The sequence below is a fragment of the Streptomyces lateritius genome (assembly GCF_014649715.1).
Lineage (GTDB): Bacteria > Actinomycetota > Actinomycetes > Streptomycetales > Streptomycetaceae > Streptomyces > Streptomyces lateritius.
Genome location: NZ_BMTO01000004.1, coordinates 139,550 through 196,295, shown reverse-complemented (window position 1 = coordinate 196,295; position 56,746 = coordinate 139,550). Strand labels below are relative to the sequence as shown.

The following is a 56,746-nucleotide window of genomic DNA, read 5'->3' as shown; positions in this document are numbered from 1 at the left end:
CGACCGGTTCGACGGCTCCGACGGTCTCGGGGGTGAGGTCGAGGCTGGAGGCCTCGTCGTCGTCGAGCTCGGCGTCCGGGTTGTTGCGCGCGCGGCGCCGGTCGTTGAGGAGCGAGAAGCCGACGGCCGCGAAGTACAGGACGGTGATCGGCCCGGCGAGGGCCAGCATGCCGACGGGGTCAGTGGTGGGGGTGATGAGGGCGCCGAAGACGAAGACACCCATGATCACGCCGCGCCACCAGCCGGCCATCCGTCGGCCGGTGAGGACACCGGTGAGGTTCAGCATCACCAGGACGAGCGGCAGCTCGAAGGCGAGGCCGAAGACGAGGACCATGCGCAGGGTGAAGTCGAGGACGTCACCGAGGGACAGGATGTTCGCCGAGCCGCCGGGCGTGAGGCTGATGAGCACCTTCACGCTGATGGGAAGGATGAGGTACGCGAGGTAGGCGCCGGCGGAGAACAGCGGGACCGCAGCGCCGACGAAGGCGTACGTGTACTTCTTCTCGCTCTTGTGCAGGCCGGGCGCGATGAACGCCCACAGCTGGTACAGCCAGACCGGGCTGGCGACGACGAGACCCGTCACGAGGCTGACCTGGATCGTCGTGCTGAAGGGAGCGATCAGTGTGTTGAAGGAGACGATCGCGCAGTTTCCGCCGTCGCTGGTGACGCCGGGCCCGCACTTGGGCACCGACTTCGTCAGGAACTGCATCAGCTCCTCGCTGTACACGAGGGCCACGACGGTGACCGCGGCGATGGCCAGCAGGCCCTTCGCCATACGGTTGCGAAGCTCACGCAGGTGTTCCACGAGGGGCATCCGGCCCTCGGGATCCTTCTCCTGCTTGCGGGCAGACTTGAGCAACCCACGTCCTCATCTCGTGCGGCAGCCGCCGCTCGGTGCGGCGGCCGCGGCGGACCGGGTCAGCGCTTGGTGGTGTCGGAGGGCTCGGTCACGGGACGCGAGCTGCTCACGTCTCCGGGCGCGGCCTGGATCGTGCGCGGGGCGGCCTGGTCCGGGGTGCCGGGCTGCGGGGGGTCGGCGGGCGCGCTCTGCTGGTCGTCGGACTTCATCGCCTTGGCCTCGCTCTTGAGGATGCGGGCCGACTTGCCCAGCGAACGGGCCATGTCCGGGAGCTTCTTGGCGCCGAAGAGCAGGATGATGACGACGAGGATGAGAATGATCTCGGTGGGGCCGAGCCTACCCATAGCTGTTTACCTTCTTCACCGAGGCGACATGGAGTGCGTGCCCGGCGGGTCGGACATGCGTCCGGCCACCGCGCTGTCTGCGATCGTAACCCGCAGGAGTAAACGCGGGGCAATGCCTGTGCATACTCGCGATTGCGGCCCGCGCACCCCTCTCAGGGCCACTTCCAGCAGCGTACGGCACGGGCTCAGCGCAACGCGTCGCCGGTTCGGGCCAGATCTCCGGCCGCCTTTTCGAGATCCTCGGCCGCGCGGTTGATGCGCTCGGCGGTGTGGGCCACTTGGCGGCCGAGCCGCTGGACCTCCAGGAAGACCTTGATGCCGAGGACGCCGAGGACGGCGATGCCGAGGAATCCGAGAGCGATGGCGAGCATGGGCCAGAACATGTGCCGAGCCTAGACGTTGCGCGGCCGCCGCGGAGCTGCCGGACCCCCTGGGGCGGGTGCGGAGCCGCGGAGCTGCCGGACCCCCTGGGGCGGGCGCGGAGCCGCGGACGACTGCCGGACCCTCAGACGGTGGAGTGCAGGCGCAAGGTGCGTACACCGCCACCGGTGAGGAGTTCGACGATGCGCTCGCCGGCCGGCTTGCGGACGGCACTGCCGCACTCGGGGCAGGTGAAGGAGTAGAAGGTGGTGCGGCGGCTGGCACCGATCGCGAGGCGCAGGGCCCCGGCGGAGAGTTCGAAACGAGCGCGGCAGTCGGGGCAGGAGGCCTTGAAGAAGACCGGGGCGATCGCCGCCGTCATTCCGTGCATCACGGACATTTCCCTCATCTCTCTCGACTCGCGCGCTCGCGTCTCCGGGCCCGCACATCCGTCGACTCCATAGGCAACAGCGCCGCCCGGGCGTGGAATGTCACATTCCACCCGCTCTGGCGTCACTCGCGGCCTTCGTAGGCGGCGAGAGCGGCGATCGCGGCCTCCCGCGCGCTGTCCGCGAGGCCCTGCGGGGAGACGATCCGGCCGTCACTGCCGAGCCGCAGCGCGAGGCGCCGCAGCGAGGTGGGGTCGGGCGTCCGCAGAGTGATGCGCAGACCCCCGTCGGGCAGCTCGTCCGCACGGTCGTGAGGGTAGTACTCGGCGACCCAGCGACCGCCGGGACCCACCTCCACCACGACCTCCGGGTCGTCCGCCGACGGCTGGACGAGACCTTCCGACAGGTCCCGCAGCTCGATCTCCGGCGGCGCGGAGTGCTCGTCCAGGATCCGGATCTCCGCCACCCGGTCGAGACGGAAGGTGCGCCGTGCCTCGGAGAGCCGGCACCACGCCTCCATGTAGGTGTGGCCCACGGCGAACAACCGGATGGGGTCCACCTCGCGCTCGGTCAGCTCGTCACGGGCGGGCGAGTAGTAGCGCAGCCAGAGCCGCCGGCGCTCCGAGATCGCCCGGTCCACCTCGGCGAAGACACCGCCCTCGGACTCGAAGGTGACCGACAGCCGGGAGCTGGCCCCCGCCGCTTCGCCCGCCGCCGCCTCCAGCTTGGCGGTGGCCCGCAGCAGCGCCTCGCGGTCGCCCTCACGCAGCCCGGGCAGCGTGGCGACGGCCCGCGCGGCGACCAGCAGAGCGGTCGCCTCGTCGGCGGCGAGACGCAGCGGCTCCGCCGCGTCGGCTCCCAGGGCGCCGGGGTTGCGCCACCAGATCCGGTCGCCGTCGGTGTCGATGTCGAGCAGATCGCCGCCGCGGAAGCTCGTGCCGCACATGGGCAGCACGTCGAGGTCCGAGATCAGCTCGTCCTCGGTGATCCCGAAGGCGCGCGCCACATCGGCGACGTGGGCACCCGGGCGTTCCCGGAGGTAGGTGACGAGGGAGAGCATCCGCCTCGTCTGGTCGATCGCGTTCGCAGCCATGCCGTACGTCTCCCCTTCAGCCCTTGGCCACGGCGCGCAGCCGGTCCACCACGTCGGCCCGCAGATCCGCGGGCTCCAGTACGACCACGTCGGGGCCGAACTCCACGAGCCACGCGTCCAGACCGTGGCCGTACGGGATCTCCAGCTCGTCCCAGCCGTCCGCGCCCTGCGTCACGGACTGGGCGCGGGCCCGCAGCGGATAGCCGCAGCCGGCTCGCAGCCGGATCCGCGCGGAGCGGGTGGCGGTCTCCCCCGCCCAGCTCTCGACGGTCTCGCGGACGGTGACGGCGTCGGGCACGGGGGCGGTGAACGCTCCGGCGCGGGAGCGGACCTTGCCGGTGATACGGGAGAGCCGGAAGACGCGCTCGGCACCCCGGTCCCTGTCCCAGCCGGCCAGGTACCAGTGGCCGCGCCAGCACTCCAGGGTCCACGGCTCGACCTGTCGGGTCTCGGGGCGGGCGGCGGTGGCCTTGCGGTAGTCGAAGACGACGGGGCGCCGGTCACGGCAGGCCAGCATCAGAGGCTCGAAGGCGGCCTCGTGGACCGGGATGCGCGGTTCGAGCGCGCTGGGCTGGACGTCGTAGGAGTCCTCGGCCTCGGGCATGCCCGCGGCGCGAAGCTTCTGCAGGGCGCCGCTGGCGGCTCCGGCGAGACGAGCCTGCTGCCAGACCTTGGCGGCGAGGCCCAGCGCGGCGGCCTCCTCCGCGTCGAGCGTGATCGGCGGCAGACGGTTGGAGTCCCGACGGGCCAGGTAGCCGGTCTCGCCCTCGAGGTTCTCGACCGTCTCGATGATCAGGCCGAGCTCGCGCAGATCGTCCTTGTCGCGCTCGAACATCCGGTTGAAGGCGTCGTCGGCTCCGGCCTCGAGGTAGGCCTCGATGGAGCCCCGGAGCTCACGCTTGCTCAGCGGGCGGCGGGTTCCGAGCAGACACAGCGCCAGGTTCATCAGCCGCTCGGCCTTGGCAATCGCCATCGACGCCCTGCACCTCTTCTGCCGGATTCACTTCTCGGACGTCCGACCGTACCGCCCCGGGGTGTCGAGACAAAAGCCGAGGGCCCACACCGAGCCCCCCGGACCAGGTCCGGGGATCGGTATGGGCCCTCGACGGACCGAAAGCGGTCAGCGCTTGGCGACGCCCACCAGGTCGCAGACGAAGATCAGGGTCTCGCCCGGCGCGATGGCGCTGCCCGCGCCACGGTCTCCGTACGCGAGGTGCGCGGGGATGACCAGCTGACGGCGGCCCCCGACCTTCATGCCCTGCACGCCCTTGTCCCAGCCCTGGATGACCTGGCCGACACCGAGCTGGAAGTCCAGCGCGTTGCCGCGGTTCCAGGAGGCGTCGAACTCCTCACCCGTGGAGAAGGCCACACCCACGTAGTGGACCTTGACGAAGTCGCCGGCCTCGGCGATCTCGCCGTCGCCCTCCCAGATGTCCTTGATCTCCAGGTCCTTCGGCGGCTCGCCGCCCGGGAAGTCGACCTCGGGCTTCTCGATGCTCACTGAACTGCTCCTCATACTGATGAACTGCGCGAACGGGACAGTCTTACATCTTCGCGAGGATGTCCACGGCGAACACCAGTGTGGAGTTCTTCGGGATGCCCTGCTTCTCCTGGTCGCCGAAGGCCTCCGACGGCGGAGCGACGATCAGGACGCGGCTGCCGACCTTCTTGCCGGTGATGCCGTCCTTCAGCCCCTTCAGGGTCAGCTGCGCCAGCGGGAAGTTCGCGGTCTTGCCCGTCGCGTACGTGGAGTCGAAGACCTTGCCGTCCTTCCACAGCGCCGCGACGTAGTTCACGACGACCGTGTCGGTGCCCTTGACGACTTCGCCCTTGGACTCGAGCACGTAGCTGGAGACGAGCTTGGTCGGCGGGTCGACCTTCGGGACGGTGAGCGAGGGAGCCTTGCCGTCGGTGTTCGTACCGACCTTCGGCAGGTCCTTGTTGTCCTGGGCGACCTCGGATCCCCCGGCGGACTTCGGGATCGTGGTGGACTTCAGGATGTCCACCACGAAGACGAGGGTGGCGTTCGGCTTGATGTCGCCCTGACCCTGCGCTCCGTAACCGAGCTCCGGCGGGATGCCGATCTCGATGCGGCTGCCGACCTTCTGGCCCTCCAGGCCCTGATCCCAGCCCTTGATGACCTGGCCCGCGCCGAGCGTCAGGTCGAACGGCTGCCCACGGTCGAAGCTGTTGTCGAAGGGCTTGTCCGAGTCCCAGGCCTGGCCCAGGTAGTTCACCTGGAGCGCGTCGCCCTTCTTCGTGACCGCGCCGTCGCCCTTGCTGATCACATTGACCTTGAGCTCCTTGGGCGGGTCCCCCTCTCCCTTCGCGAGAGTGGGCTTCTCTCCGAACTTCGCACCCGCGGTGATGGCGGGGAGCCCGTTCGTCATCGAGGCGGAATCGGAGCCCTTGTCGTCGCTGCCGCAGGCCGCTGTCGAGAGCAGCAGCAGCGGGACGACAAGTAGGCCGGCAAGTCGGCGCACGTGTTCCTCAGATCTCAGACGGCACAGTAGTTGCCCGACACTCTAGGGGGTGCGCCCCGGATCCCGCCCGGCTCGCGGGCCCAGGCGTGCCGAAGGCCCCGCGCGAGGAACACGCGGGGCCCGCACTGCCTGCCCGCCGGCCTACATCCCGGCGATCAGCTTCTCCACCCGGTCGTCCACCGACCGGAAGGGGTCCTTGCACAACACGGTGCGCTGCGCCTGGTCGTTGAGCTTGAGATGGACCCAGTCGACGGTGAAGTCCCGCCGCTGCTCCTGGGCACGGCGGATGAAGTCGCCGCGCAGTCGCGCCCTGGTGGTCTGCGGGGGCACGGACTTGCCCTCGAAGATCTTCAGGTCGTTGCAGATCCGGGCGGCCTGGCCCTTCTTCTCGAGGAGGTAGTAGAGCCCGCGGCGGCGGTGGATGTCGTGGTACGCGAGGTCTATCTGCGCGACCCGGGGGTGCGACATGGTCATGTTGTTCTTCGCCCGGTACCGCTCGATGAGCTTGTACTTCATGACCCAGTCGATCTCGGTGCCGATACGGTCGAGGTCCTCGGCCTCGATGGCGTCGAGCGTCCGGCCCCACAGCTCCAGGACCTGGGCGACCGTGCCCGTACGGATGCCGCGGCGGTCGACGAAGTCGGCGGCCTTCTCGTAGTACTCGCGCTGGACCTCCAGGGCGGAGGCCTCACGCCCGCTGGCGAGGCGGACCTTGCGCTGGCCGGTGATGTCGTGGCTGACCTCGCGAATGGCCCGGATCGGGTTCTCCAGGGTCAGGTCGCGCATCACCGTGCCGGCCTCGATCATGCGCAGCACGAGGTCGGTGGCACCGACCTTCAGCAGCATGGTCGTCTCCGACATGTTCGAGTCGCCGACGATGACGTGCAGGCGGCGGTAGCGCTCGGCGTCGGCGTGCGGCTCGTCGCGGGTGTTGATGATGGGCCGGGAGCGGGTGGTGGCGGAGCTGACGCCCTCCCAGATGTGCTCGGCACGCTGGGAGACGCAGTAGACGGCACCACGGGGGGTCTGGAGCACCTTTCCGGCGCCGCAGATGAGCTGCCGGGTGACGAGGAAGGGAATGAGGATGTCCGCGAGCCGGGAGAACTCTCCGTGGCGGGCGACGAGATAGTTCTCGTGGCAGCCGTAGGAGTTTCCGGCCGAATCGGTGTTGTTCTTGAAGAGATAGACGTCGCCGGCGATTCCCTCCTCGTGCAGGCGGCGTTCGGCGTCGACGAGCAGACCTTCGAGAATGCGCTCCCCGGCCTTGTCGTGCGTGACCAGTTCGGTCACGTTGTCGCATTCGGGAGTTGCGTATTCCGGATGCGAACCCACGTCCAGGTACAGGCGGGCGCCGTTCCGCAGGAAGACATTGCTGCTGCGGCCCCATGACACGACACGGCGGAAGAGGTAGCGCGCCACTTCGTCAGGAGACAGTCGGCGCTGTCCCCTGAACGTGCACGTGACGCCGTACTCGTTCTCCAGCCCGAAAATGCGGCGGTCCATGTCTGAACATTACGCCTGAAGGCGTGCGCTGAAACCGGGTTCGACAGCCCCGTTTCGATCATTTTCCGATGAGCGCGTGCTCTTTTCGGTGTGGGCGGCGTCGGCCGCGACCGCGCTGACGGCGTGTCGCACGCCGCGGCCCGGCGCCATGAGGACCCGCCCGGTGGCCAGGAGCACCAGCAGGGCCACCGAACCGCCCGCCGAGGCCACCGCGAAGCCCGCGGTGGTTCCGGCGAGTTCGACGACCGGGCCCGCGACCGCCGAGCCGAGGGCGGCTCCCACACCGAAGGTGGTGACGAGCCAGGAGAAGGCCTCGGTGACGGTGCCGGTGGGCGCGTGCCGGTCCACGACGATGAAGCCACAGGCGAGGGCCGGAGCCAGGAAGACACCGGAGAGCGCCGCGAGCGCGGTCATCGCGCCGACACCCGGCGTGAGCATCAGCGGCAGATAGCCGAGCGCGAGCAGCCCCACGATGACCCGCAGCCGCCGCTCGGGAGCGCCCGCCCACCGGCGGGCTCCGTAGAGGACGCCGCCGACGAGCGCGCCGAGGCCCAGGGCGGCCATCAGCCAGCCGTACGCGGCCTCGTTGCCCCGGTCGTCGGCGTAGGCGAGGCCGGCCACGGTGATGGAGCCGAGCGCGAGCCCGACGAAGAAGAAGGAGCCCAGCAGTGCGAGGAGCCCGGGCGAGCGCAGGGCGCCGAGCCAGTGGGCCTCACGGGGTTCCGAGCGCCACGCGCGCGAGGGCTCGGACAGGACGACGGAGAGCGCGCCGAGGACGCCGAGGACGTTGATGACCAGCAGTGCTGCCGCCGGTGACCAGAGCGCGACCAGAAGGGTGACGAGCAGGGGGCCGACCGTGAACATGACCTCCTGGGCGACGGCGTCCAGGGCGTAGGCCCGGTGGACCCGCTCCTCGCGGCCGAGCACGCTCGGCCACAGGGCGCGCAGCCCGCCTTCGAGGGGCGGGGTGAAGAGTCCCGCGACGACGACCGCCGCGTAGGCGAGGACCAGGGGGCTGATTCCGGCCACCGCGAGGGCGATCATGCCGAGCGCGGAGACGAGCGCGGCCGGCAGCTGGACGCGCGGCTGGCCCTTGAGGTCGACCGCGCGGCCGAGGAGCGGCTGGCCGACGGCGGTGGCGATGCCGTAGGCGGCGGTGAGGCCCCCGGCCAGGCTGTAGCTGCCACCTTCGGAGCGGACGAAGAGCACGACGGCGATGGGCCCGGTGCCGTTGGGGAGGCGTCCGACGAGGGTGCCGGTGAGCAGGCGCAGCGCGTGCGGCGCCCTGAGGATGTCGCGATAACCGCCGCTGTCCTTGGCCTCGGTGGCCATGTCGGTCTCCTCTCCCCCGGTGTCCACCGCCGAGGTTTTACGTATAACGTCGCGCGTCATACGTACCATGGCCGCATCCCCGGGGTCCACCCCGCGGAAAAGAACCGTTCCCTCGCGGAGGCATGCGTGCACACCTCGGAACCCCTCGGCACAGGGCGGCCCACCAGCCGGGACGTCGCCAGACTCGCCGGGGTATCCCAGGCCACCGTCTCCCTCGTCCTCGGCGACAAATGGCGCGGCCGCGTCTCGGAACGCACCGCCGACTCCGTACGCCGAGCGGCCACCGAACTCGGATACCGGCCGAATCTCGCCGCCCGCAACCTCCGCCTCGGACGGACCAGGACGGCCCTTCTCGTCGTACCCGCCCTCACCAACGAGTTCTTCGCCCGCGTCTACACCGGCGCCGCCACCGTCGCCGCCCGCCACGGCTTCGGCGTCGTCCTCTACCCCTCCCCCGACGGCGTCGGCCCCGCCAAGGACCCCTTCGCCTCAGCCCGCGCCGCCCTCGACGGCGTCATCGCCTCCTCCATGGCCGCCGACGCCCTCAAAGCCTTCCGCGGCACCGACCTCCCCCTGGTCATGCTCGACAGCGACCCCTCCGACACCGGCGCCGCCGCACACGTCAACCTCGACATCGCCGACGGCATGCGCCAGGTGACCAGCCACCTGCTCGCCCTCGGCCACCGCCGCTTCGTCCACCTCGCCTCCGCCGTACCCTCCTGGACCTTCGACGTACGAGCCGCTGCCCTCGCCGACGCACTGCGCCACGTCTCCGTCCGCACCATCCACGCCCCGCTGGACGTCGACGGCGCCCGCGCGGCCACCGAACGCGCCCTGACCGGCCCCGGCCCCCGGCCCACGGCCCTCGTCTGCGACGACGACATCCTGGCCGCCGGAGCCTGCAAGGCCGCCCGCCGCCTCGGCCTGCGCGTCCCCGAGGACATCTCGGTCACCGGCTTCGACGACCTCGCCCTCGCCACCGCCGTCGAACCCGAACTGACCACCGTCCGACTCCCCGCCGAACACATCGGCGAACGCGGCATGGCGGCCCTGCTCGCCGTCCTCGCCGGCCAGACCCCCGAACCCGGCGGCCTCCCCGTCACCCTCATGCCCCGCGGCTCCTCCGGCCCCCCACCCGCCTGAGAGCACGACGAAGGCCCCAGCCCGCGGGCCAGGACCTTCGACAACCCTCCGGAGGACCGGAGCGGAGAACTACTCCTCCGAGTCGTCCAGGATGTCGTCCGACGGCTCGTCCGTCCTGGCGCTCGCCGCGTTGTCCGCCTCCAGCAGACGCACCAGCTGACGCCCGACGATCCGCTTGAACTTGCGCTGCTGCGGACGCCTGCGATCCAGGACCGCCACCTCGAGCCGCTCCGCGGGGATCTCCCGCTCGCTGCCGTTCGTGTCCCGGGACAGCGCCTGGACGGCTAGCTTCAGCGCCTCGGCGAGGGACATCCCGTCGCGATGCCGCTGGTCCAGGAAGCTGCTGATCTGCTCCGCATTGCCGCCGACCGCGACCGAGCCGTGCTCGTCCACGATCGACCCGTCGTGCGGAAGCCGGTAGATCTGGTCGCCCTCGGGCTCCTCGCCCACCTCGGCGACGACCAGCTCCACCTCGTACGGCTTCTCGCCGGCGCTGGAGAAGATCGTGCCCAGCGTCTGGGCGTAGACGTTCGCGAGGCCCCGGGCCGTGACGTCATCCCGGTCGTAGGTGTACCCCCTCAGATCGGCGTACCGCACGCCACCGATACGGAGATTCTCGTACTCGTTGTACTTGCCGGCCGCCGCGAAGGCGATCCGGTCGTAGATCTCGCTGAACTTGTGCAGCGCCCGCGAGGGGTTCTCACCGACGAACACGATTCCGTCGGTGTACTGGAGGACGACCAGGCTGCGACCGCGGGCGATGCCCTTGCGGGCGTACTCCGCCCGGTCGGCCATGGCCTGCTGGGGTGAGACGTAGAACGGAGTCGACACCGGCTACCCGTCCCTTTCTTCTGGGTTCTACGGAAGACGAGCGGTCAGAGCAGGGCGGCGCGCGGACCGTCGGGCTGCTCCAGGCGCCGGTCGGTCACCTGGCGGGCGATCGCCGAGGCCTCCTCGTCGGTGAGCCTGCGGAAGCCCTCGTCGGTGATGACGGTGACGATCGGATAGATCTTGCGGTACAGGTCCGGGCCCCCGGTCGCCGAGTCGTCGTCGGCCGCGTCGTACAGGGCCTGCACCACCAGCGTGGTGGCCTGCTCCTCCGTAAGGTCGGGACGGTAGAGCTTCTTCATGGAGCCGCGCGCGAAGATCGAACCGGAGCCGGTGGCGGCGAAGCCGTGCTCCTCGGAGCGGCCGCCGGTCACGTCGTACGAGAAGATCCGGCCCTTCTCCTTGGCCTCGTCCCAGCCGGCGAAGAGCGGGACGACGGCGAGACCCTGCATGGCCATGCCGAGGTTGCCGCGGATCATGGTGGAGAGCCGGTTGGCCTTGCCCTCCAGGGAGAGGGTGGTGCCCTCCACCTTCTCGAAGTGCTCCAGCTCCAGCTGGAAGAGCTTCACCATCTCCACGGCGAGACCGGCGGTGCCGGCGATGCCCACGGCCGAGAACTCGTCGGCCGGGAAGACCTTCTCGATGTCCCGCTGCGCGATCATGTTCCCCATGGTCGCCCGCCGGTCACCGGCGAGCACGACCCCGTCGGGGAAGGTCGCGGCGACGATCGTGGTGCCGTGCGGCGCCTCGACGATCCCCTCGGGCAGCTTCCGGTTGCCCGGGAGCAGAGACGGCGAGTGCTCGGACAGGAAGTCCATGAACGAGGACGATCCCGGCGTCAGGAAGGCAGCTGGTAGACGCCCGGTGCTACGAGTGTTGGCTTCCACGCGTGTCCCTCCAGGTATGAAATGGCCCGACGCAGAGTGTCGGGATCGTCTCCCAACTTGCCGATGGCCGAATTGCAGTTGAAGCACAGTACGCCACGGACCCTACCCGTCTCGTGACAGTGATCAACATGGACTGCGGGAGCAGCCAGGCAGATCGTGCAGATCCCCATCTGGAAGGAGACCATCTCGGCACGCTCGGCCTCCGTGATGCCGTAGGAACGCTTGAGATGTCCGGCCCGGCCTTCGATTGCACGGCACGCCTTGCATCGTGTGGACAGTCCGTCGGAAGCCGCCTCGTTGCGATCCCAGTCCGCATGGGGCCTGGTCTCGCCACAGCGGCGGCAGTACTTGTACCCGTGGGGCGCCTCCACCCTGGGTCGCACGTTCTTGCCCTTGGCCTTCTGGCGCTGCTGGTGATAGGCCGCCGCGCACGGCCTGCAGTAGCACTGCAGGCCGTCTCGCATGGCCCGGTTACTTGCGAACGCCTCATGCGGCTTCGTCTCGCCACGCCGACTACACCGCTTAACGCCTTCCGACATCAACCCCCCAGGGCCGACTTCACCTTCGAATGAAGGGCGAAGTCACTCCCCGCCTTTCTGAACGAAGGAGCGCACGAAGTCCTCGGCGTTCTCCTCGAGCACATCATCGATTTCGTCCAGAACCGAGTCGACGTCGTCGCTCAGCTTCTCCTGGCGTTCCTTGAGGTCGGAGGTCTCCTCCGTGGTGGTCTCCTCGACCTCCTCCGTGGAACGCGTCGCCTTCTGCTGTCCGCCGCCGGTGTCCTTGGTCGCCATATCCCTCACCCCGCTCGAATCGGCCCGCTCGGTTGGGTCTCTCAAGATCAGACCCTACAAGCCAGGTCTGACATCGGCCCCGCAGTTGGTGCAACGTCCGGGCCCTCATTCCATGATTCCCAGTGCTCGGGCATTTCAGCCCCTCATGAGCCGCCGGACAGGACGCGGACCAGTTCTTCCGCCGTCCTGCAGCGGTCCAGAAGTTCCTTCACGTGGTTCCTGGTGCCCCGCAGGGGCTCCAGGGTGGGCACGCGCTGGAGCGAGTCGCGGCCCGGCAGGTCGAAGATGACCGAGTCCCAGGAGGCGGCGGCCACGTCGTCCGCGTACTGCTCCAGGCAGCGGCCCCGGAAATAGGCCCTGGTGTCCTCCGGAGGCTTCGTCTCCGCCCTTTCGACCTCGGCCTCGTCAAGGAGGCGCTTCATCCGCCCCCGGGCCGCCAGACGGTTGTACAGGCCCTTGTCGGGGCGTACGTCGGCGTACTGCAGGTCCACGAGGTGCAGCCGGGGCGCGTCCCAGTCCACCTCGTCGCGGCGCCGGTAGCCCTCCATGAGCTCGCGCTTGGCGATCCAGTCCAGTTCGCCGGCCAGGCTCATCGGGTCGTTCTCGAGGCGGTTGAGGGTGTCCTCCCAGCGGACCAGGACGTCCTTGGTCTGGTCGTCCGCGTCGGCCCCGAAGCGCTCCTCCACGTACTTCCTGGCCAGCTCGAAGTACTCCATCTGGAGCTGGACGGCGGTGAGTGTCCGGCCGCTGCGCAGCGTGACGAGGTGGGCGAGGGTCGGGTCGTGGGAGACCTCGTGGAGGGTGCGGACCGGCTGGTCGACGGCGAGGTCCACGTTGATGAAGGAGTCCTCGATCATCGACAGGACGAGGGCGGTGGTGCCCAGTTTGAGGTAGGTGGAGATCTCCGAGAGGTTGGCGTCACCGATGATCACATGGAGTCGGCGGTACTTCTCGGCGTCCGCGTGGGGTTCGTCGCGGGTGTTGATGATGGGCCGTTTGAGGGTGGTCTCCAGGCCGACCTCGACCTCGAAGTAGTCGGCGCGCTGGCTGATCTGGAAGCCGTGCTCGCGTCCGTCCTGGCCGATGCCGACGCGGCCCGCGCCGGTGACGACCTGGCGGGAGACGAAGAACGGGGTGAGGTGGCGCACGATGTCCGAGAAGGGGGTCTCCCGCTTCATCAGGTAGTTCTCGTGCGTGCCGTAGGAGGCGCCCTTGTTGTCGGTGTTGTTCTTGTAGAGGTGGATGGGCTGGGCGCCGGGGAGCTGGGCGGCTCGTTCGGCGGCCTCGGCCATGATCCGTTCGCCGGCCTTGTCCCAGAGGACGGCGTCGCGGGGGTTGGTGACCTCGGGGGCGCTGTATTCCGGGTGGGCGTGGTCGACGTAGAGCCTGGCTCCGTTGGTGAGGATGACGTTGGCCAGGCCGATGTCCTCGTCGGTGAGCTGGCTGGAGTCGGCGGTCTCGCGGGCGAGGTCGAAGCCTCGCGCGTCCCGCAGCGGATTCTCCTCCTCGAAATCCCAGCGGGCGCGACGCGCCCGGTGCATCGCCGCCGCGTAGGCGTTGACGATCTGGGACGAGGTGAGCATGGCATTGGCGTTCGGGTGGCCCGGAACGGAGATTCCGTACTCCGTTTCGATGCCCATTACTCGCCGTACGGTCATGCGGCCCTCCTTGCCCGGCGGCGCTCCCCTTCGGGTGCGGCGCAACAAGTACCGACGAGCCTAGAGCGACTCCACGCCGGTTGGGAGATCGATTCGAGGTTTTGCTGGGTCGGAATGCGACGGCTGCGGATGCCCGTGGTTCCGGACATCCGCAGCCGGTGTGCGTTTACAGGTACTGACCGGTGTTCGCCACCGTGTCGATGGAGCGTCCGGTGTCCGCGCCTTGCTTTCCGGTGACGAGGGTGCGGATGAAGACGATCCGCTCGCCCTTCTTTCCGGAGATTCGGGCCCAGTCGTCGGGGTTGGTGGTGTTGGGGAGGTCCTCGTTCTCCTTGAACTCGTCCACGCAAGCCTGGAGGAGGTGGGAGACGCGAATGCCCTTCTGGTTGTGGTCGAGGAAGGCCTTGATGGCCATCTTCTTGGCCCGGTCGACGATGTTCTGGATCATCGCGCCGGAGTTGAAGTCCTTGAAGTAGAGGACTTCCTTGTCGCCGTTGGCGTACGTGACCTCGAGGAAGCGGTTCTCCTCGGATTCGGCGTACATCTGCTCGACGACCGACTGGATCATGGCGTGCGCCGCTGCGTCCTTCGAGCCGTGGTGCTCGGAGAGGTCGTCGGAGTGCAGCGGGAGGGTGGGCGTGAGGTACTTCGCGAAGATGTCCTTCGCGGCCTCCGCGTCCGGGCGCTCGATCTTGATCTTGACGTCGAGCCGGCCGGGCCGCAGGATCGCGGGGTCGATCATGTCCTCGCGGTTGGAGGCGCCGATGACGATGACGTTCTCCAGGCCCTCCACACCGTCGATCTCGGCGAGCAGCTGGGGGACGATGGTGTTCTCCACGTCCGAGCTGACTCCGGATCCGCGGGTGCGGAAGAGGGATTCCATCTCGTCGAAGAAGACGATGACGGGGGTGCCCTCGCTCGCCTTCTCCCGGGCACGCTGGAAGACCAGGCGGATGTGCCGCTCGGTCTCACCGACGTACTTGTTGAGGAGTTCGGGGCCCTTGATGTTCAGGAAGTAGGACTTCCCGGCGGGCTGGCCGGTCACCTCGGCGACCTTCTTGGCAAGGGAGTTGGCCACGGCCTTCGCGATCAGCGTCTTGCCGCAACCGGGCGGGCCGTAGAGCAGGATGCCCTTCGGCGGCCGCAGTTCGTGCTCCTTGAAGAGGTCGGGGTAGAGATAGGGCAGCTCGACCGCGTCGCGGATGAGTTCGATCTGGTTGCCCAGGCCGCCGATCTTGTCGTAGTCGACGTCGGGGACCTCTTCGAGGACGAGTTCTTCGACCTCGCTCTTGGGGACCACTTCGTAGACGTAGCCGGACCTGGGCTCCAGCAGCAGGGCGTCGCCGGGGCGGATGGTGATGTCCAGCAGCGGCTCGGCGAGCCTGACCACCCGTTCCTCGTCGGTGTGCCCGATCACCAGGGCGCGCTCGCCGTCCTCGAGGATCTCCTTGAGGGTGACGATGTCCCCGGCGCGCTCGAACTCCATGGCCTCGACCACGTTGAGCGCCTCGTTGAGCATGACTTCCTGGCCGCGCCGGAGCTCGTCGAGCTCGACGCTGGGACTGACGTTCACCCGGAGCTTGCGGCCCCCGGTGAAGATGTCGCACGTGCCGTCCTCGTTGGCCTGCAGGAAGACACCGAAGCCGGCCGGCGGCTGCGCGAGCCGGTCGACCTCCTCCTTGAGGGCCACGATCTGGTCGCGGGCCTCACGGAGTGTGTTGGCGAGCCGCTCGTTCTGCGCGGACACGCCGGCCAGGTTGGTCTGCAGCTCGACGATCCGCTCCTCGAGAATCCTCGTATGACGCGGAGAGTCGGCGAGCTTGCGGCGCAGGACGGCGATTTCCTGCTCGAGATAGGCAACCTGGCCGGCGGGGTCTTCAGACCCCCGCCCCGGCCGGATGCCGCGGTTGATGTCGTCGTCGTGGGCTGCCACGGTCCTCACCTCCTCCAAGGGGAGCTGGACGCTTCCTGACCCTACCTGCGTGGGTGGTGATTGAAACCCCTAGATCACAAAGACTGTGGGGTGTGTCCGATCTTCACCCTTGCGCTTCCCCTCACGCCAAGGGAATACCCACCCATCAACATCGGAAAGCGGGCGGTTGTATCGTCATCGGTGGTCAACACCCGTCAGGCTTGGCCGGACTTAGAAGAACGATCTTTTTCGACGCTCAGGAACGGCAGGAGACATGACCGTGCGGCACGAGGTCCCGACGACGGGCGCCGGTGAGGCGCTGGAGGTCTGGATCGACCAGGATCTCTGCACCGGGGACGGCATTTGCGTGCAGTACGCGCCCGAGGTCTTCGAGCTGGACATCGACGGGCTCGCGTATGTGAAGAGCGCGGACGACGAGCTGCTGCAGGACGCCGGGGCGACCACGCCGGTCCCGCTGCCGCTGCTTCAGGACGTGGTGGATTCCGCCAAGGAGTGCCCGGGCGACTGCATCCACGTACGCCGGGTGTCGGACAGCGTGGAGGTCTTCGGGCCCGACGCGGAGTGACGTATTCCGCACGCTGTGCTGTTACGCCCCGGTGGCGGCGGTCTGCGCGTCGCGCAGGAAGGCGCCGCCCTGCCAGCGCCAGGTGACGCGCTCCCGCTCGTCGGGGCAGCAGCTGGGTACGTCCGGGGAGGAGTAGCCGAGCAGCGTGGCGGTGATCACTCCGTCGCGCAGTGCGAGGCCGCCGACGTTCTTCTGCTGCGCGGGCTCCAGGAGGGTGGCCACCACACGCGCGGTGGTGTCCTCACCGTGGGTGAGGACGTAGATCCCGCTGGGCGGTGTGCCGGAGCCTGCTTCACAGTGCACGACTGCGACCGTTTCGGGGTTTCCGTCGCCGTCGAGGTCTCCGCGGGCCTGCCGCGCGACGGTGTCGGCCGCTCCCCCGCATTCCAGCGGGTAGTCGGCGGTGGTGGCGTCGGGGGCGGGGGCGGCGGCCGGGGCGGCCTTCGCACCCGCGGCGACCGTGCCGGTGGCGCTGCCCGTGGCGGTGGCGGAGTCGGGCTGCAGCAGGCCGGCGGTGGCGACGACGGCGGCCATGGCGGTCGCGGTGGCCAGCCAGTGCACCGGCCGGGCGTGGGTGTGCGCGAGGTCCGGGACGGCGGAGGGCTGCACGCGGGATGTCTCCTGTGAGGGTGGTGCGGAAGGAGTTGCGGGCATCGTGCCACACGTCACAGGTGGGTGGAACCGTCGGGGTGGGCCGAGTCTCCCGGATCCGGCGCAAAGATGCCGAACGTGAAGGTGCCGCCGCCGAGTTCTCCCCGGTGGGGCGGGAACTGGGCGGCGGCACACTCTCGTTGTCGGGGCGTCAGCCCTTGTTGGGGCCTTCGTAGTCCTCGCCGTAGGCGCCCTTGGCGGGGCGGCGGCGCCGCATCGGGGGCTCGACGCCGTCCGCGAGGCGGCGGGCGGTGACGAGGAAGCCGGTGTGGCCGATCATCCGGTGGTCCGGGCGGACGGCGAGGCCTTCGACGTGCCAGTTGCGGATCATGGATTCCCAGGGCTGCGGTTCGGCGTAGCAGCCGAACTCGCGGATGGACTCCACGGTGCGCGCGAGCTGGGTGGTGGTCGCCACGTAGCAGCAGAGGATGCCGCCGGGGACGAGGGCCTTGGAGACGGCTTCCAGGCACTCCCAGGGGGCGAGCATGTCAAGGATGACGCGGTCGACGTCCGTGTCGGACAGGTTGTCCTGGAGGTCGCCGACGGTCAGCTGCCACGCGGGGTGCGGGCCGCCGAAGTAGCGCTCGACGTTCCCCTTGGCGATCTCGGCGAAGTCCTCGCGGCGCTCGTAGGAGTGCAGCATGCCGCTGTCGCCGATGGCGCGGAGCAGGAAGCTGCTGAGCGAGCCCGAGCCCACGCCGGCTTCGACGACGCGCGCGCCGGGGAAGATGTCGGCGAAGGCCAGGATCTGCCCCGCGTCCTTGGGGTAGACCACGGCGGCGCCGCGGGGCATGGACAGGACGTAGTCGGGGAGCAGGGGGCGCAGCGCGAGGTAGGCGACGTTTCCCGTGGTACGGACAACACTGCCCTCGGGAGCACCGATCAGCTCGTCGTGGGGGAAGGAACCCTTGTGGGTGTGAAAGTTCTTCCCGGCCTCGAGCGTGAACGTGTAGTGGCGTCCCTTGGGGTCGGTGAGCTGGACCTGGTCCCCGACCTTGAAGGGCCCGCGACGGCGGGCGGCACCGGTCGGTTCGGACATGTGACCAGAGTACCGGGGTTACGAGGAGGGTCTTGCCATGGCCCGGACGAAGGCGCGTTCCACGTCGGCGGTGGACAGGACTCCGTAGATCTCTCCGGTGTCCTCGACGACGAGGTACTCGGTGGCGGGGCTGGCGCGCAGGTGGTCGAGCAGGGGTTGTCCGCTGAGCTCGGCGGGGACCCGCATGCCGTCGGTGAGGTCCTGGGTGAGGCCGCTGACGGCGACCCAGGGGCGGCGGTGCTGGGGGACGCCGGCGATGGCGGTCTCGCGGACGAGGCCGGTGGGGTTGCCGACGCCGTCGACGACGACGAGGGCGCGGGCTCCGGCCTCGTTGGCGCGGCGCAGGGCCTCGGAGAGCGGGGTGGCGGGTTCGACGGGGATGGCGCGGCGGGTGAGGCTGCGGGCGCCGAGTTCGGGGAGGTGTTCGCGTAGCCGGGCCATGCGGAGACTGTTGCCGGCGCCGGTCCAGATGATCGCCGCGAGGATGGCGGCGAGCAGGGCGTCGGTGACGGTGTCCATGCCGCTGATGTCGTCGGTGGAGTTGCCGAGGAGGCCGGTCCTGGTGAGGAGGGGCAGGCCGATGAGGACGGCGACGGCGAGGGCGCGGCCGACCCAGGCGGCGGCGACGGTGCCGCTCATGGGCTTGCCGGTGATCTTCCAGATGACGGCGCGGAGCATGCGGCCGCCGTCGAGCGGGAGGCCGGGGAGCAGGTTGAAGACCGCGACGATCAGGTTGGAGATCATCAGGCCGGCGAGGAGGACGCCGGGGACGGTGCCGGGCTCGACGGCGTAGAGAGTGAGATAGAAGACACCGGCGAGGACGAGGGAGAGGAGCGGGCCGACGAAGGCGAGGACGAATTCGCGGCCGGGGGTCTCGGTCTCCTTCTCGATCTCGGAGACTCCGCCGAAGAACTGGAGCTGGATGCGGCGCACCGGGAGTTTGAAGCGGAGCGCCGCGATGGTGTGGGCCAGTTCGTGGACGAGGACGGAGGCGTAGAAGGCGATGGCGAAGAAGAGGGAGACGAGGTAGCGGGCTCCGCCGAGTTCGGGCAGGACGCGCTGGATCTGGTCGCCGAAGACCCAGGTGATGAGGGCGGCGACGAGGAACCAGCTGGGGGCGACGTAGACGGGCACGCCGAAGGGGCGGCCCATGAGGATTCCTCCGCCGGGTTCCTCGGTCCGCCGGGTGCGGGCGGCGGCGGCCGGCGGTTCCGCGCCGTCGGACCGCGGCCGCTTGTTCTCGCCGCGCTCGTCGTCCTGGTTCACGGGTTCCTCTCGTCGCCTTCCGCCCGACCCACGTCGTGCGTCACTCTTCGATCATGCAGCGTGACGGGCTCCGCCGTCGATGGTATGCGGCTCGCTGTCGGTGGCGGGTCGTAGGGTCTGGGGCATGAGTACGAGCGAGCAGCCGCCTTCCGGGACCCGGACCCCGTCGTCGTTGTCGCCCTCGCGGGCGAGCGACTTCATGCAGTGTCCCCTGCTGTACCGGTTCCGGGTGATCGACCGGCTGCCGGAGAAGCCGAGCGAGGCGGCGACGCGGGGCACGCTGGTGCACGCGGTCCTCGAGCGGCTCTTCGACGATCCGGCGGTGGAGCGGACGGCGCCGCGGGCGAAGTCGATGATTCCCGCGCAGTGGGACCGGCTGCTCGAGTCGCGGCCGGAGCTGGGCGAGCTGTTCGCCGAGGACGCCGAGGGCGAGCGGCTGGCGCGCTGGCTGGGCGAGGCGGAGCAGCTGGTGGAGCGCTGGTTCACGCTGGAGGATCCGACGCGTCTGGAGCCGGCGGAGCGTGAGCTGTTCGTGGAGACGGAGCTGGAGTCGGGGCTTCGGCTGCGGGGGGTGATCGACCGGGTGGACGTGGCGCCCACGGGCGAGGTGCGGATCGTCGACTACAAGACGGGGAAGGCGCCGCGGCCGGAGTACAGCGAGGGGGCGCTGTTCCAGATGAAGTTCTACGCACTGGTGATCTGGCGGCTGAAGCGGGTGGTGCCGCGGCGGTTGCAGCTGGTGTATCTGGGCAGCGGGGACATGCTGACGTACGACCCGGTGGAGGCGGATCTGCTGCGGGTGGAGCGCAAGCTGCTCGCGCTGTGGGAGGCGATCCGGCTGGCGACGGAGACCGGGGAGTGGCGGCCGCGTCCGACGAAGCTGTGCGGGTGGTGCGATCACCAGGCGGTGTGCCCGGAGTTCGGCGGGACGCCGCCGGTGTATCCGCTGGAGATCGTCTCCGCGCGCCCGCCGGAGGCGGGCGAATCGGGTCAGGGCAGAATGGTGCCGGTCGAGCCCGCCCCCTGAAGGAGTTCCTGTGGCCATCCGCGTCCTACTGGTCGACGACCAGCCGCTGCTGCGCACCGGTTTCCGGATGATTCTGGAGGCGGAGCAGGACATCGCGGTCGTCGGTGAGGCCGGGGACGGTCTGCAGGCGCTGGACCAGGTGCGGGCGCTGCAGCCCGATGTGGTGCTGATGGACATCCGGATGCCGCGGATGGACGGGGTGGAGGCGACCCGGCAGATCACGGGTCCGGGCCGGGACGGTCCGGCGAAGGTGCTGGTGCTGACGACGTTCGACCTGGACGAGTACGTGGTGGAGGCGCTGCGGGCGGGGGCGAGCGGGTTCTTGCTGAAGGACGCTCCGGCCAATGAACTGGTGCAGGCGATCCGGGTGGTGGCGGCGGGTGAGGCGATGCTGGCGCCGTCGATCACGCGTCGGCTTCTGGACAAGTACTCGGCGCATCTGCCGTCGGGTGAGGAGCAGGTGCCGGACACGCTGAACACGCTGACCGACCGTGAGGTCGAGGTGCTGAAGCTGGTGGCGCGCGGGCTGTCGAACGCGGAGATCGCTGCCGATCTGTTCGTCAGTGAGACGACGGTGAAGACGCATGTGGGTCATGTGCTGACCAAGCTGGGTCTGCGGGACCGGGTGCAGGCGGCGGTGTACGCGTACGAGAGCGGTCTGGTCCGTCCGGGGGCGCAGTAGCCTCCAGGGGATGCCTGGGGTGAACGGGAAGGGGCCCGGCGCGCGTGGTGCGTGCCGGGCCCCTTCGTCGTGCGGGGAGGCTCCTTCGCCGTCCCGGAACGCCCCTTCGTCCTGCGAGGAGCCCTCTGGGCCGTGCGAGGGGGTCAGCTCTTCTTGAGCTCCCAGAAGCGGAAGACGGTCGAGGCGTCCAGGGTCCACTCGAGGCCGGTGACGTTGTCGCGGGCGACCGCGTACTGCTTGCCCTGCCACAGCGGGAGGATCGGCAGTTCTTCGGCGACGAGGTCCTGGATCCGGCCGAAGTCCTGGTCGGTGGTGGCGCGGTCGGCGGCGGCCGAGGTCTTGGGGATGAGGCTGCCGGTGATCGTGGTGTTCTGGTAGTTGTTGCCGAGGACGTTGCCCTCGCCGAAGAAGGGGGCGGTGAAGTTGTCGGCGTCGGGGTAGTCGGGCACCCAGCCCTTGACGTACACGCCGTACTTGCCGGCTTCGATGTCCTTCTCGTACTGCTCGAACTCGACCGACTGCACGGTGGCCTGGAACAGGCCGCTGGCGTTGAGCTGTTCGGCGATCGCCTTGAGCTCCTGGTCGGTGGCGGGGCCGTAGCGGCTCGGGGTGGACCAGAGGGTGAGCTTCACCTTGTCGGTGATGCCGGCCTCGCGGAGCGCCTTCTTGGCCTTGGCGGCGTCGGGGCGGCCGCCGTAGGTGTCGAAGAAGGCGGTGTTGTGGCCCGCTATGCCCGCCGGGACGATCGAGTACAGCGGGGTGGCGGTCGACTTGTAGACGTTCTGGACGAGTGCGTCGCGGTCGACGAGATGGGCGATGGCCTTGCGGACGCCGAGCTTGCCGACGACGGGGTCCTTGACGTTGAAGACCAGGTGCTGGACCTCGGCGCTGGTGCCCTGGACGACCTCGATGCCCTGGTCGTCCGTGGCGGCGGAGGCTTCGAGGGAGGCGACCTCGTCGGCGGCGAGGCCACGGTAGGCGACGTCGATCTCATTGTCGGCGAGGGCCTTGGAGAGGGCGGCGCGGTCGCCGCCGTAGAGCTTGAGGGTGACGCCGCCGTTCTTCGTCTCGGCGGTGCCCCGGTAGCCGGAGTTGACGGAGAAGACGGCCTCGGTGTCGCTGAGGGACTCCAGCTTGTACGGGCCTGAGCCGACCGCCTTGCCGTCGGTGCGCAGCGCGTCCTCGGCGTACTCGCGGTGGTCGACGATGGAGCCGGCGCCGGAGGCTATCTTGCTCGGGAAGGTGGCGTCGGGGGTCTTGAGGCGGAAGACGACGGTGCGGTCGTCGGGGGTCTCGATGGAGTCGATCGTGGCGAGCAGCGGTGCCGGGCCGGAGGGGGCGGCGATCTTCCGCGCGCGGTCGAAGGAGAACTTGACGTCCTTCGAGGTCAGCGGGTTGCCGTTGGAGAACTCCAGGCCCTCGCGCAGGGTGCAGCGGTAGACCTTGCTGCCTCCCTGGAAGTCGCACTTCTCGGCGGCCTCCGGCTCGGGCTCCGTGCTGCCCTTGGGGAAGCTGAGCAGGGACTGGAAGACGTTGTTGAACAGCAGCCAGGAGCCGGGGTCGTAACCGGCCGCGGGGTCGGTGGCGAGGACCTCGTCGGACATGCCGACGCGGACGTTGTCCCCGGAGCTCGCCGAGCCTCCACCCTGCTCGGCGCCGCAGCCACTGAGCAGGGCGGCGGACAGCCCCGCGGCGAGGGGAGCCGTCAGCCACTTGTTGTGCTTCACAGAACGTGCCTCTTGATCTCTTGCCAGGCCGGCCGCACGCCTGTGCGCGGCCGGTTGAAACGGAGCTGGTTGAGGGGTCAGGCGGTGCCGCGGCCGAGCTCCCACAGGAGCAGGTCCGAGGAGGTGTTGAGCGCCCATTCGACGCCGGTGACGTCGTCGCGGGCGGCGACGTACTGCTTGCCCTGCCACAGCGGCAGGACGGGCACGTCCTTGGCGACGATCTTCTGGATCTGCCCGAAGGTGGGGCCGGCGGCGGTGCGGTCGGCCGAGCGGCGCGACTGCGGGATCAACTGGTCGCGGACGGACTTGTTGACGTAGGGGGTGTTGAGGAAGTTGTCGGCGTCGAGGAAGGGGGCGATGTAGTTGTCCGGGTCGGGGAAGTCGGGGAACCAGCCCAGGCCGTAGACGGGGTAGTCGCCGCGCTTCTGCGCGGGCCGGAAGGTGGACCACTCGGCGCCCTGGACGGTGACGTCGAAGAGTCCGGTGGCGTTGAGCTGGCCGCGCAGCGTCTCGAACTCCTTCTTGGTGTCGGAGCCGTAGTGGTCGGTGGTGTAGTGCAGGGTCAGCTTCACCGGTGCGGTGACGCCGGCCTCGCGCAGAATGCCGCGCGCCCGGGCGGTGCTGGGCTCTCCGTAGGCGTCGAAGAAGGCGGTGGAGTGACCGGTGACGCTGGAGGGGATCAGCGAGTAGAGCGGCTGGGCGGTGGTGCCGTAGACCTCGCTGACGAGCCGGCCGCGGTCGACGACGGCGGCCATGGCCTGGCGGACGGCCTTGTCCTTGACGGAGGAGTCGGCGGTGTTGAAGGCGAGGTAGCGGATCTCCAGGCCGGGGACCTCGGTGAGCTCGATGCCCTCCTTGGGCTTCTCGGTGAGCTCCTTGACCTGGCCGAGCGACATGGCGCGGGTCATCATGTCGATCCGGCGGTCCTCGAGGGCCTTGTTCATGCTGTCCGCGTCGGCGAAGGAGCGCAGCTCGACCTTGTCGTTGCGCAGGGTCGCGTCGCCCTTGTACTTCTCGTTCCGGGTGAAGACGACCTTGGCGACGCGCTCGCCGTCGAGCTCCGCCTTCATGGTGTAGGGGCCGGATCCGTCGACCTCGAAGCCCTCGCGGAGCTTGTCGGCGCTGTACTTCTCCTTGCTGAGGATGCCGGCGACCGGGGTGGAGAGCTTGTACGGGAAGGTCGCGTCGGGCGTCTTGAGGTGGAAGACGATCTCGCGCTCGTTCTTGGTCTCGACGGCGTCGATGTTGGCGAGGAGTGCGGCGGTGCCGTTGTCGGACTTGATGGTGAGCACGCGCTCGACGGAGAACTTGACGTCCTCGGCGGTGACGGGGGTCCCGTCGGCGAAGGTGAGCCCTTCGCGCAGGGTGCAGCGGTAGCTCTCGCTGGCCCGGTCGCTGAAGGCGCAGCTCTCGGCGGCGTCGGGTACGGGCTCGCCGCCGCCGCGCGGGACGTGCATGAGGGTCTGGACGGTCTGCCGCAGGATGTTCCAGGCGCCGGTGTCGTAGGCGAAGGCCGGGTCGAGGGGCGCGGGGGCCTCGCTGGTGGCGAGGAACTGGTCCGTGGTGCCGACGACGATGGCTCCGCTCCCGTCCGATCCGCCACAGGCGACGAGCAGGGGGGCGAGCAGGCCGGCCACGGCCGGCAGCACCAGAGTCTTGCGGTTCATCCTGGACGTTCTCCTCATCCGGCACTGGGATACAGCGGGTACGGACTCCGCCGCCGGCCGCCCGGTCGGGGCGGAGGATCGGGCCGGGATGGTGTGCGATCGGTCCTGTGTTCGCGGCGACTTGGATGGGGCGCCGGGGCACACGGATGGTGCGGCGAAGTACTCGCGAAAGATTAGTGCGCGGCGCCGTATTGCCCGACCGCGGGCACCTGGACGAGTAATCGCACAGTGATCATGAATGCGGTGCGCTCGATAGTCATGCGCCGGTACGTTTCGTATGCGATGAGGCGAATCAGGACACACGGGGAGGGCGCAACCGCCGCGATCCGGACACCTGACGCAGACCGGCCACCCGCCGACCGGCACGCTGCGTGACCAACGTCACGTGGCGCCTTTTCGGCGAATGGCCGGTTCATTTCCCGCTCGGAATGCGGGCCGGAAAGCCAGGCTCAGAGAAAGCTCAAAGGATCGAAGACGCGAAGGGCCGAGCCGGCGAAGGCTCACGGCCCGGAGATCAGCGTCCGCAGGAAGGGGACGTCCACGTCCTCCAGCGAGCGGACCACGACCCGGCCCGGAGAGGGCGCGATGGGCGCGACGGAGGGCACGGCGACGACCCGGCAGCCGGCCGCCTCGGCGGCCGCCACACCCGTCGCGGTGTCCTCGATGACCGCGCACAGGGAGGGGTCGGCGCCGACCCCGTCGGCGGCGGTCAGGTAGGGCTCGGGGTCCGGCTTGGTGCGGACCACCTCGTCGCCGGCGACGCTCAGGGCGAAGCGGTCACGGCCCAGGGACGCCAGGATCTGGTCGATGATGCGCCGGTGGGAGGCGGAGACCAGAGCGGTCGGGATGTTGTGGTGGGCCAGCTCGGCGAGGAGCCGTTCGGCGCCCGGCATGAGTGGCACGCCGCGCTCGATGCGCTGCTCGAACTTCTCGTTCAGCAGCACCGTGAGTTCGGGGAGGGTGATGTCGGCGCCGGTGGCCTCGATGAGGTAGCCAGCGCTGCGGGTCATGGGGCCGCCCACGACGATGTCGCGCCAGGACTCCTCCAGCCGGTGCCCGAGGGCGGCGAAGGCCTCCACCTCCGCCTCCCACCAGAATCCCTCGGTGTCGACGAGGGTGCCGTCCATGTCGAGGAAGACCGCCTGCAGGGCGGAGCTTCCGTTGGTGCGGAACAAGGACGCGGGGACCGTACTGGTCATCCGGCACACCTCCATGGAGGGACGAGAAGGCCGGCCCCCCTCCCCGGTACGGAGAAGGAGACCGGCCTGCACTGGGCCGACAAGTGTACGTCCCGATCGCCCGGGACGCGGGTATTTACCCCTCGCGTGTGCCGGACGCCTCAGCGTGCGTTGAAGTACTTCGCCTCGGGGTGGTGGATGACGATCGCGTCCGTGGACTGCTCCGGGTGGAGCTGGAACTCCTCGGAGAGCTGGACGCCGATCCGCTCGGGCCGGAGCAGGTCGGCGATCTTCGCACGGTCCTCCAGGTCGGGGCAGGCACCGTAGCCCAGGGAGAAGCGCGCGCCGCGGTACTTCAGCGCGAACATGTCCTCCACGTCGGCGGGGTCCTCGCCCGCGAAGCCGAGCTCGGAGCGCACGCGCGCGTGCCAGTACTCGGCGAGCGCTTCGGCCAGCTGGACGGACAGGCCGTGCAGCTCCAGGTAGTCGCGGTAGGAGTCGGACTCGAAGAGCTTGGCGGTGGCCTCGCCGATCCGGGAGCCGACGGTGACGACCTGGAGGCCGACGACATCGGTCTCGCCGGACTCCTCCGGGCGGAAGAAGTCGGCCAGGCACAGGCGCCTGCCGCGGCGCTGGCGCGGGAAGGTGAAGCGGGTGCGCTCATTGCCGGCGTCGTCGAGGATGATCAGGTCGTCACCCTTGGAGACGCAGGGGAAGTAGCCGTGGACGACGGCCGCCTCCAGCAGGTTCTCGGTGTGCAGGCGCTCCAGCCAGCCGCGCAGCCGCGGCCGGCCCTCGCTCTCCACCAGTTCCTCGTACGAGGGTCCGTCACCGGTCCGGTTCTGCTTGAGGCCCCACTGGCCCTTGAAGAGGGCGCCTTCGTCGAGCCAGCTCGCGTACTCCTTGAGCTGGATGCCCTTGACGACCCGGGTGCCCCAGAACGGCGGGGTGGGCACGGGGTTGTCGGTGGCGACGTCCGAGCGGCCGGCCGGCTCCGGCTCGTCGACCTCGGGGGCCGAGGCGCGCTGGGCGACCCGGCGCTGCTTGAGCTCGGGCAGTGCCGCCCCGGGCACGCCGCGCTTGACGGCGATGAGGGCGTCCATGAGCCGCAGGCCCTCGAAGGCGTCCCGGGCGTAACGGACCTCGCCCTGGTAGATCTCGTGCAGGTCCTGCTCGACGTAGGCGCGGGTCAGGGCGGCTCCGCCGAGGATGACCGGGAAGTCGGCGGCCAGGCCGCGCTGGTTCAGCTCCTCCAGGTTCTCCTTCATGATCACCGTGGACTTGACCAGCAGGCCGGACATGCCGATCACGTCGGCCCGGTGCTCCTCGGCCGCGTCGAGGATCGCGGAGACGGGCTGCTTGATGCCCAGGTTCACCACGTTGTAGCCGTTGTTGGAGAGGATGATGTCGACGAGGTTCTTGCCGATGTCGTGGACGTCGCCGCGGACGGTGGCGAGCACGATCGTGCCCTTTCCGTCGTCGTCGGTCTTCTCCATGTGCGGTTCGAGGTAGGCCACGGCGGTCTTCATGACCTCGGCGGACTGCAGCACGAACGGCAGCTGCATCTGGCCGGAGCCGAAGAGCTCGCCGACGACCTTCATTCCGTCGAGCAGCGTCTCGTTGACGATGTCGAGGGCGGGGCGGGTCGTCAGGGCCTCGTCGAGGTCGGCCTCCAGGCCGTTCTTCTCCCCGTCGATGATGCGGCGCTTGAGGCGCTCCTCCAGCGGGAGGGCGAGCAGTTCCTCCGCCTTGCCGGCCTTGAGGGACTTGGTGGTGGCGCCCTCGAAGAGCGCCATCAGCTTCTGCAGCGGGTCGTAGCCCTCGGAGCGCCGGTCGTAGATCAGGTCGAGGGCGGTGGTGACCTGCTCGTCGTCGAAGCGGGCGATCGGCAGGATCTTGGAGGCGTGCACGATCGCCGAGTCAAGGCCCGCCTTGACGCACTCGTCGAGGAAGACGGAGTTGAGCAGGATGCGCGCGGCCGGGTTGAGGCCGAAGGAGATGTTGGAGAGGCCGAGGGTCGTCTGCACGTCCGGGTGGCGGCGCTTGAGCTCGCGGATGGCCTCGATGGTGGCCACGCCGTCCTTGCGGGACTCCTCCTGCCCGGTGCAGATGGTGAAGGTGAGGGTGTCGATGAGGATGTCCGACTCGTGGATGCCCCAGTTGTCGGTGAGGTCGGCGATGATCCGCTCGGCGATGGCGACCTTGTTCTCGACGGTGCGGGCCTGGCCCTCCTCGTCGATGGTGAGCGCGATCAGCGCGGCGCCGTGTTCCTGGGCCAGTCGGGTGACCTTGGCGAAGCGGGAGTCGGGGCCGTCGCCGTCCTCGTAGTTGACGGAGTTGATGACGGCGCGGCCGCCGAGCTTCTCCAGGCCGGCCCGCAGGACGTCGACCTCGGTGGAGTCGAGGACGATCGGAAGGGTGGAGGCGGTGGCGAAGCGGCCGGCGAGCTCCTCCATGTCGGCGACGCCGTCGCGGCCCACGTAGTCGACGCAGAGGTCGAGCATGTGCGCGCCCTCGCGGATCTGGTCGCGGGCCATCTCGACGCAGTCGTCCCAGCGGCCTTCGAGCATGGCCTCGCGGAACTTCTTGGAGCCGTTGGCGTTGGTCCGCTCACCGATCGCCATGTAGGCGGTGTCCTGGCGGAACGGGACCGTCTGGTAGAGGGACGCGGCGCCGGGCTCGGGCCGGGGGTCGCGGACGGCCGGGGCGAGGTCGCGGACCCGCTCGACGACCTGGCGCAGGTGCTCCGGCGTCGTACCGCAGCAGCCGCCGACGAGAGAGAGCCCGTACTCGCGGACGAAGGTCTCCTGGGCGTCGGCGAGCTCGACCGGGCTCAGCGGGTAGTGCGCGCCGTTCTTTCCGAGGACGGGCAGTCCGGCGTTGGGCATGCAGGAGAGCGGGATACGGGAGTGGCGGGCGAGATAGCGCAGGTGCTCGCTCATCTCGGCGGGGCCGGTGGCGCAGTTGAGGCCGATCATGTCGATGCCCAGCGGCTCCAGGGCCGTCAGGGCGGCTCCGATCTCGGAGCCCAGCAGCATGGTGCCGGTGGTCTCGACGGTCACGGAACAGATCAGCGGTACGTCGAGGCCGAGCGCGTCCAGGGCGCGGCGGGCACCGATGACGGAGGCCTTGGTCTGCAGCAGGTCCTGGGTCGTCTCCACGAGCAGCGCGTCGGCACCGCCGGCGAGCATGCCCTCGGCGTTCTGCTGGTAGGCGTCGCGCAGGGTGGTGTACGGGGCGTGGCCCAGGGTGGGCAGCTTGGTGCCGGGGCCCATGGAGCCCAGGACCCAGCGCTGCTGCCCGGTGGAGGCGGTGAACTCGTCGGCGACCTCGCGGGCGATCCGGGCGCCCGCCTCGGACAGTTCGTGGACGCGGTCGGCGATGTCGTACTCGGCGAGCGCCGCGAAGTTCGCGCCGAAGGTGTTGGTCTCGACGCAGTCCACGCCCGCGGCGAAGTACTCCTGGTGCACCGAGCGGACGATGTCCGGGCGGGTCACGTTCAGGATCTCGTTGCAGCCTTCGAGGTTCTCGAAGTCCTCGAGGGTGGGGTCCTGGGCCTGGAGCATGGTGCCCATGGCTCCGTCGGCCACGACCACGCGGGTCGCGAGTGCCTCGCGGAGAGTTGCGGCGCGGTTCCGGCTGTCGGCGGAAGGGGTTGGCGACGAGGCCATGGATGAGCTCCCTGGGATGCGACGGCTGTCGGCTTTGCACCTTCGGAGGAGGGTGCACGGGGCCAGCGTAACCGTGCGGGTGCCGGCTGGACATGGCGTCCCAAGGGCCGGACGGCATTCTGTGTGCGGAGACTCCCGGTCACACCTGTTCTTGAACGACACTGTCCAGGTATCGAGTGGTCGACATCGACCGATAGTGTTCAGCATTGTCGAACAGCATGATCCACGTGATCCTGTCCGTAGGATCCACCGGAACCACCGGGATCAGGGAGAGGGAGAAGGGCCGGGCGATGGCGAAGAACATCCAGTCGCTTGAACGAGCGGCGGCGATGCTGCGACTGCTCGCGGGCGGCGAGCGCCGGCTCGGCCTGTCCGACATCGCCTCCTCCCTGGGCCTGGCCAAGGGGACGGCGCACGGCATCCTGCGCACGCTGCAGGCCGAGGGCTTCGTGGAACAGGACGCCCCCTCGGGCCGCTACCAGCTGGGCGCGGAGCTGCTGCGGCTCGGCAACAGCTACCTGGACGTCCACGAGCTGCGGGCCCGGGCGCTGGTCTGGACGGACGATCTGGCGCGCTCCAGCGGCGAGAGCGTCCACCTGGGCGTGCTCCACCAGCAGGGCGTACTCATCGTGCACCACGTCTTCCGGCCGGACGACAGTCGCCAGGTCCTGGAGGTGGGGGCGATGCAGCCGCTGCACTCCACAGCCCTGGGCAAGGTGATCTCCGCGTACGACCCCGTGGCGCACAGTGAGGTGCTGGAGGTGCCGCGGGAGGGGTTCACGCCCCGCACGGTGACCGACCTGACGGAGTTCGAGTCCCTGCTCGACATGACCCGCGCGCGCGGGTGGGCCGCCGACGTGGAGGAGACCTGGGAGGGCGTGGCCTCGGTGGCCGCGCCGATCCACGACCGGCGCCGGATGCCGGTGGGCGCGGTGGCGATCACGGGCGCCGTGGAGCGGGTCTGCGACGAGGGCGAGCTGCGCTCCGAGCTGATCGCTGCGGTACGGGACTGCGCCCGGGCCGTCTCCCGCGACCTGGGCGCCGGGCGCTTCTGACCAGAGACTTCCGCACGGAGGTACGCGAACCTCACGCTCTCGACGACCCGGCCCGGCGCCTCACGGCGGCCGGGCCTTCGCGCCTCCGGAGGCGCCCGCGCGACGCGTGGGTAACGATCGGGTCATGCGGGACGGAATCGGCCACAGAACCCTTGACGCGCTGTTAAGCCGGGGGCAAAACTTCCGTTCATCGGTCGGCATTGTCGAACACCTACCGGCAATACGCGCTAGGGTGTGACAGTGCCAAGGGCCGGCAACGCCCTCACATGAGGGCGCGGACCACCGGAGGGACCCGGGGTTCGCCTTCCCCTGGACGAAGGACAAAGGAGTCGCGGGTGTCCAGCTCCGACATCTTCATCGGCGAGATCATTGGTACCGCCGTACTCATCCTGCTCGGCGGCGGCGTGGTCGCCGCCGTTGTGCTCAAGCGCTCGAAGGCGCAGAACGCCGGCTGGCTCGCCATCACCTTCGGGTGGGGCTTCGCGGTCATGACGGCCGTCTACATGACGGGTACCCTCTCCGGCGCCCACCTCAACCCGGCGGTCACGGTCGGTATCGCGATCAAGGACGGGGACTGGAGCAACGTTCCGGTCTACTTCGCCGGCCAGCTGCTCGGCGCCATGCTCGGTGCCGTGCTCGTCTGGATCGCCTACTACGGGCAGTTCCAGGCTCACCTCACGGACCCGGAGATCCTCTCCGCGCCGCCGCACGAGGAAGGCATGGTCGACCAGAAGGCCGCCCCGAAGGCCGGCCCGGTGCTCGGCGTCTTCTCCACCGGCCCCGAGGTCCGCAACGTCTGGCAGAACCTGGCCACCGAGATCATCGGCACGGTCGTGCTCGTCCTCGCGGTGCTGACGCAGGGACTCAACGACAGCGGCAAGGGCCTCGGCGTCATCGGCGCCCTGATCACGGCCTTCGTCGTGGTCTCCATCGGCCTCTCGCTCGGGGGCCCGACCGGCTACGCCATCAACCCGGCCCGCGACCTCGGTCCGCGCATCGTGCACGCTCTGCTCCCGCTGCCGAACAAGGGCGGCTCCGACTGGAGCTACGCCTGGATCCCGGTCGCCGGTCCACTGATCGGTGGAGCCCTCGCGGCGGGTATCTACAACCTCGCGTTCGCCTGAGCCGTACAGCAGTAGTCGTAGCCGTACACCTGAGACCTCCTTGGAGCACTCCGTGACCGACGCACACACCAGCGGCCCGTTCATCGCCGCCATCGACCAGGGCACGACCTCGTCCCGCTGCATCGTCTTCGACAAGGACGGCCGGATCGTCTCGGTCGACCAGAAGGAACACGAGCAGATCTTCCCGAAGCCGGGCTGGGTGGAGCACGACGCCGCCGAGATCTGGACCAACGTCCAGGAAGTCGTCGCGGGCGCCATCGAGAAGGGCGGCATCTCCGCCGCCGACGTCAAGGCCATCGGCATCACCAACCAGCGCGAGACCACCCTGCTCTGGGACAAGAACACCGGTGAGCCCGTCCACAACGCCCTCGTCTGGCAGGACACCCGCACCGACTCCCTCTGCAAGGAGCTGGGCCGCAACGTCGGCCAGGACCGCTTCCGCCGCGAGACCGGCCTGCCGCTGGCGAGCTACTTCTCCGGCCCGAAGGTCCGCTGGCTCCTGGACAACGTCGAGGGCCTGCGCGAGCGCGCCGAGCGCGGCGACATCCTCTTCGGCACCATGGACTCCTGGGTCATCTGGAACCTGACCGGCGGCGTCGACGGCGGCCACCACGTCACGGACGTGACCAACGCGTCGCGCACCATGCTGATGAACCTGCACACCATGGAGTGGGACGACAAGATCCTGCAGTCCATGGAGATCCCGGCGGCCGTGCTGCCCGAGATCCGCTCCTCCGCCGAGGTCTACGGCCACGTCAAGGGCGGCGTCCTGGACGGCATCCCGGTCGCCTCCGCGCTCGGCGACCAGCAGGCCGCCCTGTTCGGCCAGACGTGTTTCGCCGAGGGCGAGGCCAAGTCCACGTACGGCACCGGCACCTTCCTGCTGATGAACACCGGCGAGAAGATCATCAACTCGTACTCCGGGCTCATCACCACCGTCGGTTACAAGATCGGTGAGGACGCTCCGGTGTACGCCCTGGAGGGCTCCATCGCCGTCACCGGTTCGCTGGTGCAGTGGATGCGCGACCAGATGGGCCTGATCAAGTCCGCCGCCGAGATCGAGACCCTCGCGTCCTCGGTCGAGGACAACGGCGGCGCCTACTTCGTGCCGGCCTTCTCCGGCCTGTTCGCCCCGTACTGGCGCTCCGACGCCCGCGGTGTGATCGCCGGCCTCACCCGGTACGTCACCAAGGCGCACATCGCCCGCGCCGTCCTCGAGGCCACCGCCTGGCAGACCCGTGAGATCACCGACGCCATGACGAAGGACTCCGGCGTCGAGCTGACCGCGCTCAAGGTCGACGGCGGCATGACCTCCAACAACCTGCTGATGCAGACGCTCTCGGACTTCCTGGACGCGCCGGTCGTGCGTCCGATGGTCGCCGAGACCACCTGCCTCGGCGCCGCCTACGCCGCCGGCCTGGCCGTCGGCTTCTGGCCGGACACCGACGCCCTGCGTGCCAACTGGCGCCGGGCCGCCGAGTGGACCCCCCGCATGGACGCCGAGAAGCGTGACGCCGAGTACAAGAGCTGGCTGAAGGCCGTCGAGCGTTCCATGGGCTGGCTCGAAGAAGAGAACTGACGAGGAGTTAGCGACATGACCACCCTGCAGAGCGTCCCCGCCCTGGGGACGCGCCCGGCTGCCGGTTCCCTGCCGAGCCGCGCCGAGACCCGGGAACAGCTTTCCAAGGCGACGTACGACCTCCTGGTGATCGGCGGCGGCATCCTGGGCATCTCCACCGCCTGGCACGCCGCGCAGTCCGGTCTGCGGGTGGCCCTGGTGGACGCCGGCGACTTCGCCGGCGCCACCTCCTCCGCCTCCTCCAAGCTGCTCCACGGCGGTCTGCGCTACCTGCAGACCGGCGCGGTGAAGCTGGTCGCGGAGAACCACTTCGAGCGGCGTGCGGTCTCCCGTCAGGTGGCACCGCACCTCGCCAACCCCCTCACCTTCTACCTCCCCGTCTACAAGGGCGGCCCGCACGGCGCGGCCAAGCTCGGCGCGGGCGTGTTCGCCTACAGCGCGCTCTCCGCCTTCGGTGACGGCGTCGGCCACCTGCTCAGCCCCGCCAAGGCCGCGCAGGACGTGCCGGAGCTGCGCACCGACAACCTGAAGGCCGTGGCCGTCTACGGCGACGACCAGATGAACGACGCCCGGATGGCGCTGATGACCGTCCGCGCCGCGGTCGCGGCCGGTGCCACGGTCCTCAACCACGCCGAGGTCACCGGCCTGCGCTTCACCAGGGGCCGGGTCACGGGCGCTGAGCTCAAGGACCGCACCAGCGGCGACGAGTTCGGCGTCACCGCCCGTCTCGTGCTCAACGCGACCGGGCCGTGGGTCGACCACCTGCGCAAGATGGAGGACCCGAACGCGGCCCCCTCCATCCGTCTCTCCAAGGGGGCGCACCTGGTCCTGAAGCGGACCTCCCCGTGGAAGGCCGCGCTGGCCACCCCGATCGACAAGTACCGCATCACCTTCGCCCTCCCCTGGGAGGACATGCTGCTGCTCGGCACGACCGACGAGGAGTACGAGGGCGACCCCGGCAAGGTCGAGGTCACCGAGAAGGACACCGCCCAGATCCTGGACGAGGCCGCCTTCTCCATACGCGACCAGCAGCTGTCGCGCGATCTGATCACCTACTCCTTCGCGGGTCTGCGGGTACTCCCGGGCGGCCCCGGCGACACCTCCAAGGCCAAGCGCGAGACGGTCGTCACCGAGGGCCGCGGCGGCATGCTGTCGGTGGCCGGCGGCAAGTGGACGACCTTCCGTCACATCGGCCGTACGGTCATGAAGAAGCTGGAGTCCCTCCCGGGCCACCCGCTCGGCGAGGACTACGAGTCGGTCTCGACGCTGCCCAAGCGGCTCCCGCTGCCCGGCATCGCCAACCCCGACGCGGTCGTGCACCGGCTCCTCGTCGACGGTCCCGCGCCCGGCCCGCGGATGGCCGCCGACACCGCCAAGCACCTGGCGACGCACTACGGTTCGCTCTCCTTCGACATCGCGCGGATGGCGAACGAGAACCCGGAGCTCGGCGAGCGCATCCACCCGGACGCCCCGGAGATCTGGGCCCAGGTCGCCTACGCCCGTGACCACGAGTGGGCCGAGACGGCCGACGACGTCTTGCGCCGCCGTACGACGCTCACGATCCGCGGTCTGGCGACGGACGAGATCCGCAGCAAGGTGGAGGGCATGCTGAACCGCTGACATGCGGCCCGGCGGTAAGGGGCGGTCTCCCTGGAGGCCGCCCCTTACGCGTGCCCGGCGGCGTGCCACGCGCCCGCCGCAGTGCCGCAACACGGGACGCGCAGAGTTGACCTACGAGCTGCTGCGCCGGCTGTGGAGCGAGGAGGGGGTGGACTGGGAAGGCCGCGCGTGGCGGCGGGATCCGGCGGCCTGCTGATCGCGGACACGACCGAGCAGGCGGTCGCACGGTACAAGGACCTGTACGAAGCACGCGTCCGGCAGAACTTCAAGCCGCACCTGGAGGGCCGGGCGGGCTACAACACGCCCTTCCGCACCGTCGAGGACGCCATCGCCGACGGCCCCCAGCTGATCGGCTCCCCGCAGCAGATCATCGACAAGATCCTCGGCTACCACGAGGTGTACGGCCACGACCTCCAGTCGATCACCGTGGACGGCTTCGGTCTGTCCGCCACCGAGCAGACCGAGACCCTGCACCGCTTCGCCGAGGAGATCGCCCCGGTCGTACGGAAGGAGGCGCCGAGCACCCTCTGGGAGGCGTGAGCCGCCCGTGTGCCGAGCCGATTTCCTGGGTAGTCGATCAAGGCCGCGAAGGCTCCCGGTGATGTACGAGGGCTGCGGACGGGCCGCCGGAAAGCCGTAAGGTTGGTCCGTACGACAGGAACTTCGGAAGGAGGCACTGGGTGATCGAGCTCGAGGGGGTACCCGAGCTGATCGACCCGGTCATGGTGGCGGCGTTCGAGGGCTGGAACGACGCCGGCGACGCCGCCTCCACCGCGGTCGCCCATCTGGACCGGGAATGGAAGGGCGAGGTGTTCGCGGCGCTCGACGCCGAGGACTACTACGACTTCCAGGTCAACCGGCCCACGGTGTGGCTGGACGGCGGTGTCCGGAAGATCACCTGGCCGACGACCAGGCTCTCCGTGGTGAGGGTCGGCGGCGAGAAGCCGCGCGACCTGGTCCTGGTGCGGGGGATCGAGCCGTCGATGCGCTGGCGCTCGTTCTGCAACGAGATCCTGGGCTTCGCCCATGAGCTGGGCGTGGAGATGGTCGTGATCCTGGGCGCACTGCTCGGCGACACCCCGCACACCCGGCCGGTCCCGGTCAGCGGTGTCACCTCCGACCCGGACCTGGCGCGGACCATGGATCTGGAGGAGACCCGCTACGAAGGCCCGACGGGCATCGTCGGCATCCTCCAGGAGGCCTGCACGCACGCGGGCGTGCCCGCCGTCAGCCTGTGGGCGGCGGTGCCGCACTACGTGTCGCAGCCGCCCAACCCCAAGGCCACGCTGGCGCTGCTGAACCGGCTCGAGGACCTGATCGGCCTGCGCATCCCGCTGGGCGAGCTGCCCGAGGACGCGCGGGCGTGGCAGCTGGGCGTGGACCAACTGGCCTCCGAGGACAGCGAGGTGGCGGAGTACGTCCAGACGCTGGAGGAGGCCCGGGACACGGCGGAGCTGCCCGAGGCCTCGGGCGAGGCGATCGCCCGGGAGTTCGAGCGCTACCTGCGGCGCCGGGAACCCGGGCAGGGCCCCGGCCCCGGGCCGGGCCTCGCGACGGAGAGCGGTGACACCTCGTACCTGCGGGACCCCTCCAGCGGCCGGACCCGCCCCCCGAAGCCGGAACAGCCGGGCCCCGAGACGACGCCGGAAAGCGCTCCGGAGGCCGGTCCGGAGACGGCGTCCGGGCGTTCGGGGCCTGAGGAGCCGCACCGGGAGGGCGACGGCGCCGAGGGTGGCACCGAGGAGTAGGACGTACGGAAGGGGGCCGCGCCCGGATCGGCGCGGCCCCCTTCCGCGTGCTCACCGCCGGGACTCACACCTGGCGCTCACACCTGGCGCTCACACCTGTTCGACCGAGACCACGTCGTACGCGGTGTCCGGCTGCGGTTCCACGTCGAAGCGGGCGTTGGGGAGGTAGATCCGGTCGCCCCACGCGGCGGCGGTGGTCGGGACGCGGAACCGCTCCGGGTCCGTGATCCGGGCGACGGCCGTGCCCCGGGTGCCCGAGCCGTTCAGCCGGACCACGTCGATCTGGTTGAGGTACTGCTGGACGACGTACAGGTTCCGGCCGAGCAGCAGCAGTCCGTCGCCGCGCGGGATCTTCAGCCCGCCGAGGTCGACCGTGCGGGCGGCCCCGGTGGCCGGGTCGATCCTCAGGAGGGCGCCGCCGTCGAAGTGGGTGTTGACCACCAGGAGTGCGCGCCCGTCCGGGGTGCGTTCGATCCCGTTGGCCGTGAAGTCCGGGCCCTGGACCCAGTCACCGCCGAGAGGCACGGTCACCGGGGCGCCGACGGGCGCGCCCGAACGGTTCAGGGCGAGCCGGTAGAGCTGCGGCTGGTACGAGTCGGTGAACCAGGCGGCCTCCGGGGTGAGGACGACGTCGTTGACCACCGTGTTTGCGGCGCCGAGTCCGGTGAAGTTGTTCAGCACCGCCCCCGAGCGGGCGTCGGCGACCCGGACGGCCCGGCCCCAGCCGCCGGCGAGGAAGAGCCGCCGCTCGGCGCGGTCGATCTTCAGGCCGACGGTGGGGTGTCCGGTGCCGGGGCCCGTGGAGACGATCCGGCCCTGTCCGGTGGCCAGGCTCACCCGGTACACGTCGCCGTTGGCGAGTGAGCCGAGGTACGCGTACGGGCTGTGGCCGATGGTGATGCCCTCCGGCTGGAAGCCGGGGGGCAGCGGGAAGCCGGTCGGCCGGCGTCCCCCGGAGCCGGCGGCGTGGGCCGCCCCGCCGAGCGGGGTGACGAGAGCCGCCGCGCCGGTGGCGGCGGCTCCCAGGAGAGTTCTGCGGGCGAGGGATCGTGACACTGGGCGTCCTTTCGTACCAAGACCGAACAGTGGGTCGACACGAGCTCCCAGCTCATCACAACTGGCCTTTGTGGCCGGGCGGTTGGCCGGATCACGTCCCTCGCCCGTCGCGCCGGTCAGGAGCAGGCGAAGCGGGCCGCCGCCCAGTCCCCGTGGTCGCCGCTCTTGGAGCCGTTGGTGTCGGTGATCCGCAGACGGACATGACGGGCGCCGGTGACGTCCACGTCGACGGGGAGGGTCGTGGAAGCACCGGTGAGCTTCGGCGAGGTCCACAGCACCTTGCCGTCGGCCTCGACCGAGAACGCCACCTCCCCGTAGCCGTTTATCTCGTCGTCGATGCCGACGTCGGCGGTGAACGCGGTGCAGCGGCCGCCGAGGTAGACCTCGATGTCGGAGTCGGCGTGGGCGCCGATCCCCTTCTCGTACGTCTTTCCGGCCAGGGTGAGCGTCCGGCCGTCGTTCGCGCCCGACTCGCCGTTGGAGCGGTCGCGTTCGGGAGGTCCCCAGCCGTTGGTGGACTTCAGCCAGACGAGGTCGCTGGCCCAGGACGCGGTGGCCGGCGGCTCGGGCATCACGCCGACGGCGAAGCGCTGGACGGCGGTGCGGTCCTGTCCTGCGGAGCGGTGGCGGGCGGTCGCGGTGAGCGTTGCCTCTCCCGGCTTCGCGTCCTTTGCCGGGGTGACGGAGACCTCGACCCGCCGGGTGGTGCCGGCCGGGATGCGCTCGACCGGTGCGGCCGGGGTGACCTGCCAGCCCGCCGGGGCCGCCAGCGAGACCTCCACGCCGGTCGCGTCCCTGCTGCCCGCGGTGACGTCGACGGCGACGGTGCCGGGTGTTCCGGCGCCCAGTTCCCGACCCGTCGGCACGGCGAGGGTGGCGGCTGCCCCGGGTACGGCTCCGCCGACCGCGCTGGTGTCCTTCAGGGTGAGCGTGAAGCCGCGGTCGGTGCGCTGTTCGGCCGTCTTGACCTTCACGACTCCACCGCGGTCGTCACGGTCGTACCACCAGCCCTGCGCCGCGGTCTCGTAGGCGGAGCGGGTGGTGAGCCGGGGCAGCTTCCGCTCGCCGAGCGTCACGCCGCTCGGCGCGTCCCCGGTGTGCACGGTGAACTGGTACGGCCGGGCGGTGGACTTGCCCGCGAACGTGCCCCTGCTCTCCCCGATCCGTACGGTCACGTCGCCCGCGCCGCGCTTCGGCGCCCGGACGTCGGCGCGCTGGGTGGCGTACTGGCCGGTGCGGTGGGCGCGGGTGACGCCGTCGTCCTCGTACAGCTCGAAGGACGACGTGCCCTGCGGGTAGATGTCCCAGGCGAGCGGGGAGCCGGGGGTGCGGTCGGCGTATGAGCGGATGCCGCCCGGCCACATCGGGACGGTGGCGCCGGCCCGGACGAACAGGGGCAGGGTGTCGAGCGGGGCGCTGTAGTCGTCGACCGTGACCGGGCCCTCGTAGGTGCGCCCGCTCCAGTAGTCGACCCAGGTGCCCTCGGGGAGGTAGATGCCGTCGCGCTCGACGGCGTCCTGGTGGACGGGGGCGACCAGGAAGTCCTCGCCGCTGAGGAACTCGTACTTCGCGGCCTCGGTGGCGGCCTTCGGGTCGTCGGGGTACTCGAGGACGAGCGGCCGGGCGAGGCCCACGCCGGTCTTGGTGGCCCGGTGGGCGTGGGCGTAGATGTAGGGCAGCAGCGACTCGTGGAGCTTCAGGTAGTCGCGGTTGACCGAGGTGTACGGCTCGCCGTAGCGGAAGGGCTGCTTGTCGTTGGCCGCCCAGCCGTCCATGGTCATGGTGACGGGCAGGAACATCTTCCACTGCAGGTCGCGGGTGTAGGTCTTGGCGCTGCCGCCGAAGATGCCGTCGACGTCGCCGGTGGTGTAGGCGAGGCCGGACATGGAGGCGCCGGCGTAGGTGGGGATCTGCCAGCGGATGTACTCCCAGGTGCCGGACTGGTCGCCGGACCACTGCACGCCGCAGCGCTGGGCGCCCGACCAGCTCTCGGGGGCCCAGGTGAAGCCGCGGGCGTCGCTGTTCGCCTCGATGCCGGCGTAGGCGTCCTTGCAGCCGTCGAGGGCGAACTTGTAGCCCGCGCCGACCCAGGCGACGTCGAGCTTGGCGACCCGCTGGCCTGCCTTGACCTGGTCGGCGAGCTTGTCGAGGCCGTCCTCGGTCCACAGGCCGAGCTGCATCTTGCGCTGCTGGAGGCCAGTGGCGGTCTCGGCGAGGTTCTCGTAGCCGCAGCCGTAGCCGTCGTTGACGAGCATCCAGCCGTTGGGCATGTCGTTCTGGACGTAGCCGTCGGCGACCTTCAGGGCGTCGAGGGTGTGGCGCTCGCCGCGGTTGGCGTTGTGGAGGTAGCAGTCGGCGTCGCCGATCTCCAGGCCGTAGACGGGCGGCAGGAACGGCTTGCCGGTGAGGGCCGTGTACTGGCCGATGACGTCCTTGAGGGCATCGGAGCCGGAGCCGGCGAAGTAGTAGGCGTCGAAGCGCTGTTCACGGGCGCTGGTGGTGACCGGCTCGCCGAAGACGTAGCTGCCGGGGGCGTAGGTGTTGCGGTAGACGCCGTAGCCGGCCGAGGAGAGGTAGAACGGGACGGAGTTGGGGTGGCCGCCGTCGTTCCAGTTGTAGTCGACGCCGACCTCGACGGTCTTGCCCCGGTGCGAGGTGTTGCCACGCCCGTTCTGCATGCCGGCGCCGTAGAACTGTTCGTCGGCGCCCCGGGCGAGGGTCTGCGTGGTGCGGTCCTGGTTCCAGGTCAGGCCCTTGGTCTCGGACCACAGGGGGCTTCCGTCGGCACGGAAGGCCTCGAAGCGCAGGGGCGCCTTGTAGGCCCGCAGGGTCACCTCGGTGGAGGCGAGTTCGTAGCGGTCGCCGCGGTCGTACCAGTGGGTGGCGGGCGGGGGACCCTGGGGCAGGACGATGTCCCGGCCGGTCGGGTCGGTGAACTTTCCGTCGGGGGCGAGTTCGATGCGGAAGGTCTCCGCCGTGACGAAGCTGACGCGGGCACGGGCGGGGCCGGCGGCCAGCTCGTAGACGGAGCCTTCGGCGGCGAAGCCGGTCACGTCCCCGACGGTGGTCGGGGGCGGCTCGGCGGACTGGGCGCTTCCGGGTCCCGCGAACACCGCGAGGAGCCCGAGCAGAGCGCCGGCGACTGCAGCTCTCGTGCGCATTCCTGATTGCATGGTGCCTATTTAGCGCAGAAACGAGCATGACGACAGGGGTAAAACGGAATCGCCCTCGGACTTCACGAGGAAGTCCGAGGGCGGTTGCGTGAACGAACGTTGAGCGAAGCTGCTCGCTACAGGGCGACTCCGAGCAGTGCGTCGACAGCGCGGGAGACGAGCCCGGGAGCGGACTCGTCCTCGCCGCCCTCGGCGTTCTGCCGCTCGGCCCACCGGTCGACCGCGGCGAGCGCGGCCGGCGCGTCGAGGTCCTCGGCGAGCGCCTCGCGGATCTCCTCGACGAGCGCGTCGGCGGACGGACCGTCGGGGCGGGAGACCGCGGCGCGCCAGCGGTCGAGGCGTGCCAGGGCGTCCTGGAGGACCTGGTCGGTCCACTCCCAGTCGGCGCGGTAGTGGTGGGAGAGCAGCGCGAGCCGGATGGCGGCCGGGTCGACGCCCTGGCGGCGGAGCGCGGAGACGAAGACCAGGTTGCCCTTGGACTTCGACATCTTCTCGCCGTGCAGGGCGACCATGCCAGCGTGCACGTACGCCTTGGCCATGGGGAACTCGCCCGTCAGCGCCTGGGCGTGGGAGGCGCCCATCTCGTGGTGCGGGAAGATCAGGTCGGAGCCGCCGCCCTGCACGTCGAAGCCCATGCCCAGGTGGTCGAGGGCGATGGCGACGCACTCGATGTGCCAGCCGGGACGCCCGGGACCGAGGCTTTTGCCGTCCCAGCTCGGCTCGCCCTCGCGGGCGGCCATCCACAGCATCGGGTCGAGCGGGTTCTTCTTCCCCGGACGGTCGGGGTCACCGCCGCGTTCGGCGGAGAGGTGGCGCATCAGCTCGGTGTCGTAGTTCGACACCTGGCCGAAGTGCGGGTCGGCCTCGACGGAGAAGTAGATGTCGCCTTCCAGCTCGTAGGCCGCGCCCGAGTCCCGCAGCCGCTCGACGAGCGGCACGATGCCCGGTATGGCCTCGACCGCGCCGATGTAGTGCTGCGGGGGCAGCATCCGCAGGGCGGTCATGTCCTCCCGGAAAAGGGCGGTCTCGCGCTCGGCGAGGCCGACCCAGTCGATCCCGTCCCGGATCGCCCGTTCGAGGAGCGGGTCGTCGACGTCGGTCACGTTCTGGACGTAGTGGACCTGCCGCTTGGTGTCGAGCCACACGCGCTGAACGAGGTCGAACGCGTTGTAGGTCGCCGCGTGACCCAGGTGGGTCGCGTCGTACGGCGTGATGCCGCAGACGTAGATACGGGCGACGGGGCCGGGGGCGAGGGTCACTCGTCCGCCGGTCGCGGTGTCGTGGATCCGGAGGTCGCGGCCCTTGCCGGGCAGGGCGGGGACCTCAGAAGCGGGCCAGGCATGCATGACCTGAGCGTAACCGGACACCTGTTCCGGATACGAACCGGATCGGGGATCTTGACCGAATAGGCGGTCTTGCGGGTCAGGGCCGCCCATGCATACCCCCAGGGGGTGGGGACGGTCATCCGGGAGGTGGCCGGATCCCGACGGTCAGACCGGGGGCCAGGGGATGGCGGGCCACTGTCCGGAGGGCTCAGGGTGCCGTCCGGTCGTGCGCAGCCGGGTGACGCGGCCGCGCAGCGCGTCCACCTCGGCCGCCGTCAGCAGCTCCGCCAGCCGGGTGGTGAGCGGTGTGCCGGGCGTGAGGGAGGTGTCGAGCCGGTCCAGCACCTCGGTGGCTTCGGCGGTCAGCTCCTCGCCCGCCCAGCCCCACAGCAGAGTGCGCAGCTTGTCGTCCACGTTGAAGGTGACACCGTGGTCGATGGCGTACAGCCGCCCGTCCGGCGCGGGCAGCAGATGTCCGCCCTTGCGGTCGCCGTTGTTGATGACGGCGTCCAGGACGGCCAGGCGGCGCAGATCCGGGCTGTCGGCGTGGACGAGGAGCGCGGTGCGGTCCTCGCCGACCTGCGCCGGGCCGACGGCCTTCCAGCCCTCCCCCGCCTCCTCGTCCTCGGTGAGGGCGAGGAGGTTCACACCCTGGTCGGCCTCGATCCACAGCTGGACCATGCCCTCGCCGTACGGCCCCTCGCGCAGCACGGTGGGCGGTACGAGCCCCCAGCCGGTCTCCTCGGAGAGCACGTAGGCCGCGACCTCGCGCTGCGCGAGGGTGCCGTCGGGGAAGTCCCACAGCGGGCGCTCGCCGGCGACGGGCTTGTAGACGCAGAAGGCCTCCTCGCCCTCGTGGGCGACGGAGCAGTGGAGCACGGCGTTGGACGCCTCGCGGACCTGGCCGCGGACGGTCAGCTCCCCCTTGGCGAGCAGGTCGACGACCGGAACGGTCGGCGCCTTGGGCACTGTCGGCACGCTCGGCAGGTCCGTCATGCTCCCCGCCGGTATCCGTTCTGGCGCGGGCACACATGGCCCTCGGGATCGAGCGGCAGGCTGCACAGCGGGCACGGCGGCCGGCCGGCGTTGACGACGTCGAGGGCGCGCTTGGCGAAGGCCCTGGCCTGGGCGCCGGTGAGGCGGACCCGCAGCATCGGCGGGCCGTTCTCCTCGTCCTGCAGCAACCGCTCCTCGGCCTCGGCGAGGTCCTCCTCGGACTCCGCGTCGAGCTCCACGAGCGCCTGGGCCTCGACGATCATGCGCTGTTCCTCGCCGTCCCAGGCCAGCGCCATGGTGCCGACCCGGAACTCCTCCTCGACGGGAGCGTCGAGCGGCGCGGTGTCCGCGATGTCGGCGGGGGCGACGGCCGGGACGGGGGCGTTGCCGCCGGTGCGGCGCACGACCTCGTCGAGCAGTTCGTCGATGCGCTCGGCGAGCGCGGCCACCTGGGTCTTCTCCAGGGCCACGCTGGTGACCCGGCCCGCCGCGGACGCCTGAAGGAAGAACGTACGGCGGCCAGGCAGCCCGACCGTGCCGGCCACGAAACGGTCCGGTGGGTCGTAGAGGAACACCTGACGGGACACGTCCCTGACTCCTTGAGTCTCGATTGGTGAAGGCCCGCGCTACAGCGGCCCGTCCACCCTACTGCGCGGATGGATCACGGTGCGCCCGCACCGCCTCCGACCTCCCCGGCCCCGCCGTTCCCGCCGCTCTCGCGGGGGGCGAGGGCGGCGAAGTCGCCGGTGTCGCCGAGGCGGACGAGGAAGGGACGCAGCCGTGTGTAGCGGATGACGGTGAGGGAGCAGGGGTCGACGTGGATGCGCTGGAAGAGGTCCAGGTGCATGCCGAGGGCGTCCGCGACGACCGACTTGATGATGTCGCCGTGCGAGCACATGGCGTAGACGGCGTCCTCGCCGTGCTCGGCCTCGATCCGGGCGTTCCAGTCCTGTACGGCGTCGACGGCCCGCGCCTGCATGGCACGCATCGACTCGCCGCCGGGGAAGGCGGCGGCCGAGGCGTGGGCCTGGACGATCTCCATGAGCGGCTCGTCGTTGAGCTCCGCGAGCTTGCGCCCCGACCAGTCGCCGTAGTCGCACTCGCTGATCCGCTCGTCCGTGTGGAACGGCAGTCCGGGGCGGGCGTCGAGGAGCGGTCGCAGCGTCTCGCGGCAGCGCTGCAGCGGGCTGCTGACGACGGCGGCGAGCGGTACCCCGGCCAGCCGGCCGGGCAGCGCGGCGGCCTGGGCGGCTCCTCGCTCGTCGAGGGCGACTCCGGGGGTCCGTCCGGCGAGGACCCCTGAGGTGTTGGCGGTGGAGCGTCCGTGGCGGACGAGGATCAGCGTGGCCATGGCGGCAAGCGTAGGCGGCCGCGCGCGCGTGGGGGCGGTCGAGGGCTCTCCGGGTGGGGACGGGCCGGGCGGTGCGAGAGGTTCCGGGCCGGTTCTCGTGTGCGTGGACCGGGCGGTGCGGGGAAGAATACGGCGCGTGATCGTGGACTCTGCCATCTACCGGGACGGGCGCCGTGCGGACGGCCCCGCCGATCTGTCCGACGCCCTGGCCGAGGCGAGGGCGTCCGGCGACGCGTTTCTGTGGGTCGGCCTGCACGAGCCGACCGAGGAGGAGTTCGACCATGTGACCGCCGAGTTCGCGCTGCACCCGCTGGCCGTCGAGGACGCGCTCAAAGCCCATCAGCGCCCGAAGCTGGAGGTCTACGACGATTCGCTCTTCGTGGTCCTCAAGCCGGTGCTGTACGAGCCCGAGAGTGACCGGGTCTCCTCGGGCGATGTGATGGTCTTCATGGGCGACTCGTTCGTGGTGACGGTCCGGCACGGCGAGGGCGCGCCGCTCGCGGCGGTACGGCGCCGGCTCGAGGCCGAGCCGGAGGTGCTGCGGCAGGGTCCGACGGCCGTGCTGTACGCGATCAGCGACGAGGTGGTGGACCACTACATCGAGGTGGCGGCCGAGCTCCAGATCGACCTGGAGGAGCTGGAGTCCGACGTGTTCGCCCCGGTCGGCGGGAACGCCGGGAACACGGCGGCGCGGATCTACACCGCCAAGCGCCAGGTGCTGGAGTTCCGCCGGGCCAGCAGCCCGCTGACGGCACCGATGCAGAGGCTCGCGGCGGGAACCGTGCCGTTCGTGAACGAGGAGGCGAAACCGTTCTTCCGGGACGTCGGCGACCATCTGATCCGGGCCACCGAGCAGGTGGAGGGTCTGGACCGGCTCCTCTCGGACGTGCTGTCGGCCCATCTGGCCCAGATGGGTGTGCGCCAGAACGACGACATGCGGAAGATCTCGGCGTGGGCGGCCATGGCGGCGGTCCCCACCATGGTCGCGGGGATCTACGGGATGAACTTCGACCACATGCCGGAACTGCGCTGGGGCTGGTCCTACCCGGCGGTGATCCTGCTGATGGCGGGGGCGGTCCTCGGCCTGTACCGGCTTTTCAAGCGCCGGGGCTGGATGTGACGCGCCCGCGTCGGCAGGTCCTCCGGCGGCCCGTCACCTGGGGACCGGCGAGAGGCGCGGGGGTCAGAACGCGGGGGCCGGGGTCGGGGGACCGCCGAGCGCGTCGCGCCGCTCGGGCATCTTGAGGTCGACCATCCGGCGCCAGCCGCCCGCCCGTTCGTAGGCGTACATGCCGTGGATCCCGGCCGTGAGCGCGGCCGACTTGACCTTGGGCCAGCGCAGGATGCGGCCCATGTGGCTCATCACGGCGAGGCTGACGTCTCGGTAGACCCGGATCTCGGCGAGCGCGGACTCGCGCAGGGTGCGCTGGATGAGACGGCCGTGTCCGGCGTACGCGAGGCGCAACAGCTCCTCGTGGCAGTAGGCGAGGTGGTTCCCCTCGTCGTGGTCGATCATGTGGATGGCCTTGCCCAGCTCGGGGTGGTTCCCGAAGTGCTTGACGAGCATGTCCATCTGATCGGCCGCCCGCTGCTCGGTGACCCGGCTGTGCGCGAGGTAGACGATGATGTCCCGCTCGCTGAGGGGTTCCTCGCGCCGGAGCTTGTCGTGGGCGAGACCGATCCCGCGCCGTTCGAGGAGCATCGTGTAGTCGGTGTCGGGCGGCACGGGGACGGGCTCCAGTCCGCGCTTCCTCATCAACGCGTTGAAGATCCGGCCGTGCTTGTCCTCGTCGGCGCCGTGCCGGGTGATCTTGGGAGCCAGGTCCCGCATGCCGGGGGCGACGAGCGCCGCGATCCGGCCGTTCTCCCAGCCGCCCTGGGATTCGCCGCTGGCGGCGATGGAGCAGAAGAGCTGGAAGGACTCGTCGTTGTCGATGATTTCCTGGAACAGGCTTTTGGCCGTGAGCATTGCAGCCACCTCCACGCGGCGTCCGCACACCGCACGTCCGCAGTGCACGAGTCAAGTGCGCCACGACCCGGTGGGCAAGACGACAGCCCGGCGACTCGGCCGAAAGATGGAGTCCGGCGGTCCGTAACCGCCGAGCCCCGTGGAGCGTTGTGTTGCGTGACGGCCGTGGCGGGGAAGACCCCCGAGCCCCCACCACGGCCGCAGACTTCCTCGTTACGCCAGACCGGCCCGCTCCAGGGCCTCCGTCCCCGCCCGCAGGGCCGCCACCCGCTCGTCCAGGGTGAAGCCGGCCGGGGCGAGGGTCAGGGTGGTGACCCCCGCCGCGGCGTAGGCCTTCATCCGGTCGGCGATCCGGTCGACCGAGCCGAGCAGGGTCGTCTGGTCGATCAGCTGCCGCGGTACGGCGGCCGCGGCGCCGGTCTTGTCGCCGGACAGGTACTTCTCCTGGATCTCGGCGGCTTCCTTCTCGTACCCCATGCGCTGCGCGAGCTGGTTGTAGAAGTTCTGCTTACGGCTGCCCATGCCGCCGACGTACAGCGCGGTGTACGGGCGGAAGACGTCGGCGAGGGCGTCGATGTCGTCGCCGAGGGCGATCGGCAGGGTCGGGTGGACGTCGAAGCCCTCCATGGTCAGCCCGGCCTTCTCGCGGCCGACGCGCAGCGGGCGCAGCGCCGTCTCCTCCAGGTGTTCGGCGGAGGGGAAGATCAGCAGCGCGCCGTCGGCGATCTCGCCGGTCTGTTCCAGGTTCTTCGGGCCGATCGCTGCGATGTAGAGCGGGATGTGCTCGCGCTGCGGGTGGACGGTGAGCTTGATGGGCTTGCCCGGGCCGTCCGGCAGCGGGAGAGTCCAGTGCTCGCCCTCGTAGGTGAGGCGCTCGCGGGACATGGCCTTGCGGACGATCTCGACGTACTCGCGGGTGCGGGCCAGCGGCTTGTCGAACTTGACGCCGTACCAGCCCTCGGAGACCTGCGGTCCGGACACGCCGAGGCCGAGGCGGAAGCGGCCGCCGGAGAGCGAGTCGAGGGTGGCGGCGGTCATCGCCGTCATGGCGGGCTGGCGCGCCGGGATCTGCATGATCGCGGAGCCGACGTCGATCCGCTCGGTCTTGGCGGCCACCCAGGAGAGCACGGTGGGCGCGTCCGAGCCGTAGGCCTCGGCGGCCCAGCAGACGTCGTAGCCGAGGCGGTCCGCCTCCTGCGCGACGGCGAGGTTGTCGCCGTCCATACCGGCGCCCCAGTAGCCGAGGTTGATGCCGAGCCGCATATCCGCACCCTCTTTACTGATCAGTAACGTCCCTTGGGGCGGACTCTAGCGCGCGGGTGCGGGATCCGTCAGGAGGAGGTTGTCCACAGGCTCTCTGCGCGTGGGGCCTTGGCCAGTAATCTCGCGCCCATGGAGCAGAGGCATCTCGGACGTACCGGCCTGCGCGTGTCCCGGATCGGGCTCGGCACCCTCACCTGGGGCCGGGACACCGACGAGCACGACGCCGCCGAGCAGTTGAAGGCGTTCTGGGACGCGGGCGGCACGCTGGTCGACACCGCGGACGTGTACGGCGGCGGCGAGGCGGAGTACCTGCTCGGACAGCTCGTCGAGCGGCTGGTGCCGCGCCGGGATCTGGTCATCTCCACGAAGGCGGGCAGCGTGCCGGACCCCGACCGGCGGATGGACGGGTCCCGCGGCCATCTCCTGGCGGCGCTCGACGCCTCGCTGGAGCGCCTCGGGACCGACCACGTGGACCTGTGGCAACTGCACGCCTTCGATCCGTACACCCCTCTGGAGGAGTCCCTCCAGGCCCTGGACATCGCGGTGAGCACCGGACGGGCCCGCTATGTGGGGGTGTCGAACTTCTGCGGGTGGCAGCTCGCGAAGGCCGGGACCTGGCAGCTCGGCACGACGGGCGGATCGCGGACCCGGCTGGCGGCGACGCAGATGGAGTACTCCCTGCTGCAGCGGGGTATCGAGCGGGAGGTCCTGCCCGCCGCACTCGACCTGGGAATAGGCCTGTTGCCGTCCTCGCCGCTGGGCCGCGGGGTACTGACAGGGAAGTACCGGCACGGAACGCCGGCGGACTCGCGGGGCGGCTCGGAGGCGATGGCGCCCTTCGTGGAGCCGTATCTGGACGACGCCGCGAGCCGGATCGTGGACGCGGTGGCGACGGCCGCGGACGGCCTGGCGACGACGCCGCTCCAGGTGGCGCTCGCCTGGGTACGGGACCGGCCCGGGGTGGTCGCCCCGATCGTCGGCGCCCGAACCGCGCAGCAGCTCACGGCCGCGTTGTCAGTGGAGAGCCTTAGTCTTCCTGACGAGATCTGTCGGGCGCTCGACGATGTGTCGGCGCCCGTGCACCGCTATCCGGATCAGGACTGGAGCACCCTGTGACCGAGCCTTCCCGGGAGACCACTCCCGAGGCCGCCGAGCCCGTGCGGGGCGAGAACGACGAGGCCGTCGTGGAGCCGGCCGCCGCGGGACCGGTGGCGGACGAGGCGACGCCGGCGGCAGTCGAGGGGGACGCTCCACCGGCCGACACGGACGCGGACGAGGCGACGCCGGCGGCAGTCGAGGGGGACGCTCCACCGGCCGACACGGACGCGGACGGGGGCACGCCGGCCGACGTCGAGGCCGGCTCGGAGCCCGCCGCCGACGCGGGCGCCGAGGAGGCGGCGAAGGCCGCCGAGCTCTCCGAGGCGCAGGCCGAGCTGGAGGCGCAGCGGGAGCTGCGGGCCCGGATCGAGCAGCGCAAGGCCGAGAAGGAAGCCCCCATCGAGGCGGGCACCAAGCTCAGCGGCAAGGCGGCCGACCTGCTGGCGGCGGTACGGGCCGTGGAGAGCGGTACGACCCCGGGCACCGCGTTCTTCGAAGCACCGGAGCCCCCGCCCCGGCCCGCACCGGCGCCGGCCTCCGCGCCGGTCACGGCGGTACGCCCGCCTGCCGGGCCGCCGACGGCAGGCCCCGCGGTGCAGGCGGCCGTGCGCGAGGTCCTCGCGAGCGGCGGGGCGCCCGAGACGCTGGCGGGGCCGGTCGCGACCACGCTCGGGGAGGGCGCCGCCCAGGCGCTGCGCGAGGACCCGTGGCGGCTGCTCTCGGTCCCCGGGGTGCAGCCCGAGCACGCGGACGGGTTCGCCCGGGCCCTGCTCGGTCCCGAGTGCGGACCCGGCGATCCGCGCCGCGCCGTCGCGCTGGTGACCTGGCTCCTCGAGCGGGCCGCGCTGAAGGGGCACACGGCCCTGGAGGACTCGGCCGTCCGGTCCGGGCTCGCCAAGCTGTCGGTGCCGGACCCGGAGGAGGCGGTCCAGCAGGCGGTCGCCGAGGGTGCGGTGCTGGTCTTCCAGGAGGAGACCGAGGAAGGCGCGGACGGAGTCGAAGCCGCCGAGACGGCCGAGAGCGGCGAGGAGGAGGCGGCCCGGCCGGAGGGACCCGACACCGACCTGGACGTTCCCGTGCTGCTCGGGCTCGACCGGTACGCCCTCGCCGAGGAGAGCCTGGCCGACGGCCTGGCCCGCCTGGTCAAGACCGTCGCCCCGGACGTCTGGGAGGGCCCGGAGCTGGTCCGGGCCGCCGGCGCGCACGGCCTGGTGCTGCACACCGGTGGCGAGGCGGCCCGCAGTGAGCCGGTGGCGCTCGCGGAGGCCGCCGGCGAGCGGGGCCTGAGAGTGGCGGTCGCGGCCCACAGTGAGAACGGCGTCCGGCGCCTCGGCGCCCAGGCGCTCACGGTCGCCGCACTGCTGTCCGGGGCGGCAGGCCCCGGCCGTGACGAGGAAGGTGCTCTCGCCCTCGACCTGCTCGTGGTCCTCGACGCGCCGCAGCTGGACGTCGAGAGCGCGGCGATGCTCGTGGAGTCGTTGCCCGACGGTTGCCGTCTGGTCCTCAGCGGCGACCCCGCCGTCCTCGGGTCGGCGGGCGCGGGCCGGGTCTTCGGCGATCTGCTGGCGGCCCGGGTGTGCCCCCAGATCGCCTCCCGCGTGCCCGACCCCGGTCCGATCGGCGAGCTCGTCTCGGGGATCGGCATCGGCGAGCTGAACCAGGTCGAGGCCCCCGGCAAGGAGGTCGTGATCGTCCCGGTCCGGGACGCGGGCGAGGCCGTCCACCGCACGGTCCAGCTGGTCGCGGACTCCGTCCCGCGGGCGATCGGCGTGCCGTCCGAGCGGACGCAGGTGATCACGGTCGGCCACGGCGGCTCGGCCGGCACCCGCGCGCTGAACGCGGCGCTGAAGCATCGGCTCAATCCCGGGCCCGGCCGCTTCGGCGGCTTCGACCCGGGCGACCGGGTGGCGTACGTCCCGGCGCCGGGGCGGACGGTGACCGGGACGGTCGTCTCGGCCGACGGGGAGGGGCTGCACGTGGAGTGTGAGGGCGAGAAGCTCCTCGTACCGAAGGAGCGGGTGGAGGCGGCTCTGCGGCACGGCTGGGCGCTGACCGCGCACCAGGCGGCCGGGATGCGCTGGCCCGCGGCGGTCGTCGTCCTGCCGGGCGACGCGGCCCAGGGCCTGAGCCGGGCCTGGGTGTACACGGCCTTCGGCCGTGCCGAGCGCCATCTGTCGGTCGTCCACGGCGTGGACCAGGCCCTGCCAAGGGCGGTGGCGGAGGGCGTCTTGCAGGACCGTACGACCCGGCTGCGACCGCTCCTGGAAGCGCTGCTGGCCGCCGCGGAGGACTGAGGTACGGGAGGACTGACGTACGGCGGGGTACGGCCGGAGACGGAGGAGGGCGGGGCACCTGTGAGGCGCCCCGCCCTCCTCCGCACTCACCCGCCCACAGGTCCGTACCCGCACCGGAGGACGTACCGGGGCGGCGCGCCGCCCCGGACGCGCGGCCCGGGCCGTCAGGCCTCCTGCTCCTCCAGGTCGTCGTCCAGCTCGTCGTCGAAGACCGCGCTCACGTCGAAGCGGCAGACGATCCGCTCCGGGTCGGCCTGCTCGAAGGGGGCGTGCAGCCACTCCCCCGGTTCCGGCAGGTCCTCGGCCGCGGAGACCCAGAGCGTGGAGTCGCCCTCCTCCAGGCCGAACTCCTTGTGACGGGAGGCGATTTCGTCGGGTTCGTACTCACCGAAGAGCACACCGAGTGCCGCGTGCGTGCTGGCCCCGACCACGGCGGCGGACTCCGCGCCCTCCTCGCCGCCCTCCACGTCGGTGATGCGCTGGGCCTGGGCGAGCAGGCGCTCGGGTTCCACCACGGCGTAGTCGCGACGGATCAGCACGCTGAGGGCGTGCGGCTCCTCGGGCCCGGTGTACGGCGGCAGGGAGTCGTCGGCGCCCGGGATCTCGAAGGGGGTGACCTCGTCGTACCGGTCGTAGAGCCGCTCGTCGTACGCCTCGGCCGCCGCGGCGAGGGCGTTGAAGGCTTCGTAGACGGCCGGGTCGTCGTCCCCGGTGCGGCGTTCGACCGCCTCCAGGTGACGGTCCAGTGCGGCCTTGACCGCCTCGGCGGCGGCACGTACCTCGGCAGCCGTGGGCTGCGCAGCATCAGACATAGGACAGACGCTATCCGTACCGGGCCCGTGCCCGCACAATAGATGCGATGCCGGAATACGAATTTGTCGACGTGTACGTGCCGCGCGGCGTCTCCCGCAAGGAGGCGACGCGGCTCCTGACCGACCATGCCGAGTACGGACACTGGGAGTTGGACCGCCTCACCCTGCACCGGGACGGCAGCCGCAGGGTGCGTCTGCGCCGGCGCATCATTCGTCAGGTCCGCGCCACCTGGTGACAGGAAAGGGGCCCCGCCGTGCGGGGCCCCTTGTGCGTCGCGCCGGTGTCCTAGGCGGCCTGGCGGGCGCGGCGGTAGATCACGGAACCGGCGAGCAGCAGCGCCGCGCCGGCCGGAATGATCATCCCGAGCGGGGCGGAACCCGTCTCCGCGAGTTCCTCGGTGGCGTCCGACTCCGTGGTGGTGTGGGTGTCCGGAGCGTTCGGCCCCTGCGGGGTGGCGGGGCCGCCCGGGTGCTCGGTCCCGCCACCCGGACCGGTCGGCGTCCTCGGGTCGGTCGGCGTCCCCGGGTGCCCGGGGTTGCCCGGGTTCTCCGGGTTTCCGGGGTTGCCCGGTTCTCCCGGGTGGCCCGGGTGCGTCGGCTCGATGCCGTTGTCGCACTCGTTGCCGAACGTCGGGTTGAGGGCGCCGACGCCCGTGACGCTGTTCCCGCACACGTTCACGGGGACGTGGACCGGCGCCTGCACGTTGTTGCCGGAGCCGATACCGGGCGAGTTGCTCGTGGACCCCTCGGCCGACGAACCACCGCCACCACCGCCCGGCTTGGAGACGTTGGCGCACTTGTTGCCGAACGCCGGATTGATCAACCCGATGACGTTGACGGTGTTTCCGCAGATGTTCACCGGAACGTGGACCGGCGCCTGGACGGAGTTTCCGGACGCGATGCCCGGCGAATTCGAGGCCGTACCGTTCGCGCCCGCATCGGCGTGCGCGTAACCACCTCCGAGGGCGATGACACCGCCCGCGGCCGCAACGGTGATCAGTCCCTTGCGCGTGACCTGTCGCATAGCTTGTCCTGCCTTCTGTGCTTCTGCCTGCTCGGCTTCAGAAGAGGGCCTCCGGGCACGTCGCCCGGGGCGGAAATGCCCACCGGCCCCGGAGCGCATGGCACGCACTCCGGGGCCGGCCTGGGCTCGGACCCTCGCGGGTCGGGGCACAACGTCAGGCGTTGACACAGGTGTTGCCGAAGGTGGGGTTCAGCAGCCCGACCACGGAGATCGTGTTGCCGCACGCGTTCACGGGGATGTGAACAGGCACCTGAACGGCGTTGCCCGAGACGATGCCGGGGGAATTGAGGGCAGCACCCTGGGCACCCGAGTCGGCAACGGCCATGCCCGCACCCGCGAGAACGAGACCGCCAGTGGCAGCCGCAGCAGCGACGACCTTCTTGATCATTATTCCTCCTTGTTGGCAATGCGGCCCCAACCGCGGGCCGCACCACCTGTAACGAGGGGGAAGTTATGGGGCTACGAGCGTATGAGTGCATTCACTCGTTCCGGTCACATACGCACGCGTGGGCGATTACCGGAACGGGCGGAATCAGGACGCGTCGATGAACCGGTCGAGGACCCGGACGCCGAACTTCAGGCCGTCCACCGGCACCCGCTCGTCCACGCCGTGGAACATCCCGGCGAAGTCGAGCTCCGGCGGAAGCTTCAGCGGGGCGAAGCCGAAGCAGCGGATGCCGAGGTCGTCGAAGGACTTGGCGTCGGTGCCGCCGGAGAGCATGTACGGCACGGCCCGGGCGATCGGGTCCTCCGCCCTGAGGGCCAGCTGCATCGCGTCGACGAGGTCGCCGTCGAAACTGGTCTCCAGGGCCTTGTCCCCGTGGACGTCCTCCCGCTTGACCCGCGGGCCGAGGATGCGGTCGAGATCGGCCAGGAACTCCTCCTCGTAACCGGGCAGGAACCGTCCGTCGACGTGCGCGGTGGCCTGCCCGGGGATGACGTTCACCTTGTACCCGGCGCCGAGCATCGTCGGGGCGGCCGAATTGCGGAGCGTGGCACCGATCATCTTGGCGATGCCGCCGAGCTTGGCGAGCGTGGCCTCCATGTCCTCCGGGTCGAGCGGGGTGCCGAGGGCGTCCGAGAGCTCGTCCAGGAAAGACCGTACGGTCTTGGTCATCCGTACCGGCCACTGGTGGCGGCCCAGGCGGCCCACGGCCTCGCAGAGCTCCGTGATCGCGTTGTCGTTGTTGGTCATGGAGCCGTGGCCGGCCGTGCCCTCGACCGTCAGGCGCATCCAGTGCATGCCCTTCTGGGCCGTCTCGACGAGATAGAGCCGCAGGTTCTCGTTGACGGTGAAGGAGAAGCCGCCGACCTCGCCGATCGCCTCCGTCACGCCGTCGAACAGGTCCCGGTGCTTGTCGACCAGGTGCCGGGCGCCGTAGGTGCCGCCCGCCTCCTCGTCGGCGAGGAAGGCGAGGACGATGTCGCGCGGGGGCTTGCGGCCGCTGCGCATCCGGTCCCGGACGACCGCGAGGGTCATCGCGTCCATGTCCTTCATGTCGACGGCACCCCGGCCCCAGACACAGCCGTCGGCGACCTCACCGGAGAAGGGGTGGTGGGTCCAGTCATCGGCGTTGGCCGGCACGACGTCGGTGTGCCCGTGGATGAGCAGCGCCGGCCGGGACGGGTCCTCTCCCTCGATACGGGCGACGGTGGACGCCCGGCCCTTGTGCGACTCGATGATCTTCGGCTCGAGTCCGACCTCCGCGAGCTTCTCGGCGACATACTCCGCCGCCGCGCGCTCGCCGGGGCCGGAGTGGTCGCCGTAGTTGCTGGTGTCGATGCGGATGAGGTCACGACAGAGGTCCACGACCTCGTCCTCGCCCGTGACGCTCCGGGCCGTGTTCGACTCGCTCACGCTGCTTCCTCCCACTACGTGCCCCACGTGATTGCTGGTGCTCGCCCCCCATCCTCCCGCGCCCCGCTCCGAGCCCCAAGGGCGCCCACCGGCCGACATGCGGCCGTCACACGGTTCTCACCCCGGGGAGGGTGGTGATCGGCCACTCCGAATGTTTGCTATGGTTTTCCACGTCGGAACGGCCCAGGGGCCAGGAAGACAGACACCTTGTCCGGGTGGCGGAATGGCAGACGCGCTAGCTTGAGGTGCTAGTGCCCTTTATCGGGCGTGGGGGTTCAAGTCCCCCCTCGGACACCAGCGAAAGACCCCACATCATGTGGGGTCTTTCTTGTTTGAGTGGTTCGAGTGCTCCTGATGGCGGTTGACCGGTGAGACGCAGGACGAAAACCCCTCCCGCCCCGCTGCCGCAGCGGGAGGGGGTGGATCCGGCGGTGGTGCGCCTGCCCGGGGATCCGGGGCGGGTGTGGGCGACCGTCGGGGAGCATCTGCGGGCGCGGTTCGGGGGTGCGATCGGGGTCGGGCGGGTCGAGGAGATGCTGCGGGACGGCCGGTTCGTGGGGGTGGACGGGCCGCTGAGCGGCGGCGAGCCGTACGTCGCCGGGACGCGGGTGTGGTTCCACCGCGACTTCCCGCCGGAGGAGCGGGTGCCGTTCGAGATCGGGGTCGTGTACCGCGACGAGCGGATCGTGGTCGCCGACAAGCCGCACTTCCTGGCGACGATGCCGCGCGGGCGGCATGTGACCGAGACCGCGCTGGCCCGGCTGCGGCGGGAGCTGGGGGTGGCCGCGTTGCAGCCGGCGCACCGGCTCGACCGGATGACGGCCGGCCTGGTGCTGTTCGTCGTGCGGCAGCGGGACCGGGGCGCGTACCAGACGCTGTTCCGGGACCGGCTGGTGCGCAAGGAGTACGAGGCGGTGGCGGCGTACGATCCGGGTCTCGCGCTGCCGGTGACCGTGCGCAGCCGGATCGTGAAGGAGCGCGGGGTGATGGCCGCCCGGCAGGAGCCGGGCGAGCCGAACAGCGAGAGCCGGATCGAGCTGGTGGAGCACCGGGGCGGCCTGGGGCGGTACCGGCTGCTGCCGACGACCGGACAGACCCATCAGCTGCGGGTGCACATGAACGCCCTGGGGCTGCCGATCCTCAACGATCCCCTCTATCCCGTGGTCCGTGAGGACGGGCCGGAGGACTTCGGCCGTCCGCTGCAACTGCTCGCGCGGAGGCTGGAGTTCACCGACCCGGTCACGGGTGCCGGTATGCGTTTCGAGAGCCGGCTGCGCCTCAGTGGCCTCGAGTGACCCACTCCTGAAGGTGCGGGGCCTCCGCGCCGATGGTCGTGGAGTCGCCGTGGCCCGTGCGGACGACCGTCTCCGGCGGGAGGGTGAGGAGGCGGTCGCGGATCGAGTCGATGATCGTTGGGAAGTGGGAGAAGGACCGGCCCGTCGCGCCGGGACCGCCCTGGAAGAGGGTGTCGCCCGTGAAGACGGTGCCCAGGTCGGGGGCGTACAGGCAGACCGCGCCGGGGGCGTGGCCGGGGGTGTGCAGGACCCGGAGGTCCGTGCCGGCGATGGTCAGGGTCTGGCCGTCGGTGAGTTCCCCGTCCGGGGTGTGGTCGGGGTGGGTCTGTTTCCAGAGCGGCTGATCGTCGGCGTGGAGCAGGATGCGGGCGCCGGTGGCGGCGGCGAGGGCCGGGGCGGCGTCGATGTGGTCGTTGTGGGCGTGGGTGCAGACGATCGCGCGGAGGGTGCGGCCGTCGAGGGCGGCGAGGATGGCCGGGGCGTCATGGGCGGCGTCGATGACGATCGCCTCCGAGTCGTCACCCACGATCCAGACGTTGTTGTCTACGTCCCAGGTGCCGCCGTCGAGCGAGAAGGTGCCGGAGGTGACCAGGTTGTCGACGCGGGTCACCATCAGAAGACCACCACCGAGCGCAGGACGTCGCCCTCGTGCATGCGGGCGAAGGCCTTCTCGACGTCGCCGAGCCCGATGGTCTCGGTGACGAACGCGCCGAGGTCGATACGGCCCTGCTGGTGCAGATCGATGAGCATGGGGAAGTCCCGGGAGGGCAGACAGTCGCCGTACCAGGAGGACTTGAGCGCGCCGCCGCGGCCGAAGACGTCGAGCAGCGGGAGTTCGAGCCGCATCTCGGGGGTGGGGACGCCGACGAGGACGACGGTGCCGGCGAGGTCGCGGGCGTAGAACGCCTGCTGGTACGTCTCCGGGCGGCCGACCGCCTCGATGACGACGTCGGCGCCGAAGCCGCCGGTGAGTCCGCGGATCGCCTCGACGGGTTCGGCGGAGCGGGAGTTGACGGTGTGGGTGGCG

General features: G+C 70.5%; 52 protein-coding genes and 1 tRNA gene (1 of these 53 only partly in view). 16 read left to right on the top strand and 37 right to left on the bottom strand.

The window, feature by feature from the left end; genetic code table 11:
• The 10 genes from tatC to IE136_RS09765 form a co-directional block, all read right to left on the bottom strand.
• On the bottom strand, window positions 1-859 hold the 5' portion of the coding sequence (gene tatC, locus IE136_RS09810) for a twin-arginine translocase subunit TatC (protein ID WP_506417205.1). It extends 89 nt beyond the left edge of the window; the window shows 859 of its 948 coding nt (coding positions 1-859); it begins with the start codon at window positions 857-859; its stop codon lies beyond the left edge, outside the window.
• Window positions 860-918: 59 nt separating this feature from the next.
• Entirely contained in the window at window positions 919-1,203 is a 285-nt protein-coding gene (gene tatA, locus IE136_RS09805; RefSeq protein ID WP_158985667.1) for a Sec-independent protein translocase subunit TatA, read from the bottom strand.
• Between the two features lie 185 nt (window positions 1,204-1,388).
• Entirely contained in the window at window positions 1,389-1,586 is a 198-nt protein-coding gene (locus tag IE136_RS09800; RefSeq protein WP_158985669.1) for a hypothetical protein, read from the bottom strand.
• A gap of 122 nt (window positions 1,587-1,708) precedes the next feature.
• Entirely contained in the window at window positions 1,709-1,972 is a 264-nt protein-coding gene (locus tag IE136_RS09795; RefSeq protein WP_189600117.1) for a CpXC domain-containing protein, read from the bottom strand.
• A gap of 104 nt (window positions 1,973-2,076) precedes the next feature.
• The gene (locus IE136_RS09790; RefSeq protein WP_158985671.1) at window positions 2,077-3,045 is read right to left on the bottom strand and encodes a helix-turn-helix transcriptional regulator; all 969 of its coding nucleotides are present in this window, start codon (window positions 3,043-3,045) and stop codon (window positions 2,077-2,079) included.
• A gap of 16 nt (window positions 3,046-3,061) precedes the next feature.
• Window positions 3,062-4,018, bottom strand: a complete 957-nt coding sequence (locus IE136_RS09785) for a helix-turn-helix transcriptional regulator (protein WP_189600116.1) — start codon at window positions 4,016-4,018, stop codon at window positions 3,062-3,064.
• Window positions 4,019-4,165: 147 nt separating this feature from the next.
• On the bottom strand, window positions 4,166-4,546 hold the full coding sequence (locus IE136_RS09780; RefSeq protein ID WP_158985675.1) for an FKBP-type peptidyl-prolyl cis-trans isomerase: 381 nt from the start codon (window positions 4,544-4,546) through the stop codon (window positions 4,166-4,168).
• Between the two features lie 43 nt (window positions 4,547-4,589).
• Window positions 4,590-5,528 (bottom strand): FKBP-type peptidyl-prolyl cis-trans isomerase, encoded by a 939-nt coding sequence (locus IE136_RS09775; RefSeq protein ID WP_189600115.1) that lies wholly within the window; start codon window positions 5,526-5,528, stop codon window positions 4,590-4,592.
• 141 nt (window positions 5,529-5,669) lie between these two features.
• Window positions 5,670-7,031, bottom strand: a complete 1,362-nt coding sequence (pafA, locus tag IE136_RS09770) for a Pup--protein ligase (protein WP_158985679.1) — start codon at window positions 7,029-7,031, stop codon at window positions 5,670-5,672.
• 9 nt (window positions 7,032-7,040) lie between these two features.
• Window positions 7,041-8,363, bottom strand: coding sequence for an MFS transporter (locus IE136_RS09765; RefSeq protein ID WP_158994084.1), 1,323 nt, complete (start codon window positions 8,361-8,363; stop codon window positions 7,041-7,043).
• Between the two features lie 126 nt (window positions 8,364-8,489).
• Here IE136_RS09765 and IE136_RS09760 point away from each other — a divergent pair, with 126 nt between their 5' ends.
• A complete protein-coding gene (locus IE136_RS09760) occupies window positions 8,490-9,506 on the top strand; it encodes a LacI family DNA-binding transcriptional regulator (protein ID WP_158985681.1) in 1,017 nt (338 codons plus the stop codon).
• Window positions 9,507-9,575: 69 nt separating this feature from the next.
• Here IE136_RS09760 and prcA read toward each other — a convergent pair whose 3' ends face one another.
• The 6 genes from prcA to arc form a co-directional block, all read right to left on the bottom strand.
• A complete protein-coding gene (gene prcA / locus IE136_RS09755) occupies window positions 9,576-10,337 on the bottom strand; it encodes a proteasome subunit alpha (RefSeq protein ID WP_158985683.1) in 762 nt (253 codons plus the stop codon).
• Between the two features lie 44 nt (window positions 10,338-10,381).
• The gene (gene prcB, locus IE136_RS09750) at window positions 10,382-11,221 is read right to left on the bottom strand and encodes a proteasome subunit beta (protein WP_158985685.1); all 840 of its coding nucleotides are present in this window, start codon (window positions 11,219-11,221) and stop codon (window positions 10,382-10,384) included.
• The gene (locus tag IE136_RS36700) at window positions 11,173-11,391 is read right to left on the bottom strand and encodes an endonuclease VII domain-containing protein (protein WP_373309047.1); all 219 of its coding nucleotides are present in this window, start codon (window positions 11,389-11,391) and stop codon (window positions 11,173-11,175) included. Before IE136_RS36700 ends, prcB begins: the two co-directional genes overlap by 49 nt.
• Before the next feature lie 411 nt (window positions 11,392-11,802).
• Window positions 11,803-12,015, bottom strand: coding sequence for a ubiquitin-like protein Pup (locus IE136_RS09740; protein ID WP_158985689.1), 213 nt, complete (start codon window positions 12,013-12,015; stop codon window positions 11,803-11,805).
• Between the two features lie 143 nt (window positions 12,016-12,158).
• Window positions 12,159-13,673 carry a depupylase/deamidase Dop gene (gene dop, locus IE136_RS09735; RefSeq protein ID WP_158985691.1) on the bottom strand — a complete coding sequence of 505 codons (1,515 nt, stop codon included), beginning with the start codon at window positions 13,671-13,673 and terminating at the stop codon, window positions 12,159-12,161.
• Between the two features lie 166 nt (window positions 13,674-13,839).
• Window positions 13,840-15,606, bottom strand: a complete 1,767-nt coding sequence (arc, locus tag IE136_RS09730) for a proteasome ATPase (RefSeq protein WP_158985693.1) — start codon at window positions 15,604-15,606, stop codon at window positions 13,840-13,842.
• Between the two features lie 253 nt (window positions 15,607-15,859).
• Here arc and IE136_RS09725 point away from each other — a divergent pair, with 253 nt between their 5' ends.
• Window positions 15,860-16,171 carry a ferredoxin gene (locus tag IE136_RS09725; protein ID WP_158985695.1) on the top strand — a complete coding sequence of 104 codons (312 nt, stop codon included), beginning with the start codon at window positions 15,860-15,862 and terminating at the stop codon, window positions 16,169-16,171.
• Between the two features lie 21 nt (window positions 16,172-16,192).
• Here IE136_RS09725 and IE136_RS09720 read toward each other — a convergent pair whose 3' ends face one another.
• The 3 genes from IE136_RS09720 to IE136_RS09710 all read right to left on the bottom strand — a co-directional run bounded on the left by IE136_RS09720 (window position 16,193) and on the right by IE136_RS09710 (window position 19,127).
• Entirely contained in the window at window positions 16,193-16,780 is a 588-nt protein-coding gene (locus IE136_RS09720; protein WP_158985697.1) for a hypothetical protein, read from the bottom strand.
• 193 nt (window positions 16,781-16,973) lie between these two features.
• Window positions 16,974-17,861, bottom strand: a complete 888-nt coding sequence (locus IE136_RS09715; protein WP_019884997.1) for a tRNA (adenine-N1)-methyltransferase — start codon at window positions 17,859-17,861, stop codon at window positions 16,974-16,976.
• An 18-nt stretch (window positions 17,862-17,879) separates the two neighbouring features.
• Window positions 17,880-19,127, bottom strand: coding sequence for a site-2 protease family protein (locus tag IE136_RS09710; RefSeq protein ID WP_158985699.1), 1,248 nt, complete (start codon window positions 19,125-19,127; stop codon window positions 17,880-17,882).
• 124 nt (window positions 19,128-19,251) lie between these two features.
• On the opposite strand from IE136_RS09710, the gene IE136_RS09705 reads away from it, so the two are divergent.
• Both IE136_RS09705 and IE136_RS09700 read left to right on the top strand, forming a co-directional pair.
• A complete protein-coding gene (locus IE136_RS09705) occupies window positions 19,252-20,154 on the top strand; it encodes a RecB family exonuclease (RefSeq protein WP_189600114.1) in 903 nt (300 codons plus the stop codon).
• A gap of 10 nt (window positions 20,155-20,164) precedes the next feature.
• Window positions 20,165-20,836: a response regulator gene (locus IE136_RS09700; protein ID WP_158985703.1), complete on the top strand. Its 672-nt coding sequence runs from the start codon at window positions 20,165-20,167 to the stop codon at window positions 20,834-20,836.
• Window positions 20,837-20,979: 143 nt separating this feature from the next.
• On the opposite strand, the gene IE136_RS09695 is transcribed toward IE136_RS09700, so the two are convergent.
• The 4 genes from IE136_RS09695 to metH form a co-directional block, all read right to left on the bottom strand.
• Window positions 20,980-22,563 (bottom strand): ABC transporter substrate-binding protein, encoded by a 1,584-nt coding sequence (locus IE136_RS09695; RefSeq protein WP_229818745.1) that lies wholly within the window; start codon window positions 22,561-22,563, stop codon window positions 20,980-20,982.
• Window positions 22,564-22,640: 77 nt separating this feature from the next.
• On the bottom strand, window positions 22,641-24,230 hold the full coding sequence (locus IE136_RS09690) for an ABC transporter substrate-binding protein (RefSeq protein WP_158985707.1): 1,590 nt from the start codon (window positions 24,228-24,230) through the stop codon (window positions 22,641-22,643).
• A 500-nt stretch (window positions 24,231-24,730) separates the two neighbouring features.
• Window positions 24,731-25,429, bottom strand: coding sequence for an HAD family hydrolase (locus tag IE136_RS09685; RefSeq protein WP_158985709.1), 699 nt, complete (start codon window positions 25,427-25,429; stop codon window positions 24,731-24,733).
• A gap of 140 nt (window positions 25,430-25,569) precedes the next feature.
• The gene (gene metH / locus IE136_RS09680) at window positions 25,570-29,079 is read right to left on the bottom strand and encodes a methionine synthase (RefSeq protein WP_189600112.1); all 3,510 of its coding nucleotides are present in this window, start codon (window positions 29,077-29,079) and stop codon (window positions 25,570-25,572) included.
• 290 nt (window positions 29,080-29,369) lie between these two features.
• Between metH and IE136_RS09675 the strand changes: the two genes are divergently transcribed.
• The 6 genes from IE136_RS09675 (at window position 29,370) to IE136_RS09650 (ending at window position 36,205) form a co-directional block, all read left to right on the top strand.
• On the top strand, window positions 29,370-30,134 hold the full coding sequence (locus IE136_RS09675) for an IclR family transcriptional regulator (protein ID WP_158994086.1): 765 nt from the start codon (window positions 29,370-29,372) through the stop codon (window positions 30,132-30,134).
• Window positions 30,135-30,469: 335 nt separating this feature from the next.
• On the top strand, window positions 30,470-31,258 hold the full coding sequence (locus IE136_RS09670) for an MIP/aquaporin family protein (protein ID WP_189600111.1): 789 nt from the start codon (window positions 30,470-30,472) through the stop codon (window positions 31,256-31,258).
• A gap of 52 nt (window positions 31,259-31,310) precedes the next feature.
• The gene (gene glpK / locus IE136_RS09665; protein WP_158985715.1) at window positions 31,311-32,837 is read left to right on the top strand and encodes a glycerol kinase GlpK; all 1,527 of its coding nucleotides are present in this window, start codon (window positions 31,311-31,313) and stop codon (window positions 32,835-32,837) included.
• A gap of 15 nt (window positions 32,838-32,852) precedes the next feature.
• Entirely contained in the window at window positions 32,853-34,457 is a 1,605-nt protein-coding gene (locus tag IE136_RS09660) for a glycerol-3-phosphate dehydrogenase/oxidase (protein WP_189600110.1), read from the top strand.
• A gap of 81 nt (window positions 34,458-34,538) precedes the next feature.
• The gene (locus IE136_RS09655; RefSeq protein WP_373309043.1) at window positions 34,539-34,997 is read left to right on the top strand and encodes an LLM class flavin-dependent oxidoreductase; all 459 of its coding nucleotides are present in this window, start codon (window positions 34,539-34,541) and stop codon (window positions 34,995-34,997) included.
• A 140-nt stretch (window positions 34,998-35,137) separates the two neighbouring features.
• The gene (locus tag IE136_RS09650; RefSeq protein ID WP_189600109.1) at window positions 35,138-36,205 is read left to right on the top strand and encodes a PAC2 family protein; all 1,068 of its coding nucleotides are present in this window, start codon (window positions 35,138-35,140) and stop codon (window positions 36,203-36,205) included.
• Between the two features lie 90 nt (window positions 36,206-36,295).
• On the opposite strand, the gene IE136_RS09645 is transcribed toward IE136_RS09650, so the two are convergent.
• The 6 genes from IE136_RS09645 to IE136_RS09620 form a co-directional block, all read right to left on the bottom strand.
• Complete coding sequence (locus tag IE136_RS09645; RefSeq protein WP_158985721.1) at window positions 36,296-37,261, bottom strand: SMP-30/gluconolactonase/LRE family protein; 966 nt, start codon at window positions 37,259-37,261, stop codon at window positions 36,296-36,298.
• Between the two features lie 116 nt (window positions 37,262-37,377).
• A complete protein-coding gene (locus IE136_RS09640; protein ID WP_189600108.1) occupies window positions 37,378-40,434 on the bottom strand; it encodes an NPCBM/NEW2 domain-containing protein in 3,057 nt (1,018 codons plus the stop codon).
• 116 nt (window positions 40,435-40,550) lie between these two features.
• Window positions 40,551-41,780 (bottom strand): cysteine--1-D-myo-inosityl 2-amino-2-deoxy-alpha-D-glucopyranoside ligase, encoded by a 1,230-nt coding sequence (gene mshC / locus IE136_RS09635; RefSeq protein ID WP_158985725.1) that lies wholly within the window; start codon window positions 41,778-41,780, stop codon window positions 40,551-40,553.
• Window positions 41,781-41,924: 144 nt separating this feature from the next.
• Entirely contained in the window at window positions 41,925-42,788 is an 864-nt protein-coding gene (locus IE136_RS09630; protein ID WP_444545718.1) for an SCO1664 family protein, read from the bottom strand.
• A complete protein-coding gene (locus IE136_RS09625; RefSeq protein WP_158985729.1) occupies window positions 42,752-43,342 on the bottom strand; it encodes a DUF3090 domain-containing protein in 591 nt (196 codons plus the stop codon). Before IE136_RS09625 ends, IE136_RS09630 begins: the two co-directional genes overlap by 37 nt.
• 74 nt (window positions 43,343-43,416) lie before the next feature.
• Window positions 43,417-44,106: a histidine phosphatase family protein gene (locus tag IE136_RS09620; protein ID WP_189600106.1), complete on the bottom strand. Its 690-nt coding sequence runs from the start codon at window positions 44,104-44,106 to the stop codon at window positions 43,417-43,419.
• A 127-nt stretch (window positions 44,107-44,233) separates the two neighbouring features.
• On the opposite strand from IE136_RS09620, the gene corA reads away from it, so the two are divergent.
• Window positions 44,234-45,226 (top strand): magnesium/cobalt transporter CorA, encoded by a 993-nt coding sequence (corA, locus tag IE136_RS09615; RefSeq protein ID WP_189600231.1) that lies wholly within the window; start codon window positions 44,234-44,236, stop codon window positions 45,224-45,226.
• 63 nt (window positions 45,227-45,289) lie between these two features.
• Here corA and IE136_RS09610 read toward each other — a convergent pair whose 3' ends face one another.
• Both IE136_RS09610 and IE136_RS09605 read right to left on the bottom strand, forming a co-directional pair.
• Entirely contained in the window at window positions 45,290-46,075 is a 786-nt protein-coding gene (locus tag IE136_RS09610; RefSeq protein ID WP_158985733.1) for a VOC family protein, read from the bottom strand.
• A 213-nt stretch (window positions 46,076-46,288) separates the two neighbouring features.
• Complete coding sequence (locus tag IE136_RS09605) at window positions 46,289-47,338, bottom strand: LLM class F420-dependent oxidoreductase (RefSeq protein WP_158985735.1); 1,050 nt, start codon at window positions 47,336-47,338, stop codon at window positions 46,289-46,291.
• 129 nt (window positions 47,339-47,467) lie between these two features.
• On the opposite strand from IE136_RS09605, the gene IE136_RS09600 reads away from it, so the two are divergent.
• Window positions 47,468-48,454, top strand: coding sequence for an aldo/keto reductase (locus IE136_RS09600; protein ID WP_158985737.1), 987 nt, complete (start codon window positions 47,468-47,470; stop codon window positions 48,452-48,454).
• Entirely contained in the window at window positions 48,451-50,730 is a 2,280-nt protein-coding gene (locus tag IE136_RS09595; RefSeq protein ID WP_189600105.1) for a helix-hairpin-helix domain-containing protein, read from the top strand. The genes IE136_RS09600 and IE136_RS09595 overlap by 4 nt, the downstream gene beginning before the upstream one ends.
• Before the next feature lie 164 nt (window positions 50,731-50,894).
• On the opposite strand, the gene IE136_RS09590 is transcribed toward IE136_RS09595, so the two are convergent.
• Window positions 50,895-51,542 (bottom strand): hypothetical protein, encoded by a 648-nt coding sequence (locus IE136_RS09590; RefSeq protein ID WP_189600104.1) that lies wholly within the window; start codon window positions 51,540-51,542, stop codon window positions 50,895-50,897.
• Window positions 51,543-51,589: 47 nt separating this feature from the next.
• Here IE136_RS09590 and IE136_RS09585 point away from each other — a divergent pair, with 47 nt between their 5' ends.
• The gene (locus tag IE136_RS09585) at window positions 51,590-51,778 is read left to right on the top strand and encodes a DUF5703 family protein (protein WP_100106356.1); all 189 of its coding nucleotides are present in this window, start codon (window positions 51,590-51,592) and stop codon (window positions 51,776-51,778) included.
• Window positions 51,779-51,828: 50 nt separating this feature from the next.
• Here IE136_RS09585 and IE136_RS36570 read toward each other — a convergent pair whose 3' ends face one another.
• The 3 genes from IE136_RS36570 to IE136_RS09570 form a co-directional block, all read right to left on the bottom strand.
• Window positions 51,829-52,566, bottom strand: a complete 738-nt coding sequence (locus IE136_RS36570) for a chaplin (RefSeq protein ID WP_189600103.1) — start codon at window positions 52,564-52,566, stop codon at window positions 51,829-51,831.
• A gap of 154 nt (window positions 52,567-52,720) precedes the next feature.
• Window positions 52,721-52,954, bottom strand: coding sequence for a chaplin (locus IE136_RS09575; RefSeq protein WP_158985745.1), 234 nt, complete (start codon window positions 52,952-52,954; stop codon window positions 52,721-52,723).
• Window positions 52,955-53,098: 144 nt separating this feature from the next.
• On the bottom strand, window positions 53,099-54,424 hold the full coding sequence (locus IE136_RS09570) for a M20/M25/M40 family metallo-hydrolase (protein WP_158985747.1): 1,326 nt from the start codon (window positions 54,422-54,424) through the stop codon (window positions 53,099-53,101).
• A 209-nt stretch (window positions 54,425-54,633) separates the two neighbouring features.
• On the opposite strand from IE136_RS09570, the gene IE136_RS09565 reads away from it, so the two are divergent.
• Window positions 54,634-54,721 (top strand) — tRNA-Leu (locus tag IE136_RS09565).
• Window positions 54,722-54,792: 71 nt separating this feature from the next.
• Window positions 54,793-55,719 (top strand): RluA family pseudouridine synthase, encoded by a 927-nt coding sequence (locus IE136_RS09560; protein ID WP_158985749.1) that lies wholly within the window; start codon window positions 54,793-54,795, stop codon window positions 55,717-55,719.
• On the opposite strand, the gene IE136_RS09555 is transcribed toward IE136_RS09560, so the two are convergent.
• Together IE136_RS09555 and IE136_RS35495 are read right to left on the bottom strand one after the other, a co-directional pair.
• Window positions 55,703-56,332, bottom strand: a complete 630-nt coding sequence (locus tag IE136_RS09555; protein WP_189600102.1) for an MBL fold metallo-hydrolase — start codon at window positions 56,330-56,332, stop codon at window positions 55,703-55,705. The genes IE136_RS09560 and IE136_RS09555 overlap by 17 nt on opposite strands.
• On the bottom strand, window positions 56,332-56,746 hold a 415-nt coding region (locus IE136_RS35495; RefSeq protein WP_229818744.1), incomplete at its 5' end, for a zinc-binding dehydrogenase. The genes IE136_RS09555 and IE136_RS35495, both read right to left, overlap by 1 nt.

What these genes read in the sequence shown, in the direction of transcription:
- IE136_RS09640 (WP_189600108.1), bottom strand. Translation starts at nt 40,434, where the DNA reads ATGCAATCAGGAATGCGCACGAGAGCTGCAGTCGCCGGCGCTCTGCTC.
- IE136_RS09575 (WP_158985745.1), bottom strand. Translation starts at nt 52,954, where the DNA reads ATGATCAAGAAGGTCGTCGCTGCTGCGGCTGCCACTGGCGGTCTCGTT.
- IE136_RS09690 (WP_158985707.1), bottom strand. Translation starts at nt 24,230, where the DNA reads ATGAACCGCAAGACTCTGGTGCTGCCGGCCGTGGCCGGCCTGCTCGCC.
- IE136_RS36700 (WP_373309047.1), bottom strand. Translation starts at nt 11,391, where the DNA reads ATGGGGATCTGCACGATCTGCCTGGCTGCTCCCGCAGTCCATGTTGAT.
- IE136_RS09795 (WP_189600117.1), bottom strand. Translation starts at nt 1,972, where the DNA reads ATGAGGGAAATGTCCGTGATGCACGGAATGACGGCGGCGATCGCCCCG.
- IE136_RS36570 (WP_189600103.1), bottom strand. Translation starts at nt 52,566, where the DNA reads ATGCGACAGGTCACGCGCAAGGGACTGATCACCGTTGCGGCCGCGGGC.
- IE136_RS09765 (WP_158994084.1), bottom strand. Translation starts at nt 8,363, where the DNA reads ATGGCCACCGAGGCCAAGGACAGCGGCGGTTATCGCGACATCCTCAGG.
- dop (WP_158985691.1), bottom strand. Translation starts at nt 13,673, where the DNA reads ATGACCGTACGGCGAGTAATGGGCATCGAAACGGAGTACGGAATCTCC.
- IE136_RS09785 (WP_189600116.1), bottom strand. Translation starts at nt 4,018, where the DNA reads ATGGCGATTGCCAAGGCCGAGCGGCTGATGAACCTGGCGCTGTGTCTG.
- IE136_RS09705 (WP_189600114.1), top strand. Translation starts at nt 19,252, where the DNA reads ATGAGTACGAGCGAGCAGCCGCCTTCCGGGACCCGGACCCCGTCGTCG.
- IE136_RS09600 (WP_158985737.1), top strand. Translation starts at nt 47,468, where the DNA reads ATGGAGCAGAGGCATCTCGGACGTACCGGCCTGCGCGTGTCCCGGATC.
- IE136_RS09555 (WP_189600102.1), bottom strand. Translation starts at nt 56,332, where the DNA reads ATGGTGACCCGCGTCGACAACCTGGTCACCTCCGGCACCTTCTCGCTC.
- IE136_RS09790 (WP_158985671.1), bottom strand. Translation starts at nt 3,045, where the DNA reads ATGGCTGCGAACGCGATCGACCAGACGAGGCGGATGCTCTCCCTCGTC.
- IE136_RS09715 (WP_019884997.1), bottom strand. Translation starts at nt 17,861, where the DNA reads ATGTCCGAACCGACCGGTGCCGCCCGCCGTCGCGGGCCCTTCAAGGTC.
- mshC (WP_158985725.1), bottom strand. Translation starts at nt 41,780, where the DNA reads ATGCATGCCTGGCCCGCTTCTGAGGTCCCCGCCCTGCCCGGCAAGGGC.
- IE136_RS09675 (WP_158994086.1), top strand. Translation starts at nt 29,370, where the DNA reads ATGGCGAAGAACATCCAGTCGCTTGAACGAGCGGCGGCGATGCTGCGA.
- IE136_RS09660 (WP_189600110.1), top strand. Translation starts at nt 32,853, where the DNA reads ATGACCACCCTGCAGAGCGTCCCCGCCCTGGGGACGCGCCCGGCTGCC.
- IE136_RS09590 (WP_189600104.1), bottom strand. Translation starts at nt 51,542, where the DNA reads ATGTCTGATGCTGCGCAGCCCACGGCTGCCGAGGTACGTGCCGCCGCC.
- tatA (WP_158985667.1), bottom strand. Translation starts at nt 1,203, where the DNA reads ATGGGTAGGCTCGGCCCCACCGAGATCATTCTCATCCTCGTCGTCATC.
- IE136_RS09740 (WP_158985689.1), bottom strand. Translation starts at nt 12,015, where the DNA reads ATGGCGACCAAGGACACCGGCGGCGGACAGCAGAAGGCGACGCGTTCC.
- IE136_RS09585 (WP_100106356.1), top strand. Translation starts at nt 51,590, where the DNA reads ATGCCGGAATACGAATTTGTCGACGTGTACGTGCCGCGCGGCGTCTCC.
- IE136_RS09605 (WP_158985735.1), bottom strand. Translation starts at nt 47,338, where the DNA reads ATGCGGCTCGGCATCAACCTCGGCTACTGGGGCGCCGGTATGGACGGC.
- IE136_RS09610 (WP_158985733.1), bottom strand. Translation starts at nt 46,075, where the DNA reads ATGCTCACGGCCAAAAGCCTGTTCCAGGAAATCATCGACAACGACGAG.
- IE136_RS09800 (WP_158985669.1), bottom strand. Translation starts at nt 1,586, where the DNA reads ATGTTCTGGCCCATGCTCGCCATCGCTCTCGGATTCCTCGGCATCGCC.
- metH (WP_189600112.1), bottom strand. Translation starts at nt 29,079, where the DNA reads ATGGCCTCGTCGCCAACCCCTTCCGCCGACAGCCGGAACCGCGCCGCA.
- IE136_RS09620 (WP_189600106.1), bottom strand. Translation starts at nt 44,106, where the DNA reads ATGGCCACGCTGATCCTCGTCCGCCACGGACGCTCCACCGCCAACACC.
- IE136_RS09685 (WP_158985709.1), bottom strand. Translation starts at nt 25,429, where the DNA reads ATGACCAGTACGGTCCCCGCGTCCTTGTTCCGCACCAACGGAAGCTCC.
- IE136_RS09725 (WP_158985695.1), top strand. Translation starts at nt 15,860, where the DNA reads ATGACCGTGCGGCACGAGGTCCCGACGACGGGCGCCGGTGAGGCGCTG.
- pafA (WP_158985679.1), bottom strand. Translation starts at nt 7,031, where the DNA reads ATGGACCGCCGCATTTTCGGGCTGGAGAACGAGTACGGCGTCACGTGC.